The 57,671-nt window shown below is 63.7% G+C and carries 43 protein-coding genes, 4 tRNA genes and 8 rRNA genes (2 of these 55 cut by a window edge); 42 read left to right on the forward strand and 13 right to left on the reverse strand.

Going from position 1 to position 57,671, the window contains the following annotated elements:
• The 12 genes from IM738_RS24755 to rrf (IM738_RS24810) all read left to right on the forward strand — a co-directional run.
• A 23S ribosomal RNA gene (locus IM738_RS24755) occupies positions 1-818 on the forward strand (it extends 2,059 nt beyond the left edge of the window).
• 171 nt (positions 819-989) lie between these two features.
• Positions 990-1,102 (forward strand): 5S ribosomal RNA (gene rrf, locus IM738_RS24760).
• Between the two features lie 489 nt (positions 1,103-1,591).
• Positions 1,592-3,129 (forward strand): 16S ribosomal RNA (locus IM738_RS24765).
• A 99-nt stretch (positions 3,130-3,228) separates the two neighbouring features.
• Positions 3,229-3,305 (forward strand) — tRNA-Ile (locus IM738_RS24770).
• A gap of 27 nt (positions 3,306-3,332) precedes the next feature.
• Positions 3,333-3,408, forward strand: a tRNA-Ala gene (locus IM738_RS24775).
• Between the two features lie 323 nt (positions 3,409-3,731).
• Positions 3,732-6,608: ribosomal RNA gene (locus tag IM738_RS24780) — 23S ribosomal RNA — on the forward strand.
• 171 nt (positions 6,609-6,779) lie between these two features.
• A 5S ribosomal RNA gene (gene rrf, locus IM738_RS24785) occupies positions 6,780-6,892 on the forward strand.
• Positions 6,893-7,381: 489 nt separating this feature from the next.
• Positions 7,382-8,914, forward strand: a 16S ribosomal RNA gene (locus tag IM738_RS24790).
• A gap of 99 nt (positions 8,915-9,013) precedes the next feature.
• Positions 9,014-9,090: transfer RNA gene (locus IM738_RS24795), tRNA-Ile, on the forward strand.
• A 27-nt stretch (positions 9,091-9,117) separates the two neighbouring features.
• Positions 9,118-9,193, forward strand: a tRNA-Ala gene (locus IM738_RS24800).
• Between the two features lie 323 nt (positions 9,194-9,516).
• Positions 9,517-12,393: ribosomal RNA gene (locus IM738_RS24805) — 23S ribosomal RNA — on the forward strand.
• Positions 12,394-12,564: 171 nt separating this feature from the next.
• Positions 12,565-12,677 (forward strand): 5S ribosomal RNA (rrf, locus tag IM738_RS24810).
• Together the 16S, 23S and 5S rRNA genes with 4 tRNA genes alongside form the textbook arrangement of a ribosomal RNA operon.
• A 76-nt stretch (positions 12,678-12,753) precedes the next feature.
• Here the strand turns inward: rrf (IM738_RS24810) and IM738_RS24815 are convergent.
• From IM738_RS24815 to IM738_RS24825, 3 genes are all read right to left on the reverse strand, one after another.
• Entirely contained in the window at positions 12,754-13,686 is a 933-nt protein-coding gene (locus IM738_RS24815) for an MBL fold metallo-hydrolase (RefSeq protein WP_236963655.1), read from the reverse strand.
• 9 nt (positions 13,687-13,695) lie between these two features.
• Entirely contained in the window at positions 13,696-15,417 is a 1,722-nt protein-coding gene (locus tag IM738_RS24820) for an AMP-binding protein (protein WP_236963656.1), read from the reverse strand.
• Between the two features lie 68 nt (positions 15,418-15,485).
• On the reverse strand, positions 15,486-16,220 hold the full coding sequence (locus IM738_RS24825) for an FFLEELY motif protein (protein WP_236963657.1): 735 nt from the start codon (positions 16,218-16,220) through the stop codon (positions 15,486-15,488).
• A gap of 99 nt (positions 16,221-16,319) precedes the next feature.
• Between IM738_RS24825 and IM738_RS24830 the strand changes: the two genes are divergently transcribed.
• Positions 16,320-17,330: an esterase/lipase family protein gene (locus IM738_RS24830; RefSeq protein ID WP_236963658.1), complete on the forward strand. Its 1,011-nt coding sequence runs from the start codon at positions 16,320-16,322 to the stop codon at positions 17,328-17,330.
• On the opposite strand, the gene hppD is transcribed toward IM738_RS24830, so the two are convergent.
• Positions 17,320-18,438 (reverse strand): 4-hydroxyphenylpyruvate dioxygenase, encoded by a 1,119-nt coding sequence (gene hppD, locus IM738_RS24835; RefSeq protein WP_236963659.1) that lies wholly within the window; start codon positions 18,436-18,438, stop codon positions 17,320-17,322. The genes IM738_RS24830 and hppD overlap by 11 nt on opposite strands.
• A 122-nt stretch (positions 18,439-18,560) precedes the next feature.
• On the opposite strand from hppD, the gene IM738_RS24840 reads away from it, so the two are divergent.
• The 10 genes from IM738_RS24840 to IM738_RS24885 all read left to right on the forward strand — a co-directional run bounded on the left by IM738_RS24840 (position 18,561) and on the right by IM738_RS24885 (position 31,300).
• Positions 18,561-19,034 carry an Lrp/AsnC family transcriptional regulator gene (locus IM738_RS24840; protein ID WP_236963660.1) on the forward strand — a complete coding sequence of 158 codons (474 nt, stop codon included), beginning with the start codon at positions 18,561-18,563 and terminating at the stop codon, positions 19,032-19,034.
• Positions 19,035-19,256: 222 nt separating this feature from the next.
• On the forward strand, positions 19,257-19,904 hold the full coding sequence (locus IM738_RS24845; protein WP_236966408.1) for a GNAT family N-acetyltransferase: 648 nt from the start codon (positions 19,257-19,259) through the stop codon (positions 19,902-19,904).
• A 171-nt stretch (positions 19,905-20,075) separates the two neighbouring features.
• Positions 20,076-20,942, forward strand: coding sequence for an HlyC/CorC family transporter (locus tag IM738_RS24850; protein ID WP_236963661.1), 867 nt, complete (start codon positions 20,076-20,078; stop codon positions 20,940-20,942).
• A gap of 23 nt (positions 20,943-20,965) precedes the next feature.
• Positions 20,966-22,795, forward strand: a complete 1,830-nt coding sequence (gene lnt, locus IM738_RS24855) for an apolipoprotein N-acyltransferase (protein WP_236963662.1) — start codon at positions 20,966-20,968, stop codon at positions 22,793-22,795.
• Positions 22,796-22,909: 114 nt separating this feature from the next.
• Positions 22,910-23,830 carry a glycine--tRNA ligase subunit alpha gene (gene glyQ, locus IM738_RS24860; protein WP_236963663.1) on the forward strand — a complete coding sequence of 307 codons (921 nt, stop codon included), beginning with the start codon at positions 22,910-22,912 and terminating at the stop codon, positions 23,828-23,830.
• Between the two features lie 16 nt (positions 23,831-23,846).
• A complete protein-coding gene (gene glyS / locus IM738_RS24865; RefSeq protein ID WP_236963664.1) occupies positions 23,847-25,967 on the forward strand; it encodes a glycine--tRNA ligase subunit beta in 2,121 nt (706 codons plus the stop codon).
• A gap of 40 nt (positions 25,968-26,007) precedes the next feature.
• Positions 26,008-26,592 carry a D-glycero-beta-D-manno-heptose 1,7-bisphosphate 7-phosphatase gene (gmhB, locus tag IM738_RS24870; protein ID WP_236963665.1) on the forward strand — a complete coding sequence of 195 codons (585 nt, stop codon included), beginning with the start codon at positions 26,008-26,010 and terminating at the stop codon, positions 26,590-26,592.
• Positions 26,593-26,611: 19 nt separating this feature from the next.
• Positions 26,612-27,346: a lysophospholipid acyltransferase family protein gene (locus IM738_RS24875; protein WP_236966409.1), complete on the forward strand. Its 735-nt coding sequence runs from the start codon at positions 26,612-26,614 to the stop codon at positions 27,344-27,346.
• Positions 27,347-27,670: 324 nt separating this feature from the next.
• Positions 27,671-28,441, forward strand: a complete 771-nt coding sequence (locus IM738_RS24880; RefSeq protein WP_236966410.1) for a M48 family metallopeptidase — start codon at positions 27,671-27,673, stop codon at positions 28,439-28,441.
• A 48-nt stretch (positions 28,442-28,489) separates the two neighbouring features.
• Positions 28,490-31,300 carry a DUF3857 domain-containing protein gene (locus IM738_RS24885; RefSeq protein WP_236963666.1) on the forward strand — a complete coding sequence of 937 codons (2,811 nt, stop codon included), beginning with the start codon at positions 28,490-28,492 and terminating at the stop codon, positions 31,298-31,300.
• Here the strand turns inward: IM738_RS24885 and IM738_RS24890 are convergent.
• Positions 31,287-32,357, reverse strand: a complete 1,071-nt coding sequence (locus IM738_RS24890; RefSeq protein WP_236963667.1) for an MBL fold metallo-hydrolase — start codon at positions 32,355-32,357, stop codon at positions 31,287-31,289. The genes IM738_RS24885 and IM738_RS24890 overlap by 14 nt on opposite strands.
• A gap of 122 nt (positions 32,358-32,479) precedes the next feature.
• On the opposite strand from IM738_RS24890, the gene IM738_RS24895 reads away from it, so the two are divergent.
• Positions 32,480-32,896 carry a MerR family transcriptional regulator gene (locus tag IM738_RS24895; RefSeq protein ID WP_236963668.1) on the forward strand — a complete coding sequence of 139 codons (417 nt, stop codon included), beginning with the start codon at positions 32,480-32,482 and terminating at the stop codon, positions 32,894-32,896.
• A gap of 54 nt (positions 32,897-32,950) precedes the next feature.
• The gene (locus tag IM738_RS24900; protein WP_236963669.1) at positions 32,951-33,316 is read left to right on the forward strand and encodes a DUF1304 domain-containing protein; all 366 of its coding nucleotides are present in this window, start codon (positions 32,951-32,953) and stop codon (positions 33,314-33,316) included.
• 12 nt (positions 33,317-33,328) lie between these two features.
• Here IM738_RS24900 and IM738_RS24905 read toward each other — a convergent pair whose 3' ends face one another.
• Positions 33,329-33,937: an IMPACT family protein gene (locus tag IM738_RS24905; protein ID WP_236966411.1), complete on the reverse strand. Its 609-nt coding sequence runs from the start codon at positions 33,935-33,937 to the stop codon at positions 33,329-33,331.
• Positions 33,938-34,042: 105 nt separating this feature from the next.
• On the opposite strand from IM738_RS24905, the gene IM738_RS24910 reads away from it, so the two are divergent.
• From IM738_RS24910 to IM738_RS24950, 9 genes are all read left to right on the forward strand, one after another.
• The gene (locus tag IM738_RS24910) at positions 34,043-34,489 is read left to right on the forward strand and encodes a PaaI family thioesterase (protein WP_236963670.1); all 447 of its coding nucleotides are present in this window, start codon (positions 34,043-34,045) and stop codon (positions 34,487-34,489) included.
• Between the two features lie 32 nt (positions 34,490-34,521).
• Positions 34,522-35,703, forward strand: a complete 1,182-nt coding sequence (locus IM738_RS24915) for an isovaleryl-CoA dehydrogenase (protein WP_236963671.1) — start codon at positions 34,522-34,524, stop codon at positions 35,701-35,703.
• Positions 35,704-35,776: 73 nt separating this feature from the next.
• Positions 35,777-36,445, forward strand: a complete 669-nt coding sequence (gene can / locus IM738_RS24920) for a carbonate dehydratase (protein ID WP_236963672.1) — start codon at positions 35,777-35,779, stop codon at positions 36,443-36,445.
• A gap of 22 nt (positions 36,446-36,467) precedes the next feature.
• Positions 36,468-38,303, forward strand: coding sequence for a bifunctional isocitrate dehydrogenase kinase/phosphatase (gene aceK / locus IM738_RS24925; protein WP_236963673.1), 1,836 nt, complete (start codon positions 36,468-36,470; stop codon positions 38,301-38,303).
• A gap of 31 nt (positions 38,304-38,334) precedes the next feature.
• The gene (locus IM738_RS24930) at positions 38,335-39,525 is read left to right on the forward strand and encodes an acetyl-CoA C-acyltransferase (protein WP_236963674.1); all 1,191 of its coding nucleotides are present in this window, start codon (positions 38,335-38,337) and stop codon (positions 39,523-39,525) included.
• 127 nt (positions 39,526-39,652) lie between these two features.
• Positions 39,653-40,321, forward strand: coding sequence for an SDR family oxidoreductase (locus tag IM738_RS24935; RefSeq protein WP_236963675.1), 669 nt, complete (start codon positions 39,653-39,655; stop codon positions 40,319-40,321).
• A 30-nt stretch (positions 40,322-40,351) separates the two neighbouring features.
• A complete protein-coding gene (locus tag IM738_RS24940; protein ID WP_236963676.1) occupies positions 40,352-41,482 on the forward strand; it encodes an acyl-CoA dehydrogenase family protein in 1,131 nt (376 codons plus the stop codon).
• 249 nt (positions 41,483-41,731) lie between these two features.
• Entirely contained in the window at positions 41,732-43,123 is a 1,392-nt protein-coding gene (gene trkA / locus IM738_RS24945; RefSeq protein WP_236963677.1) for a Trk system potassium transporter TrkA, read from the forward strand.
• Positions 43,124-43,133: 10 nt separating this feature from the next.
• Complete coding sequence (locus IM738_RS24950; RefSeq protein ID WP_442908532.1) at positions 43,134-44,594, forward strand: TrkH family potassium uptake protein; 1,461 nt, start codon at positions 43,134-43,136, stop codon at positions 44,592-44,594.
• A 119-nt stretch (positions 44,595-44,713) separates the two neighbouring features.
• Here the strand turns inward: IM738_RS24950 and IM738_RS24955 are convergent, their stop codons facing one another.
• Positions 44,714-45,430 carry a glutathione S-transferase N-terminal domain-containing protein gene (locus IM738_RS24955; protein ID WP_236963679.1) on the reverse strand — a complete coding sequence of 239 codons (717 nt, stop codon included), beginning with the start codon at positions 45,428-45,430 and terminating at the stop codon, positions 44,714-44,716.
• Positions 45,431-45,532: 102 nt separating this feature from the next.
• Between IM738_RS24955 and IM738_RS24960 the strand changes: the two genes are divergently transcribed.
• The 4 genes from IM738_RS24960 to IM738_RS24975 all read left to right on the forward strand — a co-directional run bounded on the left by IM738_RS24960 (position 45,533) and on the right by IM738_RS24975 (position 48,016).
• Entirely contained in the window at positions 45,533-45,973 is a 441-nt protein-coding gene (locus tag IM738_RS24960) for a rhodanese-like domain-containing protein (protein ID WP_236963680.1), read from the forward strand.
• Between the two features lie 61 nt (positions 45,974-46,034).
• Positions 46,035-46,433: a YchJ family protein gene (locus IM738_RS24965; protein ID WP_236963681.1), complete on the forward strand. Its 399-nt coding sequence runs from the start codon at positions 46,035-46,037 to the stop codon at positions 46,431-46,433.
• A gap of 2 nt (positions 46,434-46,435) precedes the next feature.
• Positions 46,436-47,110 carry an HAD family hydrolase gene (locus tag IM738_RS24970; RefSeq protein WP_236966412.1) on the forward strand — a complete coding sequence of 225 codons (675 nt, stop codon included), beginning with the start codon at positions 46,436-46,438 and terminating at the stop codon, positions 47,108-47,110.
• A 9-nt stretch (positions 47,111-47,119) separates the two neighbouring features.
• Positions 47,120-48,016: a hypothetical protein gene (locus IM738_RS24975; protein ID WP_236963682.1), complete on the forward strand. Its 897-nt coding sequence runs from the start codon at positions 47,120-47,122 to the stop codon at positions 48,014-48,016.
• A gap of 9 nt (positions 48,017-48,025) precedes the next feature.
• Here IM738_RS24975 and IM738_RS24980 read toward each other — a convergent pair whose 3' ends face one another.
• Entirely contained in the window at positions 48,026-48,646 is a 621-nt protein-coding gene (locus tag IM738_RS24980; protein ID WP_236963683.1) for an NUDIX domain-containing protein, read from the reverse strand.
• A gap of 1 nt (position 48,647) precedes the next feature.
• Complete coding sequence (locus IM738_RS24985; protein ID WP_236963684.1) at positions 48,648-48,986, reverse strand: DUF4406 domain-containing protein; 339 nt, start codon at positions 48,984-48,986, stop codon at positions 48,648-48,650.
• A gap of 154 nt (positions 48,987-49,140) precedes the next feature.
• Here IM738_RS24985 and IM738_RS24990 point away from each other — a divergent pair, with 154 nt between their 5' ends.
• On the forward strand, positions 49,141-49,899 hold the full coding sequence (locus IM738_RS24990) for a DeoR/GlpR family DNA-binding transcription regulator (RefSeq protein ID WP_236963685.1): 759 nt from the start codon (positions 49,141-49,143) through the stop codon (positions 49,897-49,899).
• 38 nt (positions 49,900-49,937) lie between these two features.
• Here IM738_RS24990 and IM738_RS24995 read toward each other — a convergent pair whose 3' ends face one another.
• Both IM738_RS24995 and IM738_RS25000 read right to left on the reverse strand, forming a co-directional pair.
• Positions 49,938-50,606, reverse strand: coding sequence for a glutathione S-transferase family protein (locus tag IM738_RS24995; protein WP_236963686.1), 669 nt, complete (start codon positions 50,604-50,606; stop codon positions 49,938-49,940).
• Between the two features lie 57 nt (positions 50,607-50,663).
• On the reverse strand, positions 50,664-52,295 hold the full coding sequence (locus IM738_RS25000; RefSeq protein WP_236963687.1) for an AMP-binding protein: 1,632 nt from the start codon (positions 52,293-52,295) through the stop codon (positions 50,664-50,666).
• A 132-nt stretch (positions 52,296-52,427) separates the two neighbouring features.
• Here IM738_RS25000 and IM738_RS25005 point away from each other — a divergent pair, with 132 nt between their 5' ends.
• Complete coding sequence (locus tag IM738_RS25005) at positions 52,428-53,057, forward strand: TetR/AcrR family transcriptional regulator (RefSeq protein ID WP_236963688.1); 630 nt, start codon at positions 52,428-52,430, stop codon at positions 53,055-53,057.
• Here IM738_RS25005 and IM738_RS25010 read toward each other — a convergent pair.
• Both IM738_RS25010 and IM738_RS25015 read right to left on the reverse strand, forming a co-directional pair.
• Positions 53,033-54,184, reverse strand: a complete 1,152-nt coding sequence (locus IM738_RS25010) for a serine hydrolase domain-containing protein (protein WP_236963689.1) — start codon at positions 54,182-54,184, stop codon at positions 53,033-53,035. The genes IM738_RS25005 and IM738_RS25010 overlap by 25 nt on opposite strands.
• A gap of 141 nt (positions 54,185-54,325) precedes the next feature.
• On the reverse strand, positions 54,326-55,408 hold the full coding sequence (locus IM738_RS25015) for an AraC family transcriptional regulator (protein WP_236963690.1): 1,083 nt from the start codon (positions 55,406-55,408) through the stop codon (positions 54,326-54,328).
• A 129-nt stretch (positions 55,409-55,537) separates the two neighbouring features.
• Between IM738_RS25015 and IM738_RS25020 the strand changes: the two genes are divergently transcribed.
• Both IM738_RS25020 and IM738_RS25025 read left to right on the forward strand, forming a co-directional pair.
• A complete protein-coding gene (locus IM738_RS25020) occupies positions 55,538-57,265 on the forward strand; it encodes an AMP-binding protein (protein WP_236963691.1) in 1,728 nt (575 codons plus the stop codon).
• 128 nt (positions 57,266-57,393) lie between these two features.
• Positions 57,394-57,671 carry the start of a carboxyl transferase domain-containing protein gene (locus IM738_RS25025; protein ID WP_236963692.1) on the forward strand. It continues 1,345 nt past the right edge of the window, so only the first 278 of its 1,623 coding nucleotides appear in the window; the start codon lies at positions 57,394-57,396; its stop codon lies beyond the right edge, outside the window.

The raw sequence follows: 57,671 nt of genomic DNA on the forward strand, positions 1-57,671 counted from the left end.
TTGTATTGAATTTTGAACAGATCTGTGTAGGATAGGGGGGAGGCTTTGAAGCAGGGTCGCTAGATCTTGTGGAGCCAACGTTGAAATACCACCCTGGTGTGTTTGAGGTTCTAACCTAGGTCCATTATCTGGATCGGGGACAGTGCATGGTAGGCAGTTTGACTGGGGCGGTCTCCTCCCAAAGTGTAACGGAGGAGTTCGAAGGTACGCTAGGTACGGTCGGACATCGTGCTAATAGTGCAATGGCATAAGCGTGCTTAACTGCGAGACTGACAAGTCGAGCAGATGCGAAAGCAGGACATAGTGATCCGGTGGTTCTGTATGGAAGGGCCATCGCTCAACGGATAAAAGGTACTCTGGGGATAACAGGCTGATACCGCCCAAGAGTTCATATCGACGGCGGTGTTTGGCACCTCGATGTCGGCTCATCTCATCCTGGGGCTGTAGCCGGTCCCAAGGGTATGGCTGTTCGCCATTTAAAGAGGTACGTGAGCTGGGTTTAAAACGTCGTGAGACAGTTTGGTCCCTATCTTCCGTGGGCGCTGCAGATTTGAGGAAGCCTGCTCCTAGTACGAGAGGACCGGAGTGGACGCACCTCTGGTGTACCGGTTGTCACGCCAGTGGCATTGCCGGGTAGCTAAGTGCGGAAGAGATAACCGCTGAAAGCATCTAAGCGGGAAACTCGTTCCAAGATGAGATCTGCCGGGGCCTTGAGCCCCCTAAAGAGTCGTTCAAGACCAGGACGTTGATAGGTCAGGTGTGGAAGCGCAGTAATGCGTTAAGCTAACTGATACTAATTGCTCGTGAGGCTTGACCCTATAACTTTGATGCAATCATCAAGGTCAAATGTCATCTGACTGTAAAGTCATGTTATGCCCATATGGCACACTCGATGTGACCATAGCGTTGGCAGCAATCAAGATTCAGCTGATTCGAAGCTCTATGAATTCGTCCGGTTGTGCATGCGCACAGCCAGACAACAAGTTATGCCTGACGACCATAGCGAGGTGGTACCACTCCTTCCCATCCCGAACAGGACAGTGAAACGCCTTTGCGCCGATGATAGTGCGGGTTCCCGTGTGAAAGTAGGTCATCGTCAGGCTCTTACAAGCCCCCCAAACCCCCTCGTACCTCGTGTATCTGGGGGTTTGGGCTTTCTATAAGTGTAAGCATCATGTTTTTGATGCTTGAAACTTGCAAACAGGTTGACGAGAGATCAAAAACCGATGTATACTGCAAGGCTGCGCTGATCACTGCAAGGCTTAAGGGCTTAGCAAACAAGGTGGTTGGGGTGGGTCGGGGATGAAAATCCAGAGTGGCTCAAAATAAGTTGGTGGAAACCCTGACATATTTTGACAGAGCTGCAAAAACTGATGTATGATACGAAGTTCAGCTGATCGCAGCTGAGCGGGCAGAAAGAAGCGGGGCTTCAAACTGCGGGATCATTAAAAATATACAGCCGATAAGCGTGGGCGTTTGAAGGCGATTGCGAAAGCGAACTCGAAAGAGTTCAAGTCGCAAGACTTTAAACGCTCATGAGAATAGAAGTGAAGTTCACTTCAATTCCGTTTTTATGAGTAAATTCAAGATCGAACTAAAGAGTTTGATCCTGGCTCAGATTGAACGCTGGCGGCATGCTTTACACATGCAAGTCGAACGGTAACAGGCCGCAAGGTGCTGACGAGTGGCGAACGGGTGAGTAATGCATCGGAACGTGCCCAGTCGTGGGGGATAACGCAGCGAAAGCTGTGCTAATACCGCATACGATCTATGGATGAAAGCGGGGGACCGTAAGGCCTCGCGCGATTGGAGCGGCCGATGTCGGGCCAGGTGGTGGTGCGGTAAAAGCCTCAAAGCCCGCTCAATCTGTGGCTGAAAGATACAGAGAGGACGACCAGCCACACTGGAACTGAGACACGGTCCAGACTCCTACGGGAGGCAGCAGTGGGGAATTTTGGACAATGGGCGCAAGCCTGATCCAGCAATGCCGCGTGCAGGAAGAAGGCCTTCGGGTTGTAAACTGCTTTTGTACGGAACGAAACGGTCTGGGTTAATACCCTGGGCTAATGACGGTACCGTAAGAATAAGCACCGGCTAACTACGTGCCAGCAGCCGCGGTAATACGTAGGGTGCAAGCGTTAATCGGAATTACTGGGCGTAAAGCGTGCGCAGGCGGTTTTGTAAGACAGTCGTGAAATCCCCGGGCTCAACCTGGGAATTGCGATTGTGACTGCAAAGCTGGAGTGCGGCAGAGGGGGATGGAATTCCGCGTGTAGCAGTGAAATGCGTAGATATGCGGAGGAACACCGATGGCGAAGGCAATCCCCTGGGCCTGCACTGACGCTCATGCACGAAAGCGTGGGGAGCAAACAGGATTAGATACCCTGGTAGTCCACGCCCTAAACGATGTCAACTGGTTGTTGGGTCTCTTCTGACTCAGTAACGAAGCTAACGCGTGAAGTTGACCGCCTGGGGAGTACGGCCGCAAGGTTGAAACTCAAAGGAATTGACGGGGACCCGCACAAGCGGTGGATGATGTGGTTTAATTCGATGCAACGCGAAAAACCTTACCCACCTTTGACATGTACGGAATTTGCCAGAGATGGCTTAGTGCTCGAAAGAGAGCCGTAACACAGGTGCTGCATGGCTGTCGTCAGCTCGTGTCGTGAGATGTTGGGTTAAGTCCCGCAACGAGCGCAACCCTTGTCATTAGTTGCTACATTCAGTTGGGCACTCTAATGAGACTGCCGGTGACAAACCGGAGGAAGGTGGGGATGACGTCAAGTCCTCATGGCCCTTATAGGTGGGGCTACACACGTCATACAATGGCCGGTACAAAGGGTCGCAAACCCGCGAGGGGGAGCCAATCCATCAAAGCCGGTCGTAGTCCGGATCGCAGTCTGCAACTCGACTGCGTGAAGTCGGAATCGCTAGTAATCGTGGATCAGCATGTCACGGTGAATACGTTCCCGGGTCTTGTACACACCGCCCGTCACACCATGGGAGCGGGTCTCGCCAGAAGTAGTTAGCCTAACCGCAAGGAGGGCGATTACCACGGCGGGGTTCGTGACTGGGGTGAAGTCGTAACAAGGTAGCCGTATCGGAAGGTGCGGCTGGATCACCTCCTTTCTGGAAAAAGAGCAATCAAGCTCAAACGCTCACACTTATCGGTTGTTGGAAGGAAGTCGCCAGCGACCTGGATTGATCCAGGTTTCTAGTGACCGGCTTGGGTCTGTAGCTCAGTTGGTTAGAGCACCGTCTTGATAAGGCGGGGGTCGTTGGTTCGAGACCAACCAGACCCACCAAGTGCTCGCATTCCACCGCAACACTTTGGGGGATTAGCTCAGCTGGGAGAGCACCTGCTTTGCAAGCAGGGGGTCGTCGGTTCGATCCCGTCATCCTCCACCAATTACTTGTCTGTTTCAACATCAAAGCATCCTGTTCGCAGGGTGTTTTGATGTTGATCGGTATCTATCGATCAACAGGTTGTCGCAAGATGATCACGGCTGTTCTTTAAAAATTCATAGAGTCGAATCAGCGTTGCTGATGGAAAGCACACATTCGTAAAGGTTTGGTGTGCACCGTGCCATCAGCAACAAGAATTTTTGATTGCGTCAACGAATATTCAATTTTATCGAAAGATATCAATTGAACGGCATAACGCGTCAGGTGAAAGACCTGACAGACATTTGCTTGATGTAATTTTGCGTTGCAAGACGTCAAAGTTATAGGGTCAAGTGAATAAGAGCATGTGGTGGATGCCTTGGCGATGATAGGCGACGAAGGACGTGATAGCCTGCGATAAGCTTCGGGGAGCTGGCAAATAAGCTTTGATCCGGAGATTTCCGAATGGGGAAACCCACCTAGCAGTAGGTATCGCATAGTGAATACATAGCTATGCGAGGCGAACCGGGTGAACTGAAACATCTCAGTAGCTCGAGGAACAGACATCAACCGAGATTCCGAAAGTAGTGGCGAGCGAAATCGGAGAAGCCTGTTAGTGATAGCACAAGACTTAACGGAACGCTTTGGAAAAGGCGGCCATAGTGGGTGATAGCCCCGTACGTGAAAAGACCTGTGTGGTACTAAGCTAACGAAAAGTAGGGCGGGACACGAGAAATCCTGTCTGAATATGGGGGGACCATCCTCCAAGGCTAAATACTCATCATCGACCGATAGTGAACTAGTACCGTGAGGGAAAGGCGAAAAGAACCCCGGGAGGGGAGTGAAATAGATCCTGAAACCGCATGCTTACAAAAAGTAGGAGCCCGCAAGGGTGACTGCGTACCTTTTGTATAATGGGTCAGCGACTTACATTCAGTGGCAAGCTTAACCGAGTAGGGAAGGCGTAGGGAAACCGAGTCCGAATAGGGCGATTCAGTCGCTGGGTGTAGACCCGAAACCAAGTGATCTATCCATGGCCAGGATGAAGGTGCCGTAACAGGTACTGGAGGTCCGAACCGACTAGTGTTGCAAAACTAGCGGATGAGCTGTGGATAGGGGTGAAAGGCTAAACAAACTTGGAAATAGCTGGTTCTCTCCGAAAACTATTTAGGTAGTGCCTCAAGTATTACCATCGGGGGTAGAGCACTGTTTTGGCTAGGGGGTCATGGCGACTTACCAAACCAAGGCAAACTCCGAATACCGATGAGTACAGCTTGGGAGACAGAGCACCGGGTGCTAACGTCCGGACTCAAGAGGGAAACAACCCAGACCGCCAGCTAAGGTCCCTAAAACGGGCTAAGTGGGAAACGAAGTGGGAAGGCTAAAACAGTCAGGATGTTGGCTTAGAAGCAGCCATCATTTAAAGAAAGCGTAATAGCTCACTGATCGAGTCGTCCTGCGCGGAAGATGTAACGGGGCTAAGCCAGTTACCGAAGCTGCGGATTTGCAATTTATTGCAAGTGGTAGGAGAGCGTTCTGTAAGCCTGTGAAGGTGTCTTGTAAAGGATGCTGGAGGTATCAGAAGTGCGAATGCTGACATGAGTAGCGTTAAAGGGGGTGAAAAGCCCCCTCGCCGTAAGCGCAAGGTTTCCTACGCAACGTTCATCGGCGTAGGGTGAGTCGGCCCCTAAGGTGAGGCAGAGATGCGTAACTGATGGGAAACAGGTCAATATTCCTGTACCGATTACAAGTGCGATGTGGGGACGGATCTTAATAGGTTATCCGGCGGTTGGATGTGCCGGTTTAGACAGATGTAGGCGACACGTAGGCAAATCCGCGTGTCATATACCGAGGCTGTTGATCGAGCGAGCTTGCTCGCGAAGTAACTGAACGAGGTCCCAGGAAAAGCCACTAAGCTTCAGCTTGTAATTGACCGTACCGCAAACCGACACTGGTGCGCGAGATGAGTATTCTAAGGCGCTTGAGAGAACTCAGGAGAAGGAACTCGGCAAATTGACACCGTAACTTCGGAAGAAGGTGTGCCCCGGTAGTGTGATGAGAACATCTGAGCACGAAAGGGTTGCAAAAAATAGGTGGCTGCGACTGTTTATTAAAAACACAGCACTCTGCAAACACGAAAGTGGACGTATAGGGTGTGACGCCTGCCCGGTGCTGGAAGATTAATTGATGGGGTGCAAGCTCTTGATCGAAGTCCCAGTAAACGGCGGCCGTAACTATAACGGTCCTAAGGTAGCGAAATTCCTTGTCGGGTAAGTTCCGACCTGCACGAATGGCGTAACGATGGCCACACTGTCTCCTCCTGAGACTCAGCGAAGTTGAAATGTTTGTGATGATGCAATCTCCCCGCGGAAAGACGGAAAGACCCCATGAACCTTTACTGTAGCTTTGTATTGAATTTTGAACAGATCTGTGTAGGATAGGTGGGAGGCTTTGAAGCAGGGTCGCTAGATCTTGTGGAGCCAACGTTGAAATACCACCCTGGTGTGTTTGAGGTTCTAACCTAGGTCCATTATCTGGATCGGGGACAGTGCATGGTAGGCAGTTTGACTGGGGCGGTCTCCTCCCAAAGTGTAACGGAGGAGTTCGAAGGTACGCTAGGTACGGTCGGACATCGTGCTAATAGTGCAATGGCATAAGCGTGCTTAACTGCGAGACTGACAAGTCGAGCAGATGCGAAAGCAGGACATAGTGATCCGGTGGTTCTGTATGGAAGGGCCATCGCTCAACGGATAAAAGGTACTCTGGGGATAACAGGCTGATACCGCCCAAGAGTTCATATCGACGGCGGTGTTTGGCACCTCGATGTCGGCTCATCTCATCCTGGGGCTGTAGCCGGTCCCAAGGGTATGGCTGTTCGCCATTTAAAGAGGTACGTGAGCTGGGTTTAAAACGTCGTGAGACAGTTTGGTCCCTATCTTCCGTGGGCGCTGCAGATTTGAGGAAGCCTGCTCCTAGTACGAGAGGACCGGAGTGGACGCACCTCTGGTGTACCGGTTGTCACGCCAGTGGCATTGCCGGGTAGCTAAGTGCGGAAGAGATAACCGCTGAAAGCATCTAAGCGGGAAACTCGTTCCAAGATGAGATCTGCCGGGGCCTTGAGCCCCCTAAAGAGTCGTTCAAGACCAGGACGTTGATAGGTCAGGTGTGGAAGCGCAGTAATGCGTTAAGCTAACTGATACTAATTGCTCGTGAGGCTTGACCCTATAACTTTGATGCAATCATCAAGGTCAAATGTCATCTGACTGTAAAGTCATGTTATGCCCATATGGCACACTCGATGTGACCATAGCGTTGGCAGCAATCAAGATTCAGCTGATTCGAAGCTCTATGAATTCGTCCGGTTGTGCATGCGCACAGCCAGACAACAAGTTATGCCTGACGACCATAGCGAGGTGGTACCACTCCTTCCCATCCCGAACAGGACAGTGAAACGCCTTTGCGCCGATGATAGTGCGGGTTCCCGTGTGAAAGTAGGTCATCGTCAGGCTCTTACAAGCCCCCCAAACCCCCTCGTACCTCGTGTATCTGGGGGTTTGGGCTTTCTATAAGTGTAAGCATCATGTTTTTGATGCTTGAAACTTGCAAACAGGTTGACGAGAGATCAAAAACCGATGTATACTGCAAGGCTGCGCTGATCACTGCAAGGCTTAAGGGCTTAGCAAACAAGGTGGTTGGGGTGGGTCGGGGATGAAAATCCAGAGTGGCTCAAAATAAGTTGGTGGAAACCCTGACATATTTTGACAGAGCTGCAAAAACTGATGTATGATACGAAGTTCAGCTGATCGCAGCTGAGCGGGCAGAAAGAAGCGGGGCTTCAAACTGCGGGATCATTAAAAATATACAGCCGATAAGCGTGGGCGTTTGAAGGCGATTGCGAAAGCGAACTCGAAAGAGTTCAAGTCGCAAGACTTTAAACGCTCATGAGAATAGAAGTGAAGTTCACTTCAATTCCGTTTTTATGAGTAAATTCAAGATCGAACTAAAGAGTTTGATCCTGGCTCAGATTGAACGCTGGCGGCATGCTTTACACATGCAAGTCGAACGGTAACAGGCCGCAAGGTGCTGACGAGTGGCGAACGGGTGAGTAATGCATCGGAACGTGCCCAGTCGTGGGGGATAACGCAGCGAAAGCTGTGCTAATACCGCATACGATCTATGGATGAAAGCGGGGGACCGTAAGGCCTCGCGCGATTGGAGCGGCCGATGTCAGATTAGGTAGTTGGTGGGGTAAAGGCCCACCAAGCCAACGATCTGTAGCTGGTCTGAGAGGACGACCAGCCACACTGGAACTGAGACACGGTCCAGACTCCTACGGGAGGCAGCAGTGGGGAATTTTGGACAATGGGCGCAAGCCTGATCCAGCAATGCCGCGTGCAGGAAGAAGGCCTTCGGGTTGTAAACTGCTTTTGTACGGAACGAAACGGTCTGGGTTAATACCCTGGGCTAATGACGGTACCGTAAGAATAAGCACCGGCTAACTACGTGCCAGCAGCCGCGGTAATACGTAGGGTGCAAGCGTTAATCGGAATTACTGGGCGTAAAGCGTGCGCAGGCGGTTTTGTAAGACAGTCGTGAAATCCCCGGGCTCAACCTGGGAATTGCGATTGTGACTGCAAAGCTGGAGTGCGGCAGAGGGGGATGGAATTCCGCGTGTAGCAGTGAAATGCGTAGATATGCGGAGGAACACCGATGGCGAAGGCAATCCCCTGGGCCTGCACTGACGCTCATGCACGAAAGCGTGGGGAGCAAACAGGATTAGATACCCTGGTAGTCCACGCCCTAAACGATGTCAACTGGTTGTTGGGTCTCTTCTGACTCAGTAACGAAGCTAACGCGTGAAGTTGACCGCCTGGGGAGTACGGCCGCAAGGTTGAAACTCAAAGGAATTGACGGGGACCCGCACAAGCGGTGGATGATGTGGTTTAATTCGATGCAACGCGAAAAACCTTACCCACCTTTGACATGTACGGAATTTGCCAGAGATGGCTTAGTGCTCGAAAGAGAGCCGTAACACAGGTGCTGCATGGCTGTCGTCAGCTCGTGTCGTGAGATGTTGGGTTAAGTCCCGCAACGAGCGCAACCCTTGTCATTAGTTGCTACATTCAGTTGGGCACTCTAATGAGACTGCCGGTGACAAACCGGAGGAAGGTGGGGATGACGTCAAGTCCTCATGGCCCTTATAGGTGGGGCTACACACGTCATACAATGGCCGGTACAAAGGGTCGCAAACCCGCGAGGGGGAGCCAATCCATCAAAGCCGGTCGTAGTCCGGATCGCAGTCTGCAACTCGACTGCGTGAAGTCGGAATCGCTAGTAATCGTGGATCAGCATGTCACGGTGAATACGTTCCCGGGTCTTGTACACACCGCCCGTCACACCATGGGAGCGGGTCTCGCCAGAAGTAGTTAGCCTAACCGCAAGGAGGGCGATTACCACGGCGGGGTTCGTGACTGGGGTGAAGTCGTAACAAGGTAGCCGTATCGGAAGGTGCGGCTGGATCACCTCCTTTCTGGAAAAAGAGCAATCAAGCTCAAACGCTCACACTTATCGGTTGTTGGAAGGAAGTCGCCAGCGACCTGGATTGATCCAGGTTTCTAGTGACCGGCTTGGGTCTGTAGCTCAGTTGGTTAGAGCACCGTCTTGATAAGGCGGGGGTCGTTGGTTCGAGACCAACCAGACCCACCAAGTGCTCGCATTCCACCGCAACACTTTGGGGGATTAGCTCAGCTGGGAGAGCACCTGCTTTGCAAGCAGGGGGTCGTCGGTTCGATCCCGTCATCCTCCACCAATTACTTGTCTGTTTCAACATCAAAGCATCCTGTTCGCAGGGTGTTTTGATGTTGATCGGTATCTATCGATCAACAGGTTGTCGCAAGATGATCACGGCTGTTCTTTAAAAATTCATAGAGTCGAATCAGCGTTGCTGATGGAAAGCACACATTCGTAAAGGTTTGGTGTGCACCGTGCCATCAGCAACAAGAATTTTTGATTGCGTCAACGAATATTCAATTTTATCGAAAGATATCAATTGAACGGCATAACGCGTCAGGTGAAAGACCTGACAGACATTTGCTTGATGTAATTTTGCGTTGCAAGACGTCAAAGTTATAGGGTCAAGTGAATAAGAGCATGTGGTGGATGCCTTGGCGATGATAGGCGACGAAGGACGTGATAGCCTGCGATAAGCTTCGGGGAGCTGGCAAATAAGCTTTGATCCGGAGATTTCCGAATGGGGAAACCCACCTAGCAGTAGGTATCGCATAGTGAATACATAGCTATGCGAGGCGAACCGGGTGAACTGAAACATCTCAGTAGCTCGAGGAACAGACATCAACCGAGATTCCGAAAGTAGTGGCGAGCGAAATCGGAGAAGCCTGTTAGTGATAGCACAAGACTTAACGGAACGCTTTGGAAAAGGCGGCCATAGTGGGTGATAGCCCCGTACGTGAAAAGACCTGTGTGGTACTAAGCTAACGAAAAGTAGGGCGGGACACGAGAAATCCTGTCTGAATATGGGGGGACCATCCTCCAAGGCTAAATACTCATCATCGACCGATAGTGAACTAGTACCGTGAGGGAAAGGCGAAAAGAACCCCGGGAGGGGAGGGAAATAGATCCTGAAACCGCATGCTTACAAAAAGTAGGAGCCCGCAAGGGTGACTGCGTACCTTTTGTATAATGGGTCAGCGACTTACATTCAGTGGCAAGCTTAACCGAGTAGGGAAGGCGTAGGGAAACCGAGTCCGAATAGGGCGATTCAGTCGCTGGGTGTAGACCCGAAACCAAGTGATCTATCCATGGCCAGGATGAAGGTGCCGTAACAGGTACTGGAGGTCCGAACCGACTAGTGTTGCAAAACTAGCGGATGAGCTGTGGATAGGGGTGAAAGGCTAAACAAACTTGGAAATAGCTGGTTCTCTCCGAAAACTATTTAGGTAGTGCCTCAAGTATTACCATCGGGGGTAGAGCACTGTTTTGGCTAGGGGGTCATGGCGACTTACCAAACCAAGGCAAACTCCGAATACCGATGAGTACAGCTTGGGAGACAGAGCACCGGGTGCTAACGTCCGGACTCAAGAGGGAAACAACCCAGACCGCCAGCTAAGGTCCCTAAAACGGGCTAAGTGGGAAACGAAGTGGGAAGGCTAAAACAGTCAGGATGTTGGCTTAGAAGCAGCCATCATTTAAAGAAAGCGTAATAGCTCACTGATCGAGTCGTCCTGCGCGGAAGATGTAACGGGGCTAAGCCAGTTACCGAAGCTGCGGATTTGCAATTTATTGCAAGTGGTAGGAGAGCGTTCTGTAAGCCTGTGAAGGTGTCTTGTAAAGGATGCTGGAGGTATCAGAAGTGCGAATGCTGACATGAGTAGCGTTAAAGGGGGTGAAAAGCCCCCTCGCCGTAAGCGCAAGGTTTCCTACGCAACGTTCATCGGCGTAGGGTGAGTCGGCCCCTAAGGTGAGGCAGAGATGCGTAACTGATGGGAAACAGGTCAATATTCCTGTACCGATTACAAGTGCGATGTGGGGACGGATCTTAATAGGTTATCCGGCGGTTGGATGTGCCGGTTTAGACAGATGTAGGCGACACGTAGGCAAATCCGCGTGTCATATACCGAGGCTGTTGATCGAGCGAGCTTGCTCGCGAAGTAACTGAACGAGGTCCCAGGAAAAGCCACTAAGCTTCAGCTTGTAATTGACCGTACCGCAAACCGACACTGGTGCGCGAGATGAGTATTCTAAGGCGCTTGAGAGAACTCAGGAGAAGGAACTCGGCAAATTGACACCGTAACTTCGGAAGAAGGTGTGCCCCGGTAGTGTGATGAGAACATCTGAGCACGAAAGGGTTGCAAAAAATAGGTGGCTGCGACTGTTTATTAAAAACACAGCACTCTGCAAACACGAAAGTGGACGTATAGGGTGTGACGCCTGCCCGGTGCTGGAAGATTAATTGATGGGGTGCAAGCTCTTGATCGAAGTCCCAGTAAACGGCGGCCGTAACTATAACGGTCCTAAGGTAGCGAAATTCCTTGTCGGGTAAGTTCCGACCTGCACGAATGGCGTAACGATGGCCACACTGTCTCCTCCTGAGACTCAGCGAAGTTGAAATGTTTGTGATGATGCAATCTCCCCGCGGAAAGACGGAAAGACCCCATGAACCTTTACTGTAGCTTTGTATTGAATTTTGAACAGATCTGTGTAGGATAGGTGGGAGGCTTTGAAGCAGGGTCGCTAGATCTTGTGGAGCCAACGTTGAAATACCACCCTGGTGTGTTTGAGGTTCTAACCTAGGTCCATTATCTGGATCGGGGACAGTGCATGGTAGGCAGTTTGACTGGGGCGGTCTCCTCCCAAAGTGTAACGGAGGAGTTCGAAGGTACGCTAGGTACGGTCGGACATCGTGCTAATAGTGCAATGGCATAAGCGTGCTTAACTGCGAGACTGACAAGTCGAGCAGATGCGAAAGCAGGACATAGTGATCCGGTGGTTCTGTATGGAAGGGCCATCGCTCAACGGATAAAAGGTACTCTGGGGATAACAGGCTGATACCGCCCAAGAGTTCATATCGACGGCGGTGTTTGGCACCTCGATGTCGGCTCATCTCATCCTGGGGCTGTAGCCGGTCCCAAGGGTATGGCTGTTCGCCATTTAAAGAGGTACGTGAGCTGGGTTTAAAACGTCGTGAGACAGTTTGGTCCCTATCTTCCGTGGGCGCTGCAGATTTGAGGAAGCCTGCTCCTAGTACGAGAGGACCGGAGTGGACGCACCTCTGGTGTACCGGTTGTCACGCCAGTGGCATTGCCGGGTAGCTAAGTGCGGAAGAGATAACCGCTGAAAGCATCTAAGCGGGAAACTCGTTCCAAGATGAGATCTGCCGGGGCCTTGAGCCCCCTAAAGAGTCGTTCAAGACCAGGACGTTGATAGGTCAGGTGTGGAAGCGCAGTAATGCGTTAAGCTAACTGATACTAATTGCTCGTGAGGCTTGACCCTATAACTTTGATGCAATCATCAAGGTCAAATGTCATCTGACTGTAAAGTCATGTTATGCCCATATGGCACACTCGATGTGACCATAGCGTTGGCAGCAATCAAGATTCAGCTGATTCGAAGCTCTATGAATTCGTCCGGTTGTGCATGCGCACAGCCAGACAACAAGTTATGCCTGACGACCATAGCGAGGTGGTACCACTCCTTCCCATCCCGAACAGGACAGTGAAACGCCTTTGCGCCGATGATAGTGCGGGTTCCCGTGTGAAAGTAGGTCATCGTCAGGCTCTTACAAGCCCCCCAAACCCCCTCGTACCTCGTGTATCTGGGGGTTTGGGCTTTCTGGGTGCCGTCGAATTGCGTTTATGCGTTCAGCACAAAGTGACTGTCCATTCGCAATGCACGGCTCTGTTCGAGCTCCGCCAAAAGCTGACGAAGCCATTGCTTCTGCAATGCTGGCTCCGTTGAAGGCATTGCATTCTTCAGGTAAGGCGTATTCAGCGCCCAAGCGAAAAGCGCTTCGTGCTCAATTCGTTGCCATTCGAGCAATCGGAACTTGATCAACACTTTTTGTGCATGGCGCAGGTGGCGTTCAGGATCTGATTTGAACTGATGCAATCTGCTGCGCGCGCGCTCCAGCGCCTCTGGAATGTCTTGAAAGACTGAACCATGGCCGGGAACCACTGTGATGGGGGCCAATGCTTCTATCAAATCCAGGGTTTCACCGACTTCGTCGAAGGCCGATTGGCCTTCCAGTTCTGGAAACACGACACCAAATCCGTTCTGCCAGAGGGCATCTGCTGAAAGGAGCAAGCGGTCTTCCGGCTGGAACAACACGATCGAATGAGGGTCGTGCCCCTTTGCGCCGTGAACTTGCCAGAACCCGTTGCCCAGTCGCAGCGAGGCCCCCGGGAGCAGAAGTCCATCGTGAGAGAACCGGGGGCAATGCTGACCGGTGGGGGCGTAAGTCAGCAACTTTTCGTCCCAATCCGTGACGGCAGAAGCCAGTCCGGGAGGAATGAGTGTCTGAAGGTTCGGAAACATGGCCTTCAGCGCAGCGTTGCCCCCACAGTGATCGCTGTGCAGATGGGTATTGAGCAGCAGGTCCAGGCGCCGTGAGCCCAATGCCTGTGAAACCAGGGCGGTGGTTTGGGCAGCGTGGCTGCCGTAACCTGAATCCACCAGTGCTGTCGGGCCTTCGCCCTGGATCAGAACGTTGTTTGCCGAGAGCCAACCCCGCTCGAACACGGTGACACCCGCGCGGGCCAGGACATCTTTGGCGACGGAAAGGGTCATCGGGTGACCTCAAACCGGTCCGCGGAGCGCGCGACGCAGGATTTTCCCGACGTTCGATTTGGGGAGGTCGTCGCGAAACTCGATGTATTTGGGGCGTTTGTAGCCTGTGAGGTTGTCGTGGCAAAAGCGAGCTACGTCCTCTTCGCTCAGTGTCGGGTCGTTTCGCACCACAAACACCTTCACCGCCTCGCCTTGTCTGGCATCCTCGATACCGATCACAGCACATTCCAGCACACCTGGGCACAGCGAAATCACATTTTCGAGTTCGCTGGGGAAGACGTTGAACCCCGACACCAAGATCATGTCCTTCTTGCGGTCCACGATGCGCGTGAACCCCCGGTCGTCCATGATGCCGACGTCCCCAGTGCGCATGAAACCGTCCGCCGTGAAAGCCCTGGCGGATTCTTCCGCCTGCTGGTGGTACCCGATCATCACATTGGGCCCGCGAATGCAGATCTCCCCCGATGTGCCGATCGGCAGGCTGTGGCCCTCGTCGTCCTTGATGGCCACATCGATGCCGGGCAGCGGAAGACCGATGGTGCCGCTGAAGTGACGGTGGGTGACCGGGTTGTTGGTGCCAATGGCACAGGTCTCGCTCATGCCCCAGCCTTCGGTCATGGGACATCCCGTGACAGCGAGCCACTGCCGGGCCGTGCCTTCGGCAGCGGCCATGCCCCCCGCTTGTGACAAGGCCAGGCTGGAGAAGTCGAGCTGGCGGAACTGCGGATCTTGCAGCAGCGCGTTGAAGAGGGTGTTGACCGCCGGCAGCAAATGAAAGGGGCGGCGTTTGAGCGTGGCCACCAGCGCGGGAATGTCACGCGGGTTCGGGATCAGCGTCATGTGCGCACCCCACCGCACAGCGAGCAGGCTCAGCGTGAGCGCGAAGATGTGATATAGGGGCAAGGCGGTGATGCCATTGATGTCCCGAACATCGCCGATCTTGGCCAGCGCGGGCTTGAACCACGCTTCGGCCTGCAGGATCGCGGCGATCACGTTGCGGTGGGTCAGCACCGCACCCTTGGACAAACCGGTCGTGCCACCGGTGTATTGCAGGAAGGCCACGCTGTCGTGCTGTGCCGCGCTGGGCTTGAGCGGCAGGTCGGCACCCGCCTTCAAAGCCTCGCGAAAGCTGACAATGGTTCGAGGGCCCAGCGAGCCTGTGGTTGCCAGCTTGTACGCAGGCACCATCTTGGCGAGGTGCCGCACGGCGAAGCTGATCCACTGGCCGTACCAGAACCCCAGCATGTCCCCCAGGCTGGCCACCACGACGTGCTTCACGCCTGTGTGATCGATTACTTCTTCCAGTGTGGACGCGAAGTTCTCAAGGATGACGATGGCCTCGGCGCCCGAGTCCTTGAGCTGGTGCTCCAGCTCGCGCGCGGTGTAGAGCGGGTTGACGTTGACCACGGTATAGCCCGCGCGCAGGATGGCCGTCATGGCCACCATGAACTGCGGCACATTGGGCAGCATCACCGCGACCCGCGCACCCGGCGCCATGCCGCGCGCTTGCAGCCAGGCTCCCAGTGCAGCGCTGTGGGCGTCCAGCTCTCCGTAGGTCATCCAGCGCTCCATGCACACGGTCACCGGGCGTTGGGCGTTCTTGCGCATTGACTCTTCGAGCAGTGCCACCAGAGACCGGTACTGCGTGGGGTCTACGTCGTGGGGCACCCCGTCGGGGTAATGTGCCAGCCAGGGACGCTGGGAGAAGGTGTTCGGGTTTGCTCGGTCCATCAGGGCATTTTGACGGCGGGTGCCCGCTCGCCACTCAGGGGCTGCCCTAGGGGCCTGTCGCTCAAAGCTCAGATGCGAGCAAGCTCACGCTCCAGCGCCTGCACACAGACGGGCCGTGCGGCGTCGAACAATGTATCAAGCCAACGCCGCTCCCGATCGGCAATGGTGGTGAGAAAGGCTTGCGTGTCGCCCAAGGTCCCGAAGGCCGCGAAGCCACTTTCCAGGAACTGCTGCAGGGCCGACAGCCCGGCGGCCTGCGCCGGTCGCCGCATCATGCGCAAGGCCAGCAGCAGCGACTTGCTGCGGGTGTGCTTTTGAAGCTCCTGGCCCATGTGCTGCACCACCGCCAGTTGCCGTTCCCTTTCCGTCCTTTGACCCGTCAGGCGCCAGCTGCGCACATAGCGCTCGGGCGCAGCGATGCCATCGCCGAGCGCCAGCCAATGTCCGGCCATCTGGTGGTCCAGGGCTTCGGTGAGGGCGTGCATCTCGGCCAGGTCGACCGCCAGGGTGGACAAGGCCGGTGGGAAGATCCGCTCCAGCGCACCGGCGATGCGGGCAAACTGCGCATCACGCTCTTCGAAATCGTGCTCTCCGTACAGCTCTTCCAGGAAAAACCGGGTCGCGGGCGCCCGCTGCGGATCGTCCATGAAATCGACATAGGTGGCGCGAAACCGCCTCGCCTGCAGCTGTTTGACGGCTCGCACCGCCGCAACCAGCCCGTTGCATTGGGCATCCCCTCTGAGTTGGGTGACGCGCGCGAGGTGCGCCCGGATGTGCTGCGCTGCGTGGTTGGGCTCGCTCATGGTGCTGGCAGTCTAGTGGCGGCCGGCACCATGGCCCTAGAGGGCTTGCTCTAGGTCGCCACGCTGAGGTGGCGCCCGTCGCCGTGCGATAGTCCCCGAATGACACTTCCCTTGCCTGCCATCCCCGCGCCCACGCACCGCGCGTCCCGCCTCGCGCGCCTGCAGCAATGCACCGTGGTGCTGACGGCGATCTTGGTGGCCGTGTGGCTGGCCTGGTTCTGGAACGGGCCGGGTGCCGTGGCGGCGGCGGGGGTGTTGCTGCTGGTGTTCGGGTACGCGCTGGTGCTGGCGCTGGAGTTCGTGGCGGTGCACCGGGTCAACCGTGGCGATGCCGTGGCAGCAGCGGGCCGACTGACACTCGCGCAGGCCTGGTGGCAGGAGGTGCGAGTGGCGCTCCAGGTGTTCTCCTGGCGGCAACCGTTTCTCTGGCGCCGGTGCCCCGACGAAGCCGTTCCACCCGCCCCCGGACTGACCGCGGTGGTGCTCGTGCACGGGTTCGTCTGCAACCGAGGGCTCTGGTTGCCCTGGATGCGCGAACTGCTGCGCCGGGGCATGCCCTACACCTCGGTGAACCTGGAGCCTGTGTTTGGATCGATCGACGACTACATCCCGTTGGTCGACGACGCCGTGCGGCGTGCCCAGGCGCTGACGGGCCGACCACCCGTGCTGGTATGCCACAGCATGGGTGGCCTGGCCGCTCGGGCCTGGTGCGCGGCCACGCCCGACGCCCATGCGCGGGTGCGTCGGGTGATCACCATCGGCTCGCCGCACCACGGCACTTGGCTGGGGCGCTTCAGCCGCATGCCCAACGGCCGGCAAATGTGCCAGCAAGGTGCCTGGCTGGTCGACCTGCAGTCGCGTGAAGCCGCGTTGGCGCCGGCGAACACCTATGCCCGTTTCACCTGCTGGTACTCCAACGCCGACAACATCGTGTTCCCGGCGTCCACCGCCATGCTCCCGGGGGCGGACAACCGCCACGTGCCCGGCGTGGCCCATGTCGCGCTGGCGTTTCATCCCCGTGTGATGGCCGAAACGCTCGCCTGGGTGGCGTCGGTGCGCGACGCGGACACGTCCTATCAGGAAGCGAACGGGCGGCCGCTCAGGCCTTGAGCACGCCGCGCTTCACCTGGTCCAGTTCCATGGTTTCGAACAGCGCCTTGAAGTTGCCCTCGCCGAAGCCCTGGTTGCCCTTGCGCTGGATGAACTCGAAGAAGATCGGGCCGAGCTGGTTCTCGCTGAAGATCTGCAGCAGCAGCTCGCCCGGCAGGCCGTCCACCAGGATGTTGCGCTGTTTGAGCGCCTCGACGTCCTCACCGTGGTTCGGGATGCGCTTGTCCAGCAGCTCGTAGTAGGTCTCGCTGGTGTTCAGCAGCTTCACGCCCTGCAGCTCCAGCGCGTCCACCGTGTCCGGCAGGTTCGTCGAGGCCAGCGCGATGTGCTGGATGCCCTCGCCCTGGTAGCGGTCCAGGTACTCCTGGATCTGACCGGCCTTCTCGTTGCCTTCCTCGTTGATCGGGATGCGGATCTTGCCGCAAGGGCTGGTCATCGCCTTGCTCTTGATGCCCGTCTGCTGGCCTTCCAGGTCGAAGTAGCGGACCTCACGGAAATTGAAGATGCGCTCGTAGAAACCGGCCCACTCGGCCATGCGGCCCCGGTGCACGTTGTGCGTGAGGTGGTCGATGAGGGTGAGGCCATGGCCCACCGGCGACAGCTCCGCGCCGGGCAGTGGGTAGAAATCGACGTCGTAGAAACCGATGTTGCCGATGTCGCCGTCTTTCGCGCCGTTCTTGCCGCGCCAGCGGTCGATGAAATAGATGATGGAGTCGCCGATGCCCTTGATGGCCGGGATGTTCAGCTCGCCCGGCCCGGCGTTGTGGGCATAGCCCCAGGCGCCGAGGGCGATGGCGCGCTCGTAGGCCGCCTTGGCGTCCTGCACGCGGAAGGCAATGGCGCAGACGCTGGGACCGTGCTGGCGGGCGAACCGCTGGGCAAAGCTGTCGGGCTCGGCGTTGATGATGAAGTTGATCTCGCCCTGGCGGTACAACGTCACGGCCTTGTGGCGGTGCCGGGCCACGGGCTTGAAGCCCATGCGTTCGAACAGCGCGCCCATGGCGGCCGGGTCGGGCGCGGCGTATTCGATGAACTCGAACCCGTCGGTGCCCATGGGGTTCTCCCAAGTGGTGGCGGGAGCGGCGGCGGTGGGCAATGGGGCATTCATGTGAGGGTGTCTCCGTGTGTGTTTGATTCGGTCCGCCACTGTATCGGCGCAAGCCCTCACGATTTCGGCGTTTTGGGGCGCTAGACTTGGATTGTTTGCAGCTTTCCTGCAAAATTCCGAGCATGCAGACACTTGACAAGCTCGATCGGCAAATCCTGCGCAGCCTCCAGGCCGATGGCCGCGCCACCTACGACCAGATCGCCGAAGGCGTGGGTCTGTCGCCCAGCGCCGTGCTGCGCCGGATCAAGCGGCTGGAGGACAGCGGCGTGATCGACCGCTACGTGGCGCTGGTCAGGCCCGAGGCCGTGGGACTGGGGCTCACGGCCTATGTGAACGTGCGGCTGGAGAAACACGCCGACAGCAACAAGCGCAACCCCATGGACCTGTTCCGCGCCAGCGTGCTGAGCTGGCCGGAGGTGGTGGAGTGCGCGGCGCTCACGGGCGAGATGGACTTCCAGCTGCGCCTGATGGTCGCTGACATGGCGGCGTACTCGCGTTTCATGATGGACACCCTGCTCAAGCACCCCAGCGTGCAGGACTGCAAGACCAGCTTCGTCATGGACCGGGTGAAAAGCACCACCGCCTTGCCGGTGTGAGGCCCGTTCATCGGTGGAATTGTTGCGATGCAGCAAAATGGGCGACACATGGCGGGCATATGTCACCCGCTCATCGGGTTTGTACGGGCTTTAGGGGGCTGCGTCCTTGTCGATGCAGGGAAAACCCTTATATTTCCTTCCATGTCTTACACCGCCACCCCGTCCCGTGCCCCGTCTGTGAGCGGCGGCGATGCGCTGCCGGTGTCGGCGGGGACCCTGCATATGCCTGACCCCCGTTCGACGGGGAGCTCAGTGGTGCCCATCCGCTCGATGGGGCGCGGGCATCTGCTTCGCATCAGCGCCCACCTGCTGGCGCTCGAGCCGCACGACCGCTACCTGCGTTTTGGGTACTCGGCCAGTGACGAGCATGTCCAGCGCTACGTGGACCAGCTCAACTTCGAGCGGGACGAGCTGTTCGGCATCTTCAACAGGAAGCTGGAGCTGATCGCCATGGCCCACCTCGCCTTCTCGGGCGATCCCCAGTGCTCCAGCTGCGCCGAGTTCGGCGTGTCGGTGTCGAAGCAGGCGCGGGGTCGGGGATATGGCAGCCGGCTTTTCGAGCGTGCGGTCATGCACTCGCGCAACGAGGGCGTGAACCAGCTGTTCATCCATGCGCTGTCTGAAAACACCGCGATGCTCAAGATCGCACGCAAGGCCGGCGCCGTGATTGAGCGCGACGGTCCCGAGAGTGAGGCGCACCTGCGCCTGCCACCCGCCGATTTCGACTCGCGCGTCACTGAAATGTTCAACGAGCAGGTGGCCATCACCGACTACCACCTCAAGGCGCAGGCCAAGCACTTCTGGGACGCGCTCGGCCTCCTGCAGGAAATCCGCCAGGGCGTGCGCGAGTCGAGGGAGAAAGCGAGATAACCCCCTGCGCCGCTCACGCGGCTTCCGCTTGAAAGGGGGGCCACGCCAGTGGCCCGGCCAAGCCGGTTCCACGGCGTGTGCGGGTGGCGCGACCTGTGATCCTGCACATGGTGGCCCATGGCCTGCGCTTGCGGTATCCTTTGCCGCTGTTTCAACCATCCCCTCTTCCCAGTGGCCGACTCCCCTCCCAGTACGGGGCCGCAGCGCAGCCTGCGGCATGAAGACAAACGTGGTTTCCTGCAAAAGCTCGCGGAGTTCATTCATCCCGGGCCGGATTCCAAGGACGAGTTGATCGAAACCCTCGCCGAAGCCGAGGACAACGACATCATCAACGCCGAATCGCGCGTCATGCTCGAAGGCGTGATCCGCATCGCCGACATGACGGCCGGGGATGTGATGGTGGCGGCACCGCGCATGGACGTGCTCGACATCCATGCCCCGTTCGACGAGTTGCTGCACCAGGTGATCGGCACCGCGCACTCGCGCTTCCCGGTCTACGAAGGCGAGCGAGAAAACATCATCGGCATCCTGCTGGCCAAAGACCTGCTCAAGCTGCAGCGAGCGCCCGAACTCAACATCCGCGCCCTGCTGCGCCCGGCCACCTTCGTGCCCGAGAGCAAGGGCCTCAACGACCTGCTGCGGGAGTTCCGCGGCAACCGCAACCACCTCGCCATCGTCATCGACGAGTTCGGCCGCGTGGCCGGCCTGATCACCATCGAGGACGTGCTGGAAGAGATCGTCGGCGAGATCGAGGACGAGTTCGATGTTGTGGAGGACGACGGCGACATCTTTGCCCTGGCCGACAGCACCTGGCGCGTCAGCGGCGACACCTCCATCGAGCGCATCAACGAATCCTTCGGCCTGAAACTCGAGGTCAACGACTTCGACACCATCGGCGGCCTCATCGCGCACACCATGGGCCATGTGCCCAAGCGCGGCGAGGTGCACGAGATGGACGGCCTGCGCTTCGTGGTGCTGCACACCAAGGGCGGCGCGGTGAAGTGGTTCAAGGTCATGCCGATGCCCTTGGGCGCCTGACCCCCGCAGCAGCGCCGGCCCCCATGCGCAGCCTTTTCGGCAACCTCCACACCCCTTCGAGCTTTTCGCCTTTGACGGGCCGACCCCCGGGCCGTTCCGCGCGCGGCGGTGGCTTGTTCTGGTTCGTGATCGGTGTGCTGGCCGGCGGTCTGCAGGCCGCGTCGCTGGCCTGGCCGTGGCACGGCTGGCGCTTGCCGGGCATCGAACCGGGGCAGGCCAGCGGATGGCTGCAGATCGTCTCGCTCGCGCTGCTGGTCTTGTCGCTGCGCCATGCGCATCAGGTGGGGCAGGCGGTCTGGCGGGGCTGGGTGTTCGCCACCGTGTGGCTGGCCGGCAGCTTCTGGTGGCTGTACGTCTCGATGCACACCTACGGCGGGCTCGCGGCCTGGATGGCGGTGCTCGCCGTTTTCGCGCTGGCCGGCGCGCTGGCGCTGATCTATGCCCTGGCGGCCGGGGCACTGTGTGCCTGGGCACCGCGCACGCGCTGGCTGCAGGCCCTGGTGTTCGCTGCGCTCTGGACCCTGGCCGAGCTGGCACGTGGGCGCTGGTTCACCGGGTTTCCCTGGGGCGCCGGCGGTTATGCGCAGGTGGACCTGATGGCGGCCTGGGCGCCTTGGGTCGGCGTGTACGGCATGGGCGCGATCGCGGCGGTGTTGGCGTATGCGCTGGCGCTGGCCGTGTCGGCTGTCTCGTCGCGGCTGGTGCTCTGGGCGCTGCCGCCGACGCGGCGCCTGGGCGCCCCGAAGGCCGTGCCTTGGTTTGCACGCCATGGTGGTGGGGTGTCGTTGCTGGGCGGGTTGCTGGCGGCGGTGGTGCTGGGGGCGTTGCTGGCGAGCGTGATCGCCGGTGACCGCTGGCGCGACCTGGGCCGGCGGGACACCGCCGCCAGCGGCGAGATGAAGGTCTGGCTGCTCCAGGGCAACATTCCGCAAAACGAAAAATTCGAAACCGGCACCGGCATTGCCACCGCGCTGGCCTGGTACCCGGCCCAGGTGGCCGAAGCGGCCCAGGCGCAACGGCGCGGCACCGGGCCCGACCTCGTGGTGGCGCCCGAGACCGCCATCCCGCTGCTGCCCCAGCAACTGAATGCCGAATTCTGGGAGCCGCTGTTTGCCTCGCTGCAGAACTCGGCCACCAGCGCGTCGCCCGGCCTGGGGCTGCTGGTGGGCATCCCGCTGGGGTCGTACGAAGCGGGCTACACCAACTCGGCCTGGGCCATGGCGCCGACGATGCTCAAGGACCGCGCGGGCGCCTTCCCGGGCGAGCGCTTCTACCGCTACAGCAAGCAGCACCTGGTGCCGTTCGGCGAGTTCATCCCGCCCCTGTTCCGCTGGTTCACCAACCTGATGAACATCCCGCTCGGCGACTTCGCGCGCGGCGCCTTGCCCCAGCCCGCCTGGACCTGGGCCGGCCAACGCATCGCGCCCAACATCTGCTACGAAGACCTGTTCGGCGAAGAGCTGGCGCAATCGTTCGCCGGCACGGCGGGCGCGCCCACCGTGCTGATCAACCTCAGCAACATCGGCTGGTTCGGCGACACCGTGGCCATCGACCAGCACCTGCAGATCTCGCGCCTTCGCGCGCTGGAGCTGGGTCGTCCCATGCTGCGCGCCACCAACACCGGCGCCACCGCCGTGATCGACCACACCGGGCGCGTCACCCACCAGCTGCCCCGCCTCACCCGCGACCGGCTGGAAGCCACGGTGCAAGGCCGGACCGGGCTCACGCCCTACGCGGCCTGGGCGTCGCGCTGGGGCCTGTGGCCCGTCTGGGGCTTGTGCGGGGCGGTGCTCTTGCTGGCTGCGCTCGCCCGATCCATGGGGCGCCGTGCGCCCGCGCGCCGCGCCGCCTGAAGCGGGCAGGCTGGCCCGTAAAATCGACGGTTCCGCGCGGCCGGCCCCTCCGGCCAGCCGCTGCCCCCTGTACACCGCTGATCACCCGCCGGCTTCAGTCTCCGGCACCCGACCATGTTGACCTTTCAGCAAATCATCCTGACCCTGCAGTCCTACTGGGACAAGCAAGGCTGCGCCCTGCTCCAGCCCTACGACATGGAAGTCGGTGCCGGCACCAGCCACACCGCCACCTTCCTGCGCGCGCTCGGCCCCGAGCCCTGGAAGGCCGCCTACGTGCAGCCCAGCCGCCGCCCCAAGGACGGCCGCTACGGCGAGAACCCGAACCGCCTGCAGCACTACTACCAGTACCAGGTGGTGCTCAAGCCAGCACCCAGCAACATCCTGGAGCTCTACCTGGGCTCGCTCGAAGCGCTGGGTTTCGATCTGAAGAAGAACGACATCCGCTTCGTGGAAGACGACTGGGAAAACCCCACGCTCGGCGCCTGGGGCCTGGGCTGGGAGGTGTGGCTCAACGGCATGGAGGTCACGCAGTTCACCTACTTCCAGCAGGTTGGCGGCATTGACTGCAAACCCGCCACCGGCGAGATCACCTACGGCCTGGAGCGCCTGGCCATGTACCTGCAAGGCGTGGACAACGTCTACGACCTCGTGTGGACGAACCGTGCCGATGGCTCCACGCTGAGCTACGGCGACGTCTACCTGCAGAACGAAAAAGAGCAGTCGGCCTACAACTTCGAGCACTCGGACGCCGACTTCCTGTTCACCGCCTTCAGCGCCCACGAGAAGCAGGCCAAACATTTGATGGAGCAGCAGCTCGCGTTACCTGCCTATGAACAGGTCTTGAAGTGCGCGCACAGCTTCAACCTGCTCGACGCGCGCGGCGCGATCAGCGTGACCGAACGCGCCGCCTACATCGGCCGCATCCGCAACCTCGCGCGCGGCGTGGCCCAGAGTTACTACGAAAGCCGCGAGCGCCTGGGCTTCCCCATGGCGCCACGGGAGTGGGTTGAGCAGATGACCAAGAAAGCAGCGTGAGCCGGAGCACAGAAGAATGACAACAAAGAACCTCCTCGTTGAACTGTTTGTGGAAGAGCTGCCGCCCAAGGCGCTCAAGAAGCTGGGCGATGCCTTTGCCGGCGTGCTGGCCGAACAACTCAAGGCCCAGGGCCTGGCCGCTGCGGACGCCGTGGTCACGCCCTTCGCCTCGCCGCGCCGCCTCGCCGCGCACGTGACGGCCGTGGCCGCGCGCGCCGCCGACAAGGCCGTGTCGCAGAAGCTCATGCCCGTGAGCGTGGGCCTGGACGCCAGCGGCGCGCCCACGCCCGCGCTGCTCAAGCGCCTCGGTGCGCTGGGCGCCGATGCCTCCGCCGTGGCCGGCCTCAAGCGCGCGCCCGACGGCAAGGCCGAAGCCTTGTTCTTCGACAGCGTGCAGCCCGGCGTCGATCTGGCCGCTGGCCTGCAGAAGGCACTGGACGAAGCGATTGCCAAGCTGCCAATCCCGAAGGTCATGAGCTACCAGCTCGAAACCGATTGTGAGCAGCCCGGCTGGAGCAGCGTGAACTTCGTGCGCCCGGCGCACGGCCTGGTGGCGCTGCACGGCAGCGACGTGGTGCCAGTCAAGGCGCTGGGCCTGACGGCGGGCAACAGCACCCATGGCCATCGCTTTGAAGCCGCCGTGGACCCGGTGGTGCTGGCCGACGCCGACAGCTACGCCGCCACCTTGGCCAAAGACGGCGCGGTGATCGCCTCGTTCTCCGACCGCAAGGCCGAGATCGCGCGCCAGCTGGCCGCCGCGGCCGCGAAGGTGGGTGGCGGTTGCCAGCCCATCGACGACGACGCGCTGCTGGACGAAGTGACCGCGCTGGTCGAGCGCCCGAACGTGCTCATCTGCGCGTTCGAGAAGCAGTTCCTCGACGTGCCGCAGGAGTGCCTCATCCTCACGATGAAGGCCAACCAGAAGTACTTCCCGCTGCTGGACGCTTCCGGGAAATTGACGAACCAGTTTCTGGTGGTCAGCAACATCAGCCCGGCCGACGCGAGCGCGGTGGTCGGCGGCAACGAGCGCGTGGTGCGCCCGCGCCTGGCCGACGCCAAGTTCTTCTTCGACCAGGACCGCAAGAAGACGCTGGAGAGCCGCGTGCCGGCTCTGACCAAGGTGGTCTACCACAACAAGCTGGGCACGCAGGGCGAGCGCATGGAGCGTGTCTGCGCCATCGCCGAGACCATCGGCCTGCAGCTGGGTGGCCCCGAGCTGGCGGCGCGTTCGCTGCTGGCCGCGCGCCTGGCCAAGACCGACCTAGTGACCGACATGGTGGGCGAGTTCCCCGAGCTGCAGGGCATCATGGGCGGCTACTACGCGCGCCACGACGGCCTGAGCGAAGACATCGCGTTCGCCATCGAAGACCACTACAAGCCGCGCTTCGCGGGCGACGAACTGCCGCGCACCCAGACCGGTGTGGTGGTGGCGCTGGCCGACAAGCTGGAAACGCTGGTGGGCATGTTCGGCATCGGCAACCTGCCGACCGGCGACAAGGACCCGTTCGCGTTGCGCCGGCATGCGCTCGGTGTGATCCGCATGCTGGTGGAGAAGGACTTGCCGCTGGAATTGACCGCGCTGCTTGCGGCGGCTGTTCCCGCCTTTGGTGACAAGATCTCCGACGCCACGGGTGCGCTGACCGACTTCATCTACGACCGCCTCGCCGGCGGCCTGCGTGAGCAGGGTGCCAGCGCGCAGGAAGTCGACGCCGTGCTGGCCTTGCGCCCGCAGCGCCTGGCCGACGTGGCCCAGCGTCTGCAGGCCGTGCGCGCCTTTGCCTCCCTGCCCGAAGCGCCCGCGCTCGCGGCCGCCAACAAACGCATCGGCAACATCCTCAAGAAGTCCGAAGGCGAGGGCGCGGCGGTCAATCCGGCGCTGTTCGTCGAGCCAGCCGAGAAAGACCTCTACGCCGCGATGCAGGCCACCGTGCCTGCTGCCAACGCGAAGTTCGACGCGGGCGACCACACCGCCAGCCTGCAGGCGCTCGCCGCGCTGCGCACGCCGGTCGACGCCTTCTTCGACGGCGTCATGGTCAACGCCGAGGACCCGGCGCTCAAGGCCAACCGCCTGGGCCTGCTCAAGTCGCTGCACGACGCCATGAACCGCGTGGCCGACCTGTCCAGGCTCGCGGCCTGATCGCCCCGCACACCGTCACGGACCCCAGAAGGAAGCCCGCATGAAACTGCTGATCCTCGACCGCGACGGCACGCTCAACCGCAGCCGCGACGACTACGTGGCCTCGGCCGACGAGTGGGAGGCGCTGCCTGGTGCGCTGGAGGCCGTGGCACGGCTCAACCAGAGCGGCTGGCGTGTGGTCATCGCCACCAACCAGTCGGGCCTGGGGCGGGGCCTGTTTGATGTGGCGTCGCTCAACGCCATCCACGCCAAGATGCACCGCCAGCTGGCGGCGGCAGGAGGCCGTGTGGAAGCGATTTTTTTCTGCCCGCACGCGCCCGAAGACGCCTGCCACTGCCGCAAGCCCGAGCCGGGGCTGTTCGAGCAGATCGGTGACCGCTTTGGCATTCCGCTGGAGGCCGTGCCGGTGGCCGGCAACGCGCTGCGCCATGTGCAGGCCGGCGCCACGGCGGGCTGCCCGCCCCACCTCCTGCTGACCGGCAAGTCCGAGTACCTGCGCGGTCTGGCGGACAACGACGGCGTGCTGAGCGAACCGGTCCCGGGCCTGCCCGAGGGCACGCGCCTGCACGAGGATCTGAGTGCTTTTGCCGACTGGCTGCTCGCGCAGCCCGAGGCCACAACCTGACCCACCTCTCATGATCCTGATCAACCTGCTGCGTTCGGTATTGCACCTGCTGTTCATGGCCGTCACCGTGGTGCCGTGGGCGCTGGCGGTGGTGATCGTCGCGCCCCTGCTCAACAGCACGCAGATCTACTGGATGTGCGCGCGCTGGCTCAAGCTGGCGGTGGACGGCGGCACTGTCATCCTGGGCATCCGCAACCAGGTGATCGGTTACGAGAACCTGCCGGTGGGCAGCAAGGCGCCGGCGGTGCTGCTCGTGAAACACCAGTCGCTCTGGGAGACCTTCAGCATGGCGGCGCTGATGCCGCACCCGCTGGCCTTCGTGTTCAAGAAGGAGCTGCTGAGGGTGCCGTTTTTCGGCTGGGCCATGGCGCGCATGGACATGATCCACATCGACCGTGCCGATGGCGCGCGCGCCTTCGTGAAGGTGGTGCAGCAAGGCCAGCGCCTGCTGGACCAGGGCACCTGGGTCATCATGTTCCCCGAGGGCACGCGCATCGACCGCGGCCAGAAGGGCACCTACAAGAGCGGTGGCACCCGGCTGGCGATCCGCACCGGCGCGCCCGTGATCCCGGTGGCCGTGACCTCGGCCAAATGCTGGCCGCGCAAGGCCTTCATCAAGAAGCCGGGCACGGTCGAGTTTTCGATCGGCAAGCCGATTCCCAGCGCCGGCCGCCAGCCGGACGAGCTGATGCAGGAAGTCGAGGACTGGATCGAGGCCGAGATGCACCGCCTCGACCCCGAGGCGTACCGGTGAGCTGCACCCCCGCCGCGCTGCGCGCGACCCCCTCAAGGGGGCGATGCGAGTGGCCCGGCGGAGCCGGTTCCACCGCATCCTGGGTTTGGGCATTTCTCGCCGGTCAGGTCTGGCAGGGTCAACAACTGCGGCCTGGCAAAGCCGGTTCTTCGTTGTTCTGGGTTCGGGCATTTCGCTCCGGAGGGGTTTGAGTCGATGTCGGGTTTCGTGCAACTTGCGCTGGACTTCCTGACCGGGTCCGCCCCGTTGGCCCCGCTGTCCGCGCCTGCACCGCGCGCCCGCGTGCCTGGGCCCGGTGCCCCGCCAGCCGAGCCCTTGAACCAGGTGTTCCAGCCGGGCACCTGGCACCACCCGCGCGCCAACCGGCTGTTGCGGCTGAGCGGTTGCGAGGTGGCATACGAGTTCAAGCGGGGCAAGCGCCGCACCATCGGGCTGTCGGTGAGCCACGAGGGGCTGACGGTGAGCGCGCCGCGCTGGACGCCGCTGGGCGAGGTGGAGGCGCTGCTGAACCAGAAGTCGGGCTGGGTGCTGGAGAAGCTGCAGCAGGCGCGCGAACGCGCGGGGGAACTGGCCCGCTCGCGCACCGTGTGGGCCGACGGCGCCGAGTTTGAATTTCTGGGGCAGCGCGTGCGCCTGCAGCTGGACCCGGCGCACGGCTTTTCGCAGGTGGGCGCGGTGCTGGAGCCCGGCGCCGAGGGCGGGCAAGGCACGCTGAAGCTCGGGCTGGCACGCAACGCGAACGAGGGGCAGATCCGCGACGCCGCGCAGGCCTGGCTGATGAAACAGGCCAAGCGCGTGTTCGCCGAGCGGCTGGCGGTGTTCGCGCCGCAGCTGGGCGTGGGCTACAAGGTTCTGCGCCTGTCCAGCGCCGGCACGCGCTGGGGCAGCGCCAGCGCCGACGGCACCATCCGCCTGAACTGGCGGCTGATCCACCTCAAGATGGACATGATCGACTACGTGGTCGTGCACGAGCTCAGCCACTTGCGCCACATGGACCACAGCCCGCAGTTCTGGGACGTGGTCGCGAGCGTGATGCCCGATCACATCGAGCGCCGCCAGGCACTCAAGCGGTCGGCGGTGCCGCTGGGCGAGTAGACGGGGCCACAGGGCCCGACAAATACACAGAGAGCAGAGAGGAAAAACATGAGGGAAACGGTGGTTCGCTGGCTTGGAGCGATGGTGGTGTCGATGACGTTGGCTGCCATGACGGTGCCGGCGCGGGCCGAGGAGGGGCAGGCCGGCCTCAAGGAAGTCCAGTTGGCGGCGGGCGCTTTTTCAAGGGGCTTGCCCGTGCCCGACTGGGCCCAGCTCGCGCCTTTGCCCACGCTGAGCGCCACCGGCAAGGCCATGGTGGTGCACCTGGCCGACACCCACCTCCAGGCGTCAGGCACGCCAGCCTGGGTGAGCAACCGCGTGGTCCAGGCCAACGACAGCGGTCTGCTGGGGAGGCTCGGTCAAGTGGCCCTGCAGTTCAATCCCGCCTACCAGAAGCTCTCGTTGCACCGACTGGCGGTGTTGCGCAACGGGCAGGTCATTGATCACACCGGGACGGTTCCGGTGCGCTTCCTGCAGCGTGAGATGCAGCTGGAGCAGGGCATCTACAACGGCGTCATCACCGCGTCCCTGGTGCTGCCTGACATCCGGGTCGGCGATGCGCTTCATCTCGTCTACAGCGTGGTAGGCAGCAACCCCATCATGGGCGCGCGCTATTCCGAAAGCGCCTCCTGGGAAGAGACCACGCCGGTGTTGCACCGTCGCGTGACGCTGTTGTCTCCGGCTGAGCGGCGCATCGCCTGGCGCTGGATCGGAGACGGTCGTGGCACCCGTTTGCCCGAACCGGTCGAACAGGTTCAGGCGGGCTTGCGCCGAACCGTGTTTGAGGCACGTGGCATGACCGCCGTCGATATCGAGCCCAACATGCCGGCCTATGCCCGGCCGGTGCACTGGCTGCAGTTCAGCGAGTACGCCAGTTGGGCCGAGGTGGGGCAGTGGGCGGCCGAGCTGTTTCAACAGCCGGAGTCCCTGCCCACCGAACTGGGGCCGGTGCTGGCTCGGCTGCGTGCCCTGCCCGACGACGAGGCGCGGGCCAGCGAGGCCTTGCGCTGGGTGCAGGACAACATCCGCTACCACTCGGTCTTGCTGGGGGAGAGTTCGCACCGGCCGCACGCGGCGGCCGAGGTGCTGAGCAACCGGTATGGCGACTGCAAGGACAAGACGCTCCTGCTGGTCGGCATGTTGCGCGCCCTCGGCATCGAGGCCGACCCGGTGCTGGCGTCGTTGCGCATTCGCCGCAACATGAGTGGCATGTTGCCAAGCCCGGACGTCTTTGATCACGCTGTGGTCCGGGTGCGGCTGGGAGGCAATGCCTACTTTGTCGACCCCACGCGAACGGGGCAAACCGGGACGCTCGCGCGCATGGGTCAGCACCTGGAAGATGCCGAGGTTTTTCCCGCCCGGGCCGACAGTCAGGGCCCGGTGGTCGTGCGTTCGGTGCTGCGCAGCGAGGTGTTTCGCAACACGCTGGTGGAACGCTTCACGCTGGATGCCTTCGAGGGTGACGGCCAGCTCGACACCGAGATGATCCTCAATGGCCTGGATGCCGAGACCTTCCGTGCGGCACTGCCCCAGCTCGACGATGTGCAGAAACGCCAATGGGCGCTCAGCGGCTACGACAAACGATACCCGGGCTTGGCGCTGGTGCGCGGTCCGGAGTTCACCGACGACCCGATCCAGAACCGCATGCGGATCACCTCCGGCTACCGTGTTCCCAAGCTGGTGCGCGAGGTGAACGGTGCCTGGGTAATGAACTACCAGGCGGCCAACCTGCGCGGCAGCGTGCTCATTCCCGAGCGCATCACGCGTCAGTTCCCGGTGCTCATGCCCTCGTATCCCAATACCTTGCAGTACCAGGTGCAGATGCGGTGGCCGGAGTCGGTGGGTGTGGTCAACGACCCGAGCACCCGGGCGATCGAGTCGCCATTTTTCAGGGCCCGCATCGAGTCGTCGTTCCGGGGGCGGGATGCATCGCTCAAGCTCGTGTTCGAATCGCTGGCGCCCGAGGTCCAGGCCACTGAGCTGCCAACCCTCATTGAAGAGGTGCGCAAGCTCGATCGCGAAGTGGGCGGCGTGCTGGTGGTGGGGCGTGACGAGATCAAGCGTGAAGGCCTGTTTGGCCTTGGGCGGCAGTCGGCCATGGACAAGATGCGCGAGCGCCTCAAGGTCACGGTGCAGGCCACGGGTCGCGCACTGGCTGGTGGGCGACTCACCGGGGATGACCTGGCCGAAGCGCTTTGCACCCGTGGCGAGGCGCATGCCGATCTGGGCGAGGCCGCGCTGGGACTGGTGGACGCAGAGGGCGCTGTCAAGCAGGTGCCTGAGTCGGGACGTTCTTGGCAGTGCCGCGGTAATCTCAACTTCAGCAACGGCCGCTTTGACGCGGCCGTGTCGGACTTCAGCCGTGCGCTGGTGATGGGGCAGGATGCCTTCATGGTTCACTACAGACGTGGCATCGCGCGTTACTACCAGGGACAACTGCCTCTGGCCGCCGAGGACTTTGCACGTGCCACGGCGTTGCAGGACGACGAGTCCGACCGCTTGTATGCAAGGCTGTGGCACGCATGGACGCTGCGTCAGTTGGGTCGCCCGTTGCCCGAGGACCTGGAACGTGCTTCGCGAGTCAGTCCCACGGGCGATTGGCCGCGACCAGCGCTGGCGCTGCAGGCTGGTCTGCTGTCACCCGAGCAGATGATGGCCGAGGTGAACAAGAAGTCCGGTGACGATCAGCACATGGCGCTGGCTGAAGCCTGGTTCTATCTCGGGCAGCACCTCAAGACGCAGGGGCAAGTTGAGCGCGCTGCCGACGCCTTCCGTCAGACGGTGTCCAAGGGCATGACGGTCTACATCGAGCATGTCGCCGCCGGCTTTGAGCTGCAGCCACCGTTCACGCCGCGCTGAACCGGTACACCCCCGAGGCATCGCGCTCGCGCCGCACCAGGCCGCCGAACCACAGCCGGTGCAGGTGCGCCACCGCTTCGCCCATGGCGAAGGTGGTCTGGTGCAGGTCGAGCGGGCGCTTGAACAACACGGGAATGGCGTCCGCGCCGCTGCAGGGCCGCTCTCGGCAGGCGTCGAGCAGCTCGTCCAGGCGCTCGGCGTGGTGCTCTTGCAGTTGCCGGATGCGCTCGTGCAGACCGGTGAACGGTTTGCCGTGCGAGGGCAGCACCAGCGTGGCCTCGGGCAGGGGCAGGAACTTCACCAGCGAGTCGAGGAACAGCGTGAGCGCGTCGCTCTCGGGCTCCATGTCGTACACGCTCACGTTGGTGCTGATGCGCGGCAGCACCATGTCGCCGCTGATCAGCACCCGCAACTCGTCGTTGTAGAGCGCGATGTGTTCCGGCGCATGGCCGTAACCGCTGATGCAGCGCCAGCCGTTCCCGCCGATGGCGATCGTCTGGCCGTCCATCAGGCGGTGGTAGCGCGCGGGCACGGCGGGCACCATGCCGGGGTAGTAGCTTGCGCGACCGCGGATCTGTTCCAGGCTGCTGGCGTCGGTCATGCCGTGTGCCGCAAAAAAATCGGCCGCACTGGCGCCGCCGAAACCGCTGGTGCTCTGCGAGGCGAGGCGGGCCGAGAGGTGGTCCGTCGCGCTGATCCACAACATGCACGACCACCGTTCACACAGCCAGTGCGCCAGCCCGATGTGGTCCGGGTGCATGTGGGTCACGATCACGCGCAGGATGGGCAGGCCTTCCAGCTCGTTGGCGAAGATCTGTTCCCACTGCGCCCGGGCTTCGTCGCGCGAGATGCAGCAGTCCACCACCGTCCAGCCCTCGCGGCCATCCTGCGTGTCGCGCAGCAGCCAGAGGTTGATGTGGTCGAGCGCGAAGGGCAGCGCCATGCGGATCCACTTCACACCGGGCGCCACGGTGAGCGTGTGGCCGGTGTCGGGCAGCGCGTCGCCCAGCGGGTAGTGCAAGCGGGCTTCGAGCTGCTCTCGGGTGGGGGGATTCATGCGGGGGTGGATTCCGTTAAGATGCCGACGACTGACGTTGACGTAAACGTCAATATGCAGGGCATTCTACGGAGCGGGGCTCCGACCTGCTGTCCGTTACCCGACAAGGCCTTCACCGTTCCATGGCGAGCAACCCGACCTACACCATCAGCGATCTGGCGCGCGAGTTCGACCTGACAACGCGCGCCATCCGCTTCTACGAAGACATGGGTCTGCTGCAACCGCAGCGCGAAGGCCCGGGTGGGCGCAACCGGGTCTACAGCGCGCGCGACCGCACCCGTCTCAAGCTCACGCTGCGCGCCAAACGCCTGGGGCTGTCGCTTACCGAGGCCAAGGACATCATCCAGATGTACGACAGCCCGCGCGACACCGGGCCGCAACTGCACAAGTTCCTCAGCATCCTGGCCGGGCACAAGCGGCAGATCGAAGACCAGCTGGCCGACCTGACGGCCAACCTCGAAGAGGTCAAGGTGCACGAGAAGGAGGCCCGGGCCCTGCTGGCCAAGCTGGACAAGGCTCCCAGGCCCGACAAGGCCTAAACTGCGCGCTCGCGCCGCTGCCGCGCCGGCAGCATCCTTTGTTCTGGAGTTCCCATGGCCCTGATCGCCAGCGTCGTCGTCGTGCTCGTTGCGCTCTTGCACCTCTACTTTCTCGTGCTCGAAATGTTCCTCTGGGACCAGCCGGCCGGCCTGAAGGCCTTCGGCAACACGCCCGAGAAAGCCGCCCTCACCAAGGTGCTCGCGGCCAACCAGGGGCTGTACAACGGCTTTCTGGCGGCGGGCCTGCTCTGGGGCCTGTGGCTCGGTGCCGAAGGTTTTGGCGTGAAGGTGTTTTTCCTGCTCTGCGTGCTGGTCGCCGGGTTGTATGGCGCGGCCACCGCCAGCCGCAAGATCCTGTTCGTGCAGGCGCTGCCGGCGGCGATCGGGCTGGTGCTCGTGTTCCTGTCCCGCCCGGCCTGAGCGGTGAAGGCGTCAGTCGCTGCCGTCTGACGCCGGGTCTCTGACCCACACCACCTTGCCCTGGCCCGCGTCGTTGATGCGCGCCACCAGCGCTTGGGCGTGGGCCTCGGGCAGTTGCAGCGTCACGGCCACGCCCTCGCCATGCAAGGCCTCCAGCAGGCTCGCGCCGTGCGCGTCGAGCTCCCGCCGCAGCCAGCCTTCCAGCGCGTAGGGCAAGACGCAGCGCAGCGTGGTGTGCCGGATCACGGCGACCTTCTCGGCCTTCAGCAGGGCCTGGGCCACGCTGTCGGTGTAGGCGCGCACCAGGCCGCCCGCGCCCAGCGGTGTGCCGCCGTAATAGCGCACCACGGTGGCGAGCACACCTTCCAGGTCCTGGTGCCGCAGCACCTCCAGCATGGGCCGACCGGCCGTGCCGCCCGGTTCCCCGTCGTCGTTGGCGGCCGAATGCCCGCCCGCCATCAGCGCCCAGCACACGTGCGTGGCGCCCGGGTGTTCGGCGCGCAAGGCCGCCACACGGGCCAGCGCCGCCGCGCGGTCGGGCACGGTTTCGACGCAGCCGATGAAGCGGCTTTTCTTGATCACCAGTTCGCTGTGGACCGGGGCTTGCAGGGCGTAGGGCATGGGGCTGGAAGCATACCGGTGATGCCACGGGTTCTCCCGGGCTTGCGGGTCGTCGGTGGCATGGGTCATAATTGACGTTTACGTAAACGTCAATTGAATGCTGCCATGACCGAGCCCGTGAATCCGAACGACGCCCTGCGCCAGCGCGTGCAGTCCAGCCTGGAGCGGCAGGGCATGATGGTGCAGCTGGGCGTGCGCCTGCTGGCCGTGGCGCCCGGCACCGTGACGCTGGTGCTGCCGTATTCCGACCGCGTGACGCAGCAGCAGGGCGGCTTCCACGGTGGCGCCATGGGCGCGCTGGCCGACATCGCGGGCGGCTACGCCGCGCTCACGGTGGCGCCCGAAGGCATGGAAGTCACGACCGTGGAATACAAGATCAACTTCCTCGCGGCCTTCCAGGGCGGCGAGCTGCAGGCCACGGGCCGCGTCACCAAGGCCGGCAAACGCATCATCGTCACCACCGCGGAGGTGGTGCATGTGGCGGCCGACGGCAAGCAATCGGACTGCGCCGTGATGCAGCAGACGCTGGTGCCGGTGCCCAAGACCTATTGAACCCATCCGATCGAACCCAAGGAGCCCCCCCCATGAACAACCTGCCCGGCCTCAATTTCCAGCTCGGTGAAGACATCGACGCGCTGCGCGACGCGGTGCGCGAATTTGCGCAAGCCGAGATCGCCCCGCGCGCGGCCGAGATCGACAAAACCGACCAGTTCCCCATGGACTGCTGGCGCAAGATGGGCGAACTGGGCGTGCTCGGCATCACCGTGCCCGAGCAGTACGGCGGCGCCAACATGGGTTACCTGGCGCACATGGTGGCCATGGAAGAGATCAGCCGCGCCAGCGCTTCGGTGGGTCTCTCCTACGGCGCGCACAGCAACCTGTGCGTGAACCAGATCAACCGCAACGGCACGCCCGAGCAGAAGGCGAAGTACCTGCCCAAGCTGATCAGCGGCGAACACGTGGGCGCGCTCGCCATGAGCGAACCCGGCGCCGGCTCCGACGTGATCAGCATGAAGCTCAAGGCCGAAGACAAGGGCGGCTATTACCTGCTCAACGGCAACAAGATGTGGATCACCAACGGTCCCGACGCCGACACCCTGGTGGTCTACGCCAAGAGCGAGCCCGAGATGGGCGCGCGTGGCGTCACCGCCTTCCTGATCGAAAAAGGCATGCCCGGTTTCAGCATCGCGCAGAAGCTCGACAAGCTGGGCATGCGCGGCAGCCACACCGGCGAGCTGGTGTTCCAGAACGTCGAGGTGCCGGCCGAGAACATCCTGGGTGGCCTGAACATGGGCGCCAAGGTGCTGATGTCGGGCCTGGACTACGAGCGCGCCGTGCTCACCGGCGGACCGCTGGGCATCATGCAGGCGGTCATGGACAACGTGATTCCCTACATCCACGACCGCAAGCAGTTCGGCCAGAGCATCGGCGAGTTCCAGCTCATCCAGGGCAAGGTGGCCGACATGTACACCGTGCTGCAGGCCGCGCGCTCGTTCGCCTACACCGTGGCCAAAAACCTGGACCTGCTGGGCACCGACCACGTGCGCCAGGTGCGCAAGGATTGCGCGAGCGTGATCCTCTGGACCGCCGAGAAGGCCACCTGGATGGCGGGCGAAGGCGTGCAGATCTACGGCGGCAACGGCTACATCAACGAGTACCCGCTGGGCCGCCTCTGGCGCGACGCCAAGCTGTACGAAATCGGCGCCGGCACATCGGAAATCCGCCGCATGCTGATCGGCCGCGAACTGTTCGCCGAGACCTGCTGAACCACAATTGAAGCCGGGGTGAAACGGCCTTGCCCGACAATGGCCAGGCTGTTCAACCACTTCTGATTGCCCCATGAGTTCATCGCTGCAAGACCTGTTTGACCACAACCGCGAATGGGCTGCGGCCATGGTTCGCGAGAAGCCCACCTTCTTCACCGACCTGCTGGCCCAGCAGAGTCCGCAGTACATGTGGATCGGCTGTTCCGACAGCCGCGTGCCGGCCAACCAGATCACCGGTCTGGCGCCCGGCGAGGTGTTCGTGCACCGCAACGTGGCCAACGTGGTGGTGCCGACCGACCTGAACTGCCTGTCCACCATCCAGTTCGCGGTGGATCAGCTGAAGGTGAAACACCTGATGGTGGTGGGCCACTACGGCTGCGGTGGCGTGAAGGCCGCGCTGAACGACACCCGCGTGGGGCTGGCCGACAACTGGCTGCGCCACATCAAGGATGTGCGCGACCGCCACGCCGCGCTCATCGCGGCCACGCCGGAAGACTTCCGGGTCGAGGTGCTGTGCGAACTCAATGCCATCGAGCAGGTGATGAACGTGGCCCAGACCACCGTGGTGCAGGACGCCTGGGCGCGCGGCCAGTCGCTCACGCTGCACGCCTGGGTGTACGCCCTGAGCGACGGCCTGTTGCGCGACATGCTGATGACGGTGGATGGCGCTGGTGGGCTGGAGTCCATCTACCAGGCGGCGCTGGCGGGTGTGGCGGCCAAACGCCGGAACACGGCCGCCTGAACCTGCCGACACAAGGCCCGGCATGTTTCCCCAGCGACTCGACTCCACCGTGGCCTACGCCATCGCCAAGGCGATGATGGACGGCTTCAACCGCCACTACCGGCTGTTCCGCACCGAGTCGGCGCGCGCCAAACACCGCTTCGAGACGCGCGACTGGCGCGGCCAGCAGCGCGCACAGCGCGAGCGCATCGAGTTCTACGACCTGCGCGTCAACGAATGCGTGATGCGCCTGCACAAGGAGTTCAAGGCCGAGCAGCAAGCCATGGACGTGTGGGAGCAGGTCAAGCTGCACTACATCGGGCTGCTGGTGAACCACCACCAGCCCGAGCTGGCCGAGACCTTCTTCAACTCGGTCTGCACCAAAATCCTGCAGCGCGCCTACTTCCAGAACGATTTCATCTTCGTGCGCCCGGCGGTCTCCACCGAGTACATCGAAAACGAAGAGCCGCAGGCCGCACCCACCTACCGCTGTTACTACCCGACCGCCGACAGCATGGAGGGCGAGGTCCTGCGCATGCTGCAGGACTTCGGTCTGTGCGTGCCCTTCGAAGACCAGGCGCGCGATGCGAGGCTGGTGCTGGGTGCCATGAAGCCGCACTTCGACCACGTGAAGCTGCGCGCCAACTTCCAGTTCCAGGTGCTCTCGGGCCTGTTCTTCCGCAACAAGGGCGCCTATGTGGTGGGCAAGATCATCAACGGATTTCAAGAGGTGCCGTTCGCGCTGCCGATCCTGCACAACGCCGAGGGCCAGCTGGTGGTGGACGCGGCGCTGTTCGGCGAAGACGACCTGCTGATCCTCTTCAGCTTCGCGCGCGCCTACTTCATGGTGGACATGGAAATCCCCAGCGCCTACGTGCAGTTCCTGCGCGGCATGATGCCGCGCAAGCCGCGCGCCGAGTTCTACAACGCGCTCGGTCTGGCCAAGCAGGGCAAGACGCTGTTCTACCGCGACTTCCTCTTCCACATGCGGCATTCCACCGACAAGTTCCGCATCGCGCCCGGTATCAAGGGCATGGTGATGCTGGTGTTCGACCTGCCGAGCTTTCCCTTCGTGTTCAAGGTGATCAAGGACTACTACCCACCGCAGAAGGACACCACGCGCGAGCAGATCCGTGGCAAGTACCTGCTGGTGAAACAGCACGACCGGGTGGGCCGCATGGCCGACACGCTGGAGTTTTCCGAGGTGGGTTTCCCACGCGAGCGCTTCACCGACGAGCTGATCGCCGAGATCCAGAAATTCGCGCCGAGCCAGCTGGAGATTAGCGACCGCAACGGGGACGGGGACATCGAGGTCATCCTCAAGCATTGCTACATCGAGCGGCGCATGATCCCGCTCAACATCTATCTGCAGGAGGCGTTTGACGCACTGCGGGCCGAGGGGGTGGACGACCTGTCGCTCAAGCGCGCGCGCCAGCAGCTCACCCGCGCCGTGGTGGAGTACGGCAACGCCATCAAGGACCTCGTGGCGGCCAACATCTTCCCGGGCGACATGCTGTGGAAGAACTTCGGCATCACGCGCCACGGCAAGGTCGTGTTCTACGACTACGACGAGATCGAGTACATCACCGATTGCAACTTCCGCCGTGTGCCGGCGCCGCGCAACGAAGAAGACGAGATGTCGGGCGAGGTCTGGTATTCGGTGGCGAAGAACGACGTGTTCCCCGAGACCTTCGGCCCCTTCCTGCTCGGCAACCCGATGGTGCGCGAGGAGTTCATGAAGCACCACGCCGACCTGCTCGACGCCGCCTTCTGGCAGGCTCACAAAGAGCGCATCGCTGCGGGCCATGTGTTTGACGTGTTTCCCTACGAGCGCGACCGGCGCTTCCATGTCCAGGCGGACAAAGAGCTGCTGGACTGACCTTTTTTTTCACTTCTGATCGGAGACTTTCATGACCGCATCCACAGACCCCATCGTCATCGTCGGCGCCGCGCGCACCCCCATGGGTTCGTTCCAGAGCGACTTCGCTTCCCAGTCCGCACACGATCTCGGCGGCGTGGCCATCCAGGCCGCCGTCGAGCGCTCGGGCGTCGACAAGTCGCTGGTCGACGAGGTGCTGTTCGGCAACTGCCTGATGGCCGGCCAGGGCCAGGCGCCCGCGCGCCAGGCCGCGCTCAAGGGCGGGCTGCCGCTGTCGGCCGGCGCCGTGACGCTGTCCAAGATGTGCGGCTCGGGCATGAAGGCCACCATGCTCGCGCACGACATGCTGCTGGCCGGCAGCGCGACCGTGATGGTGTCGGGCGGCATGGAGAGCATGACCAACGCGCCGTATCTGATGCTCAAGGGCCGCGGCGGCTACCGCATGGGCCACGACAAGATCTACGACCACATGATGCTGGACGGCCTGGAAGACGCCTACGAGGCCGGCCGCAGCATGGGCACCTTCGGCGAAGACTGCGCCGCCAAGTACAGCTTCACCCGCGAACAACAGGACGCCTTCGCCATCGCCTCGGTGACGCGCGCCAAGGCCGCCACCGAGAGCGGCGCCTTCGCCAAAGAGATCGCGCCCGTGACGGTGAAAGACCGCAGCGGCGAACGCGTGGTGTCCACCGACGAAGGCCCGGGCAAGGTCAAGCTCGACAAGGTGACCTCGCTCAAGCCCGCGTTCAAGAAAGACGGCACCATCACCGCCGCCTCCAGTTCGTCGATCAACGACGGTGCCGCCGCGCTGGTGCTGATGCGCGCCTCGACCGCGAAGGCGCAGGGCCTGAAACCTCTGGCCACGATCATTGGCCACGCCACGCACGCGCAGGAACCCAACTGGTTCGCCACCGCGCCGGTGGGCGCCACGCAGAAACTGCTGGCCAAGACCGGCTGGACCGTGGCCGACGTGGACCTGTGGGAAATCAACGAAGCCTTCGCCGTGGTGCCCATGGCGCTGATGACCGAGCTGTCGATTCCGCATGAAAAGGTGAATGTGAACGGCGGTGCCTGCGCGCTGGGTCACCCCATCGGCGCGAGCGGTGCGCGCATCCTGGTGACGCTGCTGCACGCGCTGCAGGCGCGTGGCGGCAAGAAGGGTGTGGCCACGCTGTGCATCGGCGGCGGTGAAGCCACGGCGATGGCCATAGAACTGATGTAACACCCCCGCGCCGCGGTCCGTGATTCACCCCGTCGCGCTGCGCGCGGCCCCCTCAAAGGGGGCGCCACACGCGGCCCGGCACAGCCGGTTCCGCAGTGGCTCTGGATAAGAAACCCATAGAGGCAACATGAGCACAGTTCTAGTCATCGGCGCGTCGCGCGGCATCGGCCTCGAATTCGTGCGCCAGTACCGCGAGGCGGGCGACCGCGTCATCGCCACCGCGCGCGATGACGACGGTCTGGAGCGCTTGCGGGCGCTCGGCGCCGAGCCGCTGCTGCTGGACGTGGCCCAGCCCGCCAGCGTGAGCGGCCTGTCCTGGCAACTCGATGGCGAGAAGCTGGATGTGGCGTTGTACGTGGCGGGCGTGATCGATCGCGGCAACGCGACCACCCCACCCACCCAGCAGGCCTTCGACCAACTGATGCACACCAACCTGTTGGGGGCCATGCAGGTGATCCCGCAGGTGCTGCCCTGGGTCGAGGAGGGCGGGGGCGTGTTCGCTGCGCTGTCGAGTGCCATGAGCCAGATCGGCAGCGTGCCGGGCAGCAACAGCTGGCTGTACCGCGTGAGCAAGGCGGCGCTGAACATGGCCGTGAGCAGCGCGCGCTTCGACTACCCCAAGGCCCGTCTGGTGACGCTGGACCCGGGCTGGGTGCAGACCGACATGGGCGGCGGCGCCGCGCCGCTGACGGCCGAGGCCAGCGTGCGCGGCCTGCGCGCGGTGCTCGCCAGCGTGGCCCCCGAAGACAACGGCCGCCTGATCCACCACGACGGCCGGCGCGCCGAGCACTGGTAAGACTTTCAAAACATCAACGAGACACACAAGATGCTGCTGACCGACGACCAGGTGATGATCCGCGACGCCGTGCGCGCCTTTGCCCAGGAACAGCTCTGGCCCAACGCCGCGAAGTGGGACAAGGAACACCACTTTCCCAAAGACGTGCACAAGGGGCTGGCCGAGCTGGGCGCTTACGGCATCTGCGTGCCCGAAGCGCTGGGCGGCGCGGGCCTGAGCTACCAGACCCTGGCCATCGTGCTCGAAGAGATCGCCGCCGGCGACGGCGGCACCAGCACCGTGATCAGCGTGACCAACTGCCCGGTCAACGCCATCCTCATGCGCTACGGCAATGCGCAGCAGCAAGAACAGTGGCTGCGCCCGCTGGCCGCCGGCCAGATGCTCGGCGCCTTCTGCCTGACCGAGCCGCACGTGGGGTCCGACGCCTCCGCGCTGCGCACGACGGCGGTGAAAGAGGGCGACGAGTACGTGATCAACGGCGTCAAGCAGTTCATCACCAGCGGCAAGAACGGCGATGTCGCGATCGTGATCGCGGTGACGGACAAGGGTGCCGGCAAGAAGGGCATGAGCGCCTTCATCGTGCCCACCAGCGCGCCGGGCTACGTGGTCGCGCGGCTGGAAGACAAGCTCGGCCAACACAGCAGCGACACGGCGCAGATCAACTTCGACCACTGCCGCATCCCGGCCGAGAACCTGATCGGCGCCGAAGGCGAGGGCTACAGGATCGCGCTGAGCGCGCTCGAAGGCGGGCGCATCGGCATCGCCTCGCAGAGCATCGGCATGGCACGCAGTGCGTTCGAGTGCGCCGTGAAATACGCGAAAGAGCGAGAGAGCTTTGGCCAACCCATCTTCAACCACCAGGCGGTGGGGTTCAGGCTCGCCGAGATGGCCACGCAGATCGAGGCCGCGCGCGCGCTCACCCACCACGCCGCCGCCCTGCGCGACGCCGGCCAGCCCTGCCTGAAAGAGGCGGCCATGGCCAAGCTGTTTGCCAGCGAGATGGCCGAGAAGGTCTGCAGCGATGCCATCCAGGTGTTTGGGGGCTACGGCTACGTGAGCGACTTCCCGGTCGAACGCATCTACCGCGACGTGCGTGTGTGCCAGATCTACGAAGGCACGAGCGACGTGCAGAAAATCATCATCCAACGGGCTTTGACCTGAGTTCCTGGGTTGTCTGCGGTGGCTCCGGTCATCCCCACGACCGATGACCTCTTTGGTGTTCGGACAGGTACGCACGTACATCACTTCAGCTTGCGGGCGCGGTGTGCTCTGCGCAGCGGCATCAAGGAGGAGACCCGGCGAAGCCGGGTCGGGGGACAGCCGCGGAGCAGAGCGCACCGCGTCCGCAAGCCCGCGAGGTCGATACCGGAAACGCTGGCGAGCCAGAACCACTCGTATGATCGTTCCACCATGAACATCATCATCTTGGGCGCCGGCCGCGTGGGCGAAAGCGTCGCGGAAAGCCTGGTTTCCGAGCAGAACGACATCACCGTCATCGACCAGGACCCGGCCCGGCTGCGGCTGCTGGAAGAACGGCTGGACCTGCGGGGGGTGGTGGGCAACGGCATCCAGCCCTCGGTGCTGCGCGAGGCGGGTGCCCAGGACGCCGACATGGTGATCGCCTGCGCCGCCAGCGACGAGTCCAACCTGGTGGTCTGCAAGGTGGCGCACGACATCTTCAACGTGCCCAGCACCATTGCCCGCCTGCGGTCCCCCGAGTTCATCGAAGGCGATCCGCTGCTGGGCAAGAGCGGTTTCGCGGTGGACCATGTGATTTGCCCCGAAGAGTCGGTGATGCGCTACATCCACCAGCTCATCAGCTACCCCGAGGCCTTGCAGGTGCTGGAGTTCGCCGACGGGCGCGCCAGCCTGATCGCGGTGCGCGCGACGCAGGGCAGCGCGCTGGCGGGCCACACCATCGGGGAGTTCCGCGAGCGCTTCCCGCAGGCCCAGATGCGCGTGGTGGCGCTCTACCGCCAGGACACCGAGGTGGAGGCCACCAAGAGCACGCGCATCCTCGCGGGTGACGAGGTCTTCGTGCTGGCCGACACGCAGAAGATCCGGTTCGTGCTCGGTGCCATCCACAACATCGACAAGCCGGTGCAGCGCCTGATGATCGCCGGCGGGGGCAAGGTGGGGCTGCGGCTGGCGCGCAGCCTGGTCGGCCAGTGTGAAGTCAAGATCATCGAGAGTGACAAGACGCGTTGCGAGTACTTGGCGAGCCAGTTGCCGTCCAGCATGCTGGTGCTGAACGGTGACGGGGCCGACGAGGACCTGCTGCTGGAAGAAAACGTGGGCGAGATGGACCTGTTCCTCGCGCTCACCAGCGACGACGAAGACAACATCCTGTCGTCGATGCTGGCCAAGCGCATGGGGGCGGGGCGTGTGATGTCGCTGATCAACCGGCGCGCCTACGCCGACATGATGCAGGGCAGCACCATCGACATCGCGATCTCGCCGTCGCAGACCGTGATCGGCGAACTGCTCACGCACCTGCGGCGTGGCGACGTGGTGGCGGTGCACAGCCTGCGCCGGGGCGCGGCCGAGGCGCTCGAAGGTGTGGCGCGCGGCGACCTGAAAACCTCCAAGCTGGTGGGCCGCAAGGTGGAAGAGATCAAGCTGCCCAAGGGCGCGCGCATCGGCGCCATCGTGCGCGGCGAGGGGCGCGGCTCGGAGGTGCTGATGCCGCACCATGACAGGGTGATCGAGACCGACGACCACATCATCATGTTCATCCCCCACAAGCGGCTCGTGCGCGAGGTCGAGAAGCTGTTCCAGGTGGGCGCCACCTTCTTCGGGTGACCCTGCGATGCTGTTCACCCTGCTGCCCGCCCTCGCCATCTTTTCCCGCATCCTGATCGGCTTCTCCCCCACCTTTCTCGTGCCGCTGGCCTGGGCCTGGTTCCTCGATGCCCACCACCACCTGCTGGTCTGGGAGGCGGGCTTTGCGCTGAGCCTGGGCAGCGGCGTGGTGCTGTGGTGGCTCACACGCAGCCACCGCCGCGAGCTGCAGGCGCGCGACGGCTTCTTGCTGGTGAACCTGGTGTGGCTGCTGCTGCCGGCCTATGCCGCCATCCCGCTGATGTACACCGTGCCCGACATCACCTGGGTCAAGGCCTATTTCGAGGCCATGAGCGCGCTCACGGCCACGGGCGCCACGGCACTGAGCGGGCTCGACAGCCTGCCGGTGTCGGTCAATGTGTGGCGCTGCTTCCTTCAGCTGATCGGCGGCCTGGGCATCATGCTGCTGGTGGTGGCGGTGCTGCCCATGCTGGGCCTGGGGGGCTATCAGGTCTACAAGACCGAGACGCCGGGCCCGATGAAGGACGCCAAGTTCACCCCGCGCATCTCGGAGACCGCCCGCGGGCTCTGGAGCGTCTACTTCGGCTTCTCCGTCGCTTGCCTTCTGGCCTACCGCTGGGCCGGCATGGGCTGGGCCGACGCCTTCATGCACATGTGTTCGACCATGGGGCTGGGCGGGTTTTCACCTTACGACGCCAGCATGGGGCATTTCAATTCGCAGAAGGTCGAGTGGGTGGCGATGGTGTTCATGGCGCTCGCGGGCATCAACTTCGTGCGCTATTTCGTTGTCATCCGTGGCCGCACCTTGCGCCCGATCACGGCCGACCGGGAAATCCGCACCTACGTGACGGTGCTGTCGATCTCGATCCTGCTGGTGGCCATCCTGCTGACGGCGCACGGCGTCTATGGCGATTTCGCGCAGTCGCTGCACAGCAGCGCCTTTCACGTGCTGTCGCTCGCGACCACCACCGGCTATGCCTCGACCGACTACGCGCAGTGGCCGGTGTTTGCGCCGGTGCTGCTGATGTTCCTGGGCTCGTTCGTGTCCTGCGCCGGCTCCACGGGGGGCGGCATCAAGATGGTCCGCATGATCCTGCTGATCAAGCAGGCGCGGCGCGAGCTGGTGCGCATCGTGCATCCGCGGGTGGTGAATCCGGTCACGCTCGGGGGCGCGGTGCTGCCCATGTCGGTCATGACCGCGACCTTCGGCTTCATGCTGATCTATGGCGCCACGATCATGGGCCTGACCATGGTGCTGCTGTTCACGGGGCTCGACCAGGTGACGGCGTTTTCATCGGTCGTGGCCACGGTCAACAACATCGGCCCGGGCCTGGGCCTGGTCGGGCCAGCCAGCAACTTCGGCGTGCTCACCGATTTCCAGATCTGGGTGCTGACCTACGCGATGTTGCTGGGGCGGCTGGAGTTGTTGAGCGTGCTGGTGCTCTTCACCGGCGCCTTCTGGAGGAGGTAGAGAGCACCCCCCGCGTCGCCTTCGGCGCCACCCCCCTCAAGGGGGGCGGCACTGGCGGCCCGGCAAAGCCGGTTCCGCGGTGCCCTCGGTTTGAGGCACGTCATTCCTCGTGGCGCACTTCAGTTCGGTGCTGCGGGAATGGTCAATCCCTTGGCCACCGCTGGCCGCGCGACAAACGCCGCCACCACGCGCTGCACCTCGGTGAACTCGGCGTAGCCCACCAGGTCGCCGGCCTTGTAGCGCTCGACCAGGTTGCGCACCCAGGGCCAGATGGCGATGTCGGCGATGGTGTAGTCGTCGCCCATGATCCAGGCGCGGCCTTTCAGGCGGTCGTTCAACACGCCGAGCAGGCGCTTCGATTCGGCGGTGTAGCGGTCGCGCGGGCGTTTGTCTTCGTAGTCCTTGCCACCGAAGTTGGTGAAGAAACCGACCTGGCCAAACATGGGGCCGACACCGCCCATCTGGAACATCAGCCACTGCAGCGTTTCATAGCGCGCGGCGGGCTCGGTGGGCAGGAAGCGGCCGGTTTTTTCGGCCAGGTAGACCAGGATCGCGCCCGACTCCCACAGCGCCAGCGGCCGGCCACCCGGGCCGTTCGGGTCGAGGATGGCGGGAATCTTGTTGTTCGGGTTCAGCGACAGGAACTCGGGCGAAAACTGGTCTTGCGTGTCGAAGGACACGCGGTGCACCTCGTAGGGCATGCCCAGCTCCTCCAGCAGGATCGACACCTTCACGCCGTTGGGCGTGGGCAGGCTGTAGAGCTGCAGGCGGTCGGGGTGGGTGGCGGGCCACTTTTTGGTGATGGGGAAGGCGGACAGGTCGGTCGTGGTGGTCATGGTGCTTTGGCTCCTCGTTGGACAACGCCCGACACGCTACCATCGCCACGCTCCGCGTGCTGGTCGCCGCTAACATGGACCCGCTCAAACAAGGAGACCGCCATGCCCATCACCAAAGGATTCCGCGCCCTCGTGGACGAAGCCACCGCGCAGATCACCACCTACAGCGTCGAGCAGGTGCGCGAGCGCCTGCAGGCCAACGACCCGACATTGCAGATGGTCGACATCCGCGACCCGCGCGAGCTGGAGCGCGAAGGCACCGTGCCCGGCGCCTTGCTCGCACCGCGCGGCATGCTCGAATTCTGGGTCGACCCGGACTCGCCGTATTTCAAGCCCGTGTTCGCCGACGAGCGCAAGGAGTTCGTGCTCTTCTGCGGCGGCGCCTGGCGCAGCGCACTGGCGGCCAAGGCCCTGCAAGAGATGGGCATGAGCAACGTGGCCCATGTCGAAGGTGGCTTTGGCGCCTGGGCCAAAGCCGGCGCGCCCACCGAAACCATGGAAGCCCACAAGGCCCGCCACGCGGCGCGCAAACCGGCCGCATGAGCGCAGCGCCGGGCCGTTCCCAAGCAAGCTCGCACCGCAGCCCGAAGGGCGAAGGACCTCCATGACCGAGTTCATCCCGTGCCCCTGCGGGCGAGCCGATGCGCGAGGCAAGGTCCTGGCGTTCGACGCCTGCTGCGGCCGCTACCTCGACCACGACACCCCCGCGCCCGACGCCGAGAGCCTCATGCGCTCGCGCTACAGCGCCTTCGTGCTGAGCCGCGTGGCCTACCTGAGCGCCAGCTGGCACCCCAGCACCCGGCCCGCCGAGCTCACGCTGGAGCCGGGCCAGAAATGGCTCGGCCTGGAGGTCAAACGCCACCGCGTGATCGACGCCGACCACGCCGAGGTTCAGTTCGTCGCGCGCTCGCGCGTGGGTGGGCGCGGTGTGCGCCTGAGTGAGACCAGCCGCTTCGTGCGCGAAGGCGGGCGCTGGTTCTATGTGGACGGAGATCTGAAGTGACGATGAGACGTGACATCGCGAAATTTGAAGCCGTGCTGTTCGATTGCGACGGCGTGCTCGTCGACAGCGAGCCCATCACCAACGGCGTCTTGCGCCAGATGCTCAACGAGGCTGGCTGGGCGCTGAGCCCGACCGAATGCGAGCGCATCTTCATCGGCAAGGCCGTGCGCGACGAGGCCGCGCGCATCGAGGCCGAGACCGGCCGGCCGCTCACCGACGCCTGGATGCGCGCCTTCTACGCCCGGCGCGATGAACGCCTGCGCGCCGAGCTGCAGACCGTGCAGGGCGCGCTCGACGCCGTGATCGCCGCCCACGGCCACACGGCCGGCCGCATCGCCTGCGCCTCCGGCGCCGACCGGCCCAAGGTCGTGATGCAGATCGGCATGGCCGGCATGTCGCCGTATTTCGGCGACCGCATCTTCAGCGGCCACGACCAGCCGCGCTCCAAGCCGCACCCCGATGTGTACCTAGCCGCCGCCGCCCACCTGGGCGTGGACCCCGTGCGCTGTCTCGTGATCGAAGACACCGCCACCGGCGCGCAGGCCGGCCTCGCGGCCGGCGCCACCGTCTGGGGCTACTGCCAGCACGGCGACGGCCGCGCCTTCGAGGGCCTGCCGGTAGCCCGCGTCATGCGGCACATGGCCGAACTCGCGCTAGCACTGCCCGCTCTGCGGTAAAAACGCGCCATGCACCTCACCCGCCGCCAACTGTTGGGCCACAGCACCGCCTTGCCCCTCTCCCCGCTTCTGCGGCTCATGCCGCTGGCCGGCCTCGGCCTCGCCGCCTGCTCCAGCGTCGAAACGACGAGCGTGCAGGCGCGCCTGCTCGGCAAATCCATCACCGTCATCAGCACCATCGGCACCACGCTGCGCCTCTCGTGGCGGGGCACCACCGTGTTCAACAACGAGCATGGCGAAGCCTTCGTGCCCGACTGGGGCTTCAAGGAGCAGCTCGAAACCCGCACGGTGGAGCTGCTCAGGGCCTCAGGGCGTTTTTCCAGCGTGCAGCGCGCCACCATCACCTCGACCCGCCGCGAGGAAGCGCTCAAGGAACTGAAGGAACTCAAGACGCCGACCGACCACGTCTTGCTGATCTCGGGCGCGCCGTCGGCCGACAGCATCTGGGCCACCAAGGAAGGCTTCTTCGGCCTCGGCATCGCGCAGCGCAGCATCCTGCAACTAGGCACCGAGTCGGTGGCCCACGCCTCTCTGCGGGTGGACCTGCTTGTGCCCAGCACCTTCGGCGCTGTGCTCGGCGAAGCCACCGTGACCACCGCCCAGCGTGTGCCCGCGCCCGCGCTGCTGCGCGGCCCGCGCCTGAACGACGAGCACGCCGCCGCCGCGCGCGAATCGCTCAAGGTGCAGGTGGACGCGGCGGTGCAGAGCCTGGTGAACCAGCTGGGGCTGGGGAAGGCGCCCGCGCCGGTGGCACCGCCTGCGGCACCGAAGCCGATGCCTGCGCCCGCAGTGGCGCCCGAGAGGCCGCTGGTCAATGGCTTGCCTGTGACCTCGCCGAACGTGGAAGGTCGGGGCATTCCCGCGCCGTCGAGCAGCGGGGTGGACATCCTGCCTGCGGGGCGCTGACAGAGGACCCTACAGCCGATCCAGTCCGACCAGCGCGGCGTGTTGCAGCAGCATGATGGTCTTGCCATCCTGGATCTCGCCCGCACCGATCATGGCCATGGCCCGAGCCAGCGGCAGCTCCAGGACCTCGATGTCTTCGCCCTCGCTGGCGTTGCCGCCACCGCCGCCCACGCGGTCGTCGGCCTCGTACTCCGCCACGAAAAAGTGCAGCCGCTCCGTGACAGACCCTGGGCTCATGAAGGCCTCGAAGATCTTGCGCGGCATGCGCACGGCAAACCCCGTCTCCTCCTGCACCTCGCGCCGGATGGCGGCGTGCGGGTCCTCGTCGTCCAGCAGGCCCGCACAGGCCTCCACCAGCATGCCGTCGGCCAGGCCGTTGGCGAAGGCGGGAAAGCGGAACTGGCGGGTCAGCACCACCGTGTCCCGCGTCCGGTTGAACAGCAACAGGGCTGCACCGTCGCCCCGGTCGTAGGTTTCGCGGTGCAGCCGTTGCCAGCTTCCGTTGCTGTGGCGGTAGTCGAAGGAGGTCTTCTTCAGCACGAACCAGTCGTCGGCCAGGACGCGCTGTTCGACGATGCGAACGCGGTCGCTCGCTGGCAGGGGGATCTCGCGGTGGTGCGGGCGCGGCATGTCAGGCGGCCTCGCAACGATCGGGCAGCTCGCTCACGTCGAAGCACACCAGCAACCCCCGTTCGCGTGCCCGGGCCACGTCCATGTCAGCGCCTTTCGATTCGCCCGGGATGCGCAGCACCGCGTCGCAGCGCTCGATCAGCCGGTGCGCGACCGGGTACTGGTACCGCTGAAACACCCCGTCCCCATGGACCTTGCCGCCTGCGGCGTGAATGATGGGCAGCGCCACCCACTCACCCACGATCGGAAGGTGACCGCGCTGGTAGATGGGCAAGGCCTGGCTCTCCAGCCGCGCGCGGTTGGCGGCGATGCGCCCGGGGTCTCCACCGGTGCCGGACATGTAGGGCCCGGCGATGAGAACCAGGAGCGGATGGGCCCTTGGCCGGGGCGGGCGTGCAGTGATCGTCATCGTGTAATTTCGTGCAGTGTCGTGTAATATCACGCAATCGTAACGCGCCCGAATCCCTCGCGCAAGAGACCCGACGTCGATCCCCATGCTCACCGCCCAACGCAAACAGCTCATCCTCAGTCGCCTCGCCACGCATGGGCAGATCGTGGCCGGGGAACTGGCTGAAGAGCTCGGCACCTCGGAAGACACCATTCGGCGCGATCTGCGCGAGCTCGCTCAGCAGGGCAAGCTGCAGCGCGTGCACGGTGGTGCGCTGCCCGCGTCAGCGGCGACGGGCGACCTGAGGGTGAGAGAGCAGGTGTCGTCGCAGGAAAAGCAGGCACTGGGGCGCTTCGGGGCGCAACTGATCAAGCCGGGCCAGGTGGTGATCGTTGATGGTGGAACCACCGCCATCCAGTTGGCGCGACATCTGCCGGCCGACCTTCGCGCCACCGTGATCACCCACAGCCCCAACGTGGCCGTGGAACTGGCCGCTCACCGGCATGTGGACATCATCGTGCTGGGCGGGCGGCTGTTCCGGCACTCCATGGTGAATGTCGGCGCGTCGGTCATCGAGGCGGCTTCGCGCTTTCGTGCCGACCTGTTTTTTCTGGGCGTGACGGGCGTGCACCCCGAGGCGGGGCTCAGCACCGGCGATGCCGAAGAGGCCGATGTGAAGCGTGCCCTGCACGCAAGAGCGGCGGAAACCATCGTGCTCGCGTCGAGCGAGAAACTGCTCAGCGCCTCTGCCTACGTCATTGCGCCGATGAAGGCGCTGTCACTGCTGGTCGTTCCAGACAGCACGCGGCCCAAGACCCTGACGGCGCTGCGTGGGGGAGGCGTCAAGGTGCAAAAAGCAGGCTGAACCAGCGAATGAAGGGGTGATCCCGGTGTGCCGCAAGTTCAAAACCGCAGGTCGGGTGAAGGCGTGGGGTCCACCCCTTGGTCCAGCGCCGCTTCTCGCTCCACGCGCAGGGCCCGCCGGAAGGCCGGGCGGTCTTGCAGCCGCTGCCAGTACGCCGCCACCGCCGGGGGGAACTGCGCGTCCAGGCCCAGGTGGCGGGCGAGCACCAGGGCGTAGCCCACGGCCACGTCGGCGGCGGTGAAGCGGCCGGCGCACAGGTGCTCGTTGTGCTGCACGGCGGCGTCCACCGCGCGCAGCCGCGCCAGGAACCAGCGCGCGTAGTCGGCGGCCACCTGGGGTTGCAGGCGCTCGGGCGGTTCGAAGTGGGTGTAGCGCAGCACCAGCGTCTGCGGAAAGGTGAGCGTGGCGTCGCTCATGTGCAGCCAGTTCAGGTAGGCGCCAAAAGCCGGCTCGTTGGTCTGCACGTCGAGCCAGCCCGGGCTGTGGCGCGCCGCGAGGTACTGGCACATCGCGGCCGACTCGGTCATGCGGGTGGCGCCGTCTTCCAGCAGGGGCACGGTGCCCAGCGGGTTCAGGTCCAGGTAGGGGCGGGCGTGCACGCGCGGCGGGAAGGGCAGCACGCGCAATTCATAAGGCAGGCCCAGTTCTTCGAGCATCCACAGGGGACGCAGGGAGCGGGCGCTGACGCAGTGGTGCAAGACGATCATGGGGCGGGTTCCTGGTTCGTGCGGCGTTGCCTTCACACGCTTGAATGCAAAGCCGTGTCAGTGGCGTTTCTTGAATGGCCGCAGGTCGTGCATGCCGGGCAGGGCGCGTGGGTCGGTGCCCTCGGGGAAGATGCGGTGCTTCAGGATCTTCTGCGTGCCAGTGGTGGGGATCTCGGCCGCAAACCAGAGCCAGCCGGGGGCTTTGTAGTAGGCCAGCTGCTGGTGGCAAAAGTCGAAGAGCGCGCGCGCCGCCTCGGGCGTTTCACGGCCGTTGCGGTCTTTCAGCACCACGCAGGCCAGCACCTCTTCCTCGCGCACCTCGTCGGGCAGCGCCATCACCGCCACGTTGGCGACCCACGGGTGGGTGAGCAGCAGCGCCTCGACCTCGGCGGCGGCGATGTTCTCGCCCGAGCGGCGGATGATGTTCTTGCGGCGGTCCATGAAATGGAACATGCCGTCGTCGCCCCGGCTCACAATGTCGCCGGTGTGGAACCAGCCGCCGCGCCAGGCCTCGGCCGTGGCCTGCGGGTGGTCGAGGTAGCCGCTGAAAAAGTGCCGGCGCGGCGTGGCTTCGGAGTGGCGGATCACCAGTTCGCCGGGGGTGCCGTCGGGCAGCACCTGGCCGGCCTCGTCCATCACGCAGGCGTCCAGGCCCGGGCGTGCGCGGCCGAAGGCCCGGGTGCCGACCTGGCGTGGTTCGTGGCAGTCGCACAGGGGCCGCACCATCTCGGTCATGCCCCAGAGTTCGAGCAGCGGGAAGCCGTAGCGCGCCTCGAACTTCGCGTGCAGCTGGGGCTCGACGCCGGCGCCGTAGCCAAAGCGCACCTGGTGCGCGCGCTCCAGATCGCTCTCGGGCTGGTTGAGCAGCATGGGCACCACCACGCCGAGGTAGTGCACGATGGTGGCGTGGCTCTGCACCACCTCGGTCCACCAGCGGCCGGGCTGGAAACGGTCGGTCTGCACCTGGCAGCCGCCGCTGAGCAGCATGCAGTAGAACGACAGGATGGACGCGTTCACATGGAACAGCGGCAGCGGGTTGTAAAGGCGCTCGACGCCTTCGCGCACGGTCCCCAGGCCACCCTGGGTGGCGTACCAGTGGCCGGCGGCCAGCTCGTAGGTGTGCGAGAGCACGCAGCCCTTGGGCTGGCCCGTGGTGCCCGAGGTGTAGAGGATGCTGGCTGGCGTCTCGCCCACCGGTTCGCCGGGCCGGGCCGCGGCGGTTGGCGTTGGCAGGGGCTGGGTGTCCAGGCTTTCCAGCCAGGCCACGGCGGGCTGGTGGCGGGTCAGGGCCAGTGCCTCGCGCACCGCGTCGGCCCGCGAGGTCAGCGCCACGATCAGGTCCAGCCGCGCGTGGTCCACCACGTAGGCCAGCTCGCGCGGCCGGTGGTCCGGGTTGATGGGCACGATGCACACGCCCAGCGCATTGAGCGCGAGCTTGTGCAGCAGGTGCTCGGGCCGGCTCTCCAGGAACAGGCCCACGCGGTGGCCCAGGCCATAGCCGGCCGAGCGGTAGGCGGCCATCAGCGCGCGCACCTCGGTGGCCGCGTCGCTGTAACGGATCTCCCGGCCGGCGGGGTCGTGGGCGCGGGCGGGGTTGGCGGGCACGGCCAGCAGGCTGTGGCCCGCATAGCGCTCGCAGGCCGCGAAGAAGGCCTGGCCGATGGTGGTGTCGTCGTCGATGGCGATCATGGGGGCAGTCTAGGCAGGGTGGGGGTCATGGGCGCGCCATCGGGGTTGCAGATCAGGCCAAGGGTGGGTGAGCGGCTGGCATTTGCTTCCCCTCCCGGTGCCCTGGGTTGCGCCAAGTCCAGAATGGGGCCCATGACCGCCCTGCGAAAAAAAGCCCCTCCGCTCACACGGCGCAGCCCCCGCCAGGTGCGGGCGCACGAAACCCTGGCTGTGATCCTGGAGGCGGCCTGGCTCCTGCTCCAGCAGCGGGGGCTTGCGGGCTTCAACACCAACCGGATTGCCGAGCGTGCGGGCGTCAGCATCGGCACGCTGTATGGCTACTTCCCCAACAAGCAGGCCATTCTGGTGGCGCTGGCGCGCCGGCTGTTGCAGGCGGACCGGCAAGCCGTGGCGGATGCGCTGGAGGCTGCTGCAGCGCAGGGCGCGGACCCTGTGCGTTGCATCGTTCGCGTGCTGTTCCAGCGCCACCGGCAAGATGCGAGCCTGCGCAGAACCTTGCTGAGTGCCTATCTCGGCGCCGGGTTGGCGGGCGACGACGCCGAGCAGGTTCGGGCGCAGGTGGGGCACATCGTGTCGCACCCCGGTGGTCCGCTGGCGGGCCGCTCCCTGACCGAGGCGCAGCTTTTTGTCGTCTCGCGCGCCGTGCTCGGCGTCGCCCGGGCATTGACCGAAGACGCGGAGGCACTGCCCGTGTCCGATCAGGCGCTGGAGGACGAGTCGGTTCGCCTGGTCCGCGCTTACCTGGCCGTCGCCGGGGGTTGAGCCTGGCGGGCGACGAGGGCCAGCAGCGCGGCAAAAACAGCGTCCTCGGCCGCCAGGATGTCGGGCTTACCGTAGTCTCCGGCCGTCATGGCGACCACCAGGTCGAGTTCGGGAACCACGAAGAGCCGTTGGCCTCCGTTGCCGATGGCTTGAATCACCGCCAGCGATCGGCCCGCCACCGTGTGCTCGCTGGTCCACCACTGGTGGCCGTAGCCGAAGCGGGCGCTGGCCCGGATGTGGGTCGAGGTGGTGGCCTGCACCCAGGCCGACGGCACCACTTGCCGCCCTTGCCATTGCCCACCCCGCAGCACCAGGGCGCCGATCTTCAGCAGATCGCGCGGGCGCAGGCGCAGGCCGGCGTACGCCATGGGGCGACCGCGCAAGTCACGGCTCCAGGTCCATGTCTGGATGCCGAGTGGCTGAAACAGCTCGGCATCGACCACTTCGGCCCATGGACGGCCGGTGGACCGTTCGATGACGTCGACCAGCACCGAGGTCAGGCCGCCGCTGTAGACGAAGGTCTCGCCAGGGCGGGCCACGGCGTCGCGCCCGAACACGGTGGAATAGAAAGAGCCCGTCCAGGCCAGGGGCGTCTGGTCGTCGTCGCGTGTGCGCCGCACGGGGGACGGCTCGTCCCATGCCAGTCCGGCGCTCATCGTCAGCAGGTCGCGGATGCGGATCGCGTTTTTCGGCGGTTGATCGAGCGCCGGATGTTCGGCGTACAGGGACGCGACCGTCGTTTCCAGTCCGGGGACTTCCTTGCGCGCCAGCAGGACGCCGTACACCAGGCCGACCACGCTCTTGCTGATGGAGCGCATGTCGTGCAGGTCATCGGGGCCGAAGTGGCGGCGAGATGACCAGAGGCTGTACAAGCCCCGGTCCTGGCCGCTGCGATAGCGCTCGGCGACGGTGCGGTCACCGCGCATGACCAGCACGCTGTGGATGTTGAGTCCATCGGTGTCAATCCGGTTCAGCGCAGGGCCCCAATCCACCTCGGCCGCCGCTGCTGGGTGGCTGTGAGGCAGAGGTGGCGTGTCTGCGGCTTGGGCTGCTGGCAGGGTCAACAGCGCGGCGGTGGTCATGGTGGAAAGCCAGGCGCGGATGCAGGGAGGTCTGGGCGGTTGCATCGCACGATTGTCGGCAGCGGGTTCCCGGCCGCCTACTCGCATTGGCGAGCAGCGGATTGAATACCGCGTTGGAAGAAAAGCGCCCAGGGAATCAAGGACTTGCGAGCGAATCCCTGGGCGGCGTGGGCCGCTGCTGTCAGGTCAACTCGGGTTTGGTTCGCTCACGGAGCGCCCCGCATCCCGCCATTCCCCCGGCGTCACCCCCGTCCAGCCCTTGAACGCGCGGATGAAGCTCTTCTCGTTCTGAAACCCGGCCGCTTCGGCCACCTGTTTGATGGGTCTGGCCGTGCGCTGCAGCCACTCGATGGCGCGCTGGAGCCGCACCTCGTCTTTCAGCGCCTGCAGCGTCGCGCCTTCGTCTTTCAGCTGCCGGTGCAGGGTGCGGGCCGAAGTGTTGAGCTGCTCGGCGAGGTCCTCTGCGTTGTGGGCGGCGAGGGGCTGGCTGGTGAGCACGTGGCGCACACGCTGCACCAGCAGGCGGTCGCGCCGGTAGGGGCGCACCTGGATGGGCAAGGCGCGCTGCAGCATCTGGTTCATCGCGGCTTCGTCGCGCTTGAGGGGCAGGGCGAGGTAACGCGCGTCGAAGCGGATGGCGGCCTCGGGCGCGTCGAACGTCGTGGGGCCGTCGAACAGCACGCGATAGGCCTCGGCGTGCGCTGGCGCGGCGAACGGAAAGCTCGCGCCCAGCAGCGGGATGCGCGAGTCCACGAACCAGCAGGCCAGGCCGAGGCTGTTGCGCAGCACCGAGACGAAACAGAACTCGCGCAGGCTGCCGTCGCCGCCCGGCGGGCGGTGTTCGGTGAGGCCGATGCTGGCCACGTCGCCGCTGGTGGTCACGGCGAGCGTGACGTCGGGCGTGAGCAGGCCGTGGTGGCGGCACCAGCGTTTCAGGGCCACGCCCAGCGTGGGCGCCGACAGCGAGGCGCGCGCGAGCATGCCGTAGCTGCCCCAGGGCAGGGGCCGGGCAAACCAGCCCAGGGCTTCATCGTTCAGCTCGCGCATGGCCGCGCCCGACACGGCTTCCATTTGCGCCGCGGTGATGTGGCCCACCCGCTGCTGCAAAAGGGCTGGCGCAATCTGTGCCTGCGCCAGCGCGGGTGCCGGGTCCATGCCGCGCAACCGGTACGCGCGCACAATGGCTCGCACAAAGGCCATGGGCGTGGCGGCGCGCGCCATGCGCAGATCGCTGCGGGAACCCGGTGGGGGTGGGGTGGGGCTGGGCATGGCCGGCAGTGTGCCTCAGCGGCGGCACGATTTGCAACCATTCTGGCAACCGGTGCCCGGCACGAGCTTCTATGCTTGCGTTTGACGCCCGGCCCGATCCGGGCGACCGCCTTCGGAGGAGACACACCCATGAGCGCAGCCCTTTCAACCGCCGCACCGCTGGTGCACAGCCTGGCGCGCGGCGCGACCGACGTGCCGCTGATCGAGCAGACCATCGGCGCGTTTTTCGACGCCATGGTGGCGCGCCAGCCCGAGCACGAGGCGCTGGTGAGCGTGCACCAGGGCCGGCGCTACACCTACCGCGCGCTGCAGGCCGACGCGCAGCGCCTGGCCAGCGCGTTGCTGGCGCAGGGCCTGAACCCGGGCGACCGCGTGGGCATCTGGTCGCACAACAACGCCGAGTGGGTGCTGATGCAGCTGGCCACGGCGCAGGTCGGCCTGGTGCTGGTGAACATCAACCCCGCCTACCGCACGTCCGAAGTGGAGTACGCGCTCAACAAGGTCGGCTGCAAGCTGCTGGTCACCATGGCGCGCTTCAAGACCAGCGACTACCTGGGCATGCTGCGCGAGCTGGCGCCCGAGTGGGCGCATGGCCAACCGGGTGCGCTGGACGCCCAGCAGTTGCCGCACCTGAAAACCGTGGTCTGGATCGACGAGCCGGGGAAGGGCGCCGAAGAGGTCGGCCTGATGCGCTTCTCGGCGCTGCTCGCCCAGGGCGACGCCGCCGACCCGCGCGTGGCGCAGGTGTCGGCCACGCTCAAGGCGAGCGACCCGATCAACATCCAGTTCACCAGCGGCACCACCGGTTTCCCCAAGGGCGCCACGCTCACGCACCGCAACATCCTGAACAACGGCTTCTTCATTGGCGAGTGCATGAAGTTGACCAAGGCCGACCGCCTGTGCATCCCCGTGCCGCTGTACCACTGCTTCGGCATGGTGCTGGGCAACCTGGCCTGCTTCACCCACGGCTCGACCATCGTCTACCCCAACGACGGCTTCGACCCGCTGACCGTGTTGCAGACGGTGCAGGACGAACGCTGCACCGGCCTGCACGGCGTGCCCACCATGTTCATCGCCGAGCTGGACCACCCGCGTTTCAAGGAATTCGACCTCTCCACCCTGCGCACCGGCATCATGGCCGGTTCGCCGTGCCCCACCGCCGTGATGCAGCGCGTGGTGAGTGACATGCACCTGTCTGAAATCACCATCGCCTACGGCATGACCGAGACCAGCCCGGTGAGCTGCCAGAGCAGCACGGACACGCCGCTGGACCGACGCGTCTCCACCGTGGGCCAGGTGCAGCCGCACCTGGAAGTGAAGATCGTGAACCCCGACAGCGGCGAGGTGGTGCCGACCGGCCAGTCGGGCGAGCTGTGCACGCGCGGCTATTCGGTCATGCACGGCTACTGGGACGACCCGGCCAAGACGGCGGAGGCCATCGACGCCGACGGCTGGATGCACACCGGTGACCTCGCCACCATGGACGCCGAGGGCTACGTCAACATCGTCGGCCGCATCAAGGACATGGTGATCCGCGGTGGCGAAAACATCTACCCGCGCGAGATCGAAGAATTCCTCTACCGCATGCCGCAGGTGCAGGACGTGCAGGTGGTGGGCGTGCCCGATGCCAAATACGGCGAAGAGCTGTGCGCCTGGGTCATCGTCAAGCCCGGCCAGACGCTCGATGAAGACACTGTGCGCGCCTTCTGCAAAGGGCAGATTGCGCACTACAAGGTGCCGCGCTACATCCGCTTCGTGGACGCCTTCCCCATGACCGTGACCGGCAAGATCCAGAAGTTCAAGATACGCGATGCCATGAAGGACCAGCTCGGGCTGGCCGAAGCAAAGACCGCCTGAGATGAAATGCCCCCCTGCGCCGCTTCGCGTCTTCCCCCGGTGGGGGACCACGCCTGTGGCCCGGCAAAGCCGGTTCCACGGCGTGTGCTGGACGGTGCGCCTGACGCTCTCCAATTTGGGTAACTGATATGACGATCCTCGACACCAAACTCAACGCCCGCTCCGCCGACTTCCAGGCCAACGCCGCCGCCATGCGCGGGGTGGTGGACGACCTCAAGGCGCAGGTGGAAAAGGCCACGCTCGGTGGCGGCGACGCGGCGCGCGCCAAACACACCGCGCGCGGCAAGCTCCTGCCGCGCGACCGCGTGCAGATGCTGCTGGACCCGGGCACGCCCTTCCTGGAGCTGAGCCCGCTGGCCGCGATGGGCATGTACCCGGACCGCGACGGCAGCGACAGCGCGCCCTG

Source organism: Hydrogenophaga sp. SL48, assembly GCF_021729865.1.
Classification (GTDB): Bacteria; Pseudomonadota; Gammaproteobacteria; order Burkholderiales; family Burkholderiaceae_C; genus Hydrogenophaga.

Coding starts and splice junctions, on each gene's coding strand:
- IM738_RS24815 (WP_236963655.1), bottom strand. CDS start 13,686: ATGACCCTTTCCGTCGCCAAAGATGTCCTGGCCCGCGCGGGTGTCACC.
- IM738_RS24820 (WP_236963656.1), bottom strand. CDS start 15,417: ATGGACCGAGCAAACCCGAACACCTTCTCCCAGCGTCCCTGGCTGGCA.
- IM738_RS24825 (WP_236963657.1), bottom strand. CDS start 16,220: ATGAGCGAGCCCAACCACGCAGCGCAGCACATCCGGGCGCACCTCGCG.
- IM738_RS24830 (WP_236963658.1), top strand. CDS start 16,320: ATGACACTTCCCTTGCCTGCCATCCCCGCGCCCACGCACCGCGCGTCC.
- hppD (WP_236963659.1), bottom strand. CDS start 18,438: ATGAATGCCCCATTGCCCACCGCCGCCGCTCCCGCCACCACTTGGGAG.
- IM738_RS24840 (WP_236963660.1), top strand. CDS start 18,561: ATGCAGACACTTGACAAGCTCGATCGGCAAATCCTGCGCAGCCTCCAG.
- IM738_RS24845 (WP_236966408.1), top strand. CDS start 19,257: ATGCCTGACCCCCGTTCGACGGGGAGCTCAGTGGTGCCCATCCGCTCG.
- lnt (WP_236963662.1), top strand. CDS start 20,966: ATGCGCAGCCTTTTCGGCAACCTCCACACCCCTTCGAGCTTTTCGCCT.
- glyQ (WP_236963663.1), top strand. CDS start 22,910: ATGTTGACCTTTCAGCAAATCATCCTGACCCTGCAGTCCTACTGGGAC.
- glyS (WP_236963664.1), top strand. CDS start 23,847: ATGACAACAAAGAACCTCCTCGTTGAACTGTTTGTGGAAGAGCTGCCG.
- gmhB (WP_236963665.1), top strand. CDS start 26,008: ATGAAACTGCTGATCCTCGACCGCGACGGCACGCTCAACCGCAGCCGC.
- IM738_RS24885 (WP_236963666.1), top strand. CDS start 28,490: ATGAGGGAAACGGTGGTTCGCTGGCTTGGAGCGATGGTGGTGTCGATG.
- IM738_RS24890 (WP_236963667.1), bottom strand. CDS start 32,357: ATGAATCCCCCCACCCGAGAGCAGCTCGAAGCCCGCTTGCACTACCCG.
- IM738_RS24895 (WP_236963668.1), top strand. CDS start 32,480: ATGGCGAGCAACCCGACCTACACCATCAGCGATCTGGCGCGCGAGTTC.
- IM738_RS24900 (WP_236963669.1), top strand. CDS start 32,951: ATGGCCCTGATCGCCAGCGTCGTCGTCGTGCTCGTTGCGCTCTTGCAC.
- IM738_RS24905 (WP_236966411.1), bottom strand. CDS start 33,937: ATGCCCTACGCCCTGCAAGCCCCGGTCCACAGCGAACTGGTGATCAAG.
- IM738_RS24910 (WP_236963670.1), top strand. CDS start 34,043: ATGACCGAGCCCGTGAATCCGAACGACGCCCTGCGCCAGCGCGTGCAG.
- IM738_RS24915 (WP_236963671.1), top strand. CDS start 34,522: ATGAACAACCTGCCCGGCCTCAATTTCCAGCTCGGTGAAGACATCGAC.
- can (WP_236963672.1), top strand. CDS start 35,777: ATGAGTTCATCGCTGCAAGACCTGTTTGACCACAACCGCGAATGGGCT.
- aceK (WP_236963673.1), top strand. CDS start 36,468: ATGTTTCCCCAGCGACTCGACTCCACCGTGGCCTACGCCATCGCCAAG.
- IM738_RS24930 (WP_236963674.1), top strand. CDS start 38,335: ATGACCGCATCCACAGACCCCATCGTCATCGTCGGCGCCGCGCGCACC.
- IM738_RS24935 (WP_236963675.1), top strand. CDS start 39,653: ATGAGCACAGTTCTAGTCATCGGCGCGTCGCGCGGCATCGGCCTCGAA.
- IM738_RS24940 (WP_236963676.1), top strand. CDS start 40,352: ATGCTGCTGACCGACGACCAGGTGATGATCCGCGACGCCGTGCGCGCC.
- trkA (WP_236963677.1), top strand. CDS start 41,732: ATGAACATCATCATCTTGGGCGCCGGCCGCGTGGGCGAAAGCGTCGCG.
- IM738_RS24955 (WP_236963679.1), bottom strand. CDS start 45,430: ATGACCACCACGACCGACCTGTCCGCCTTCCCCATCACCAAAAAGTGG.
- IM738_RS24960 (WP_236963680.1), top strand. CDS start 45,533: ATGCCCATCACCAAAGGATTCCGCGCCCTCGTGGACGAAGCCACCGCG.
- IM738_RS24965 (WP_236963681.1), top strand. CDS start 46,035: ATGACCGAGTTCATCCCGTGCCCCTGCGGGCGAGCCGATGCGCGAGGC.
- IM738_RS24970 (WP_236966412.1), top strand. CDS start 46,436: ATGAGACGTGACATCGCGAAATTTGAAGCCGTGCTGTTCGATTGCGAC.
- IM738_RS24975 (WP_236963682.1), top strand. CDS start 47,120: ATGCACCTCACCCGCCGCCAACTGTTGGGCCACAGCACCGCCTTGCCC.
- IM738_RS24980 (WP_236963683.1), bottom strand. CDS start 48,646: ATGCCGCGCCCGCACCACCGCGAGATCCCCCTGCCAGCGAGCGACCGC.
- IM738_RS24985 (WP_236963684.1), bottom strand. CDS start 48,986: ATGTCCGGCACCGGTGGAGACCCCGGGCGCATCGCCGCCAACCGCGCG.
- IM738_RS24990 (WP_236963685.1), top strand. CDS start 49,141: ATGCTCACCGCCCAACGCAAACAGCTCATCCTCAGTCGCCTCGCCACG.
- IM738_RS24995 (WP_236963686.1), bottom strand. CDS start 50,606: ATGATCGTCTTGCACCACTGCGTCAGCGCCCGCTCCCTGCGTCCCCTG.
- IM738_RS25000 (WP_236963687.1), bottom strand. CDS start 52,295: ATGATCGCCATCGACGACGACACCACCATCGGCCAGGCCTTCTTCGCG.
- IM738_RS25005 (WP_236963688.1), top strand. CDS start 52,428: ATGACCGCCCTGCGAAAAAAAGCCCCTCCGCTCACACGGCGCAGCCCC.
- IM738_RS25010 (WP_236963689.1), bottom strand. CDS start 54,184: ATGCAACCGCCCAGACCTCCCTGCATCCGCGCCTGGCTTTCCACCATG.
- IM738_RS25015 (WP_236963690.1), bottom strand. CDS start 55,408: ATGCCCAGCCCCACCCCACCCCCACCGGGTTCCCGCAGCGATCTGCGC.
- IM738_RS25020 (WP_236963691.1), top strand. CDS start 55,538: ATGAGCGCAGCCCTTTCAACCGCCGCACCGCTGGTGCACAGCCTGGCG.